45 protein-coding genes, 1 tRNA gene and 2 pseudogenes (2 of these 48 running past the window's edge) are annotated in these 57,523 nt (G+C 75.3%); 25 read left to right on the top strand and 23 right to left on the bottom strand.

All coding sequences use genetic code 11. The features are described from left to right. From ACGFSC_RS11660 to dpgD, 5 genes are all read left to right on the top strand, one after another. Nucleotides 1-59, top strand: partial view of a hypothetical protein gene (locus ACGFSC_RS11660; RefSeq protein WP_359906301.1) — the 3' end only. 586 nt of this gene lie to the left of the window's left edge; only the last 59 of its 645 coding nucleotides appear in the window; its start codon lies off the left edge, out of view; the stop codon is at nt 57-59. A 304-nt stretch (nt 60-363) separates the two neighbouring features. After that, nucleotides 364-1,416, top strand: a complete 1,053-nt coding sequence (locus ACGFSC_RS11655; RefSeq protein WP_359906304.1) for a DUF4190 domain-containing protein — start codon at nt 364-366, stop codon at nt 1,414-1,416. 231 nt (nt 1,417-1,647) lie between these two features. Beyond that, entirely contained in the window at nt 1,648-3,762 is a 2,115-nt protein-coding gene (locus tag ACGFSC_RS11650) for a hypothetical protein (protein ID WP_359906307.1), read from the top strand. A 14-nt stretch (nt 3,763-3,776) separates the two neighbouring features. Continuing rightward, nucleotides 3,777-5,327, top strand: a complete 1,551-nt coding sequence (locus ACGFSC_RS11645; protein ID WP_359906310.1) for a hypothetical protein — start codon at nt 3,777-3,779, stop codon at nt 5,325-5,327. A gap of 64 nt (nt 5,328-5,391) precedes the next feature. Further along, nucleotides 5,392-6,273 (top strand): enoyl-CoA-hydratase DpgD, encoded by an 882-nt coding sequence (dpgD, locus tag ACGFSC_RS11640; protein ID WP_359906313.1) that lies wholly within the window; start codon nt 5,392-5,394, stop codon nt 6,271-6,273. Between the two features lie 48 nt (nt 6,274-6,321). On the opposite strand, the gene ACGFSC_RS11635 is transcribed toward dpgD, so the two are convergent. From ACGFSC_RS11635 to ACGFSC_RS11605, 7 genes are all read right to left on the bottom strand, one after another. Continuing rightward, nucleotides 6,322-11,337 carry an amino acid adenylation domain-containing protein gene (locus ACGFSC_RS11635; RefSeq protein ID WP_392863055.1) on the bottom strand — a complete coding sequence of 1,672 codons (5,016 nt, stop codon included), beginning with the start codon at nt 11,335-11,337 and terminating at the stop codon, nt 6,322-6,324. Beyond that, on the bottom strand, nt 11,334-13,364 hold the full coding sequence (locus tag ACGFSC_RS11630; protein WP_359913170.1) for an ABC transporter ATP-binding protein: 2,031 nt from the start codon (nt 13,362-13,364) through the stop codon (nt 11,334-11,336). The genes ACGFSC_RS11635 and ACGFSC_RS11630 overlap by 4 nt, the downstream gene beginning before the upstream one ends. Continuing rightward, entirely contained in the window at nt 13,361-13,588 is a 228-nt protein-coding gene (locus ACGFSC_RS11625; RefSeq protein ID WP_359913173.1) for an MbtH family protein, read from the bottom strand. Before ACGFSC_RS11625 ends, ACGFSC_RS11630 begins: the two co-directional genes overlap by 4 nt. A 62-nt stretch (nt 13,589-13,650) precedes the next feature. Further along, nucleotides 13,651-14,952, bottom strand: a complete 1,302-nt coding sequence (dpgC, locus tag ACGFSC_RS11620) for a (3,5-dihydroxyphenyl)acetyl-CoA 1,2-dioxygenase DpgC (RefSeq protein WP_359913176.1) — start codon at nt 14,950-14,952, stop codon at nt 13,651-13,653. Then, nucleotides 14,949-15,632 (bottom strand): enoyl-CoA-hydratase DpgB, encoded by a 684-nt coding sequence (gene dpgB, locus ACGFSC_RS11615; RefSeq protein ID WP_359913179.1) that lies wholly within the window; start codon nt 15,630-15,632, stop codon nt 14,949-14,951. The genes dpgC and dpgB overlap by 4 nt, the downstream gene beginning before the upstream one ends. A 21-nt stretch (nt 15,633-15,653) precedes the next feature. Continuing rightward, the gene (gene dpgA, locus ACGFSC_RS11610; protein WP_359913182.1) at nt 15,654-16,769 is read right to left on the bottom strand and encodes a 3,5-dihydroxyphenylacetyl-CoA synthase DpgA; all 1,116 of its coding nucleotides are present in this window, start codon (nt 16,767-16,769) and stop codon (nt 15,654-15,656) included. Beyond that, the gene (locus ACGFSC_RS11605) at nt 16,766-18,151 is read right to left on the bottom strand and encodes a PLP-dependent aminotransferase family protein (RefSeq protein ID WP_359913185.1); all 1,386 of its coding nucleotides are present in this window, start codon (nt 18,149-18,151) and stop codon (nt 16,766-16,768) included. The genes dpgA and ACGFSC_RS11605 overlap by 4 nt, the downstream gene beginning before the upstream one ends. A 749-nt stretch (nt 18,152-18,900) precedes the next feature. On the opposite strand from ACGFSC_RS11605, the gene ACGFSC_RS11600 reads away from it, so the two are divergent. From ACGFSC_RS11600 to ACGFSC_RS11590, 3 genes and pseudogenes are all read left to right on the top strand, one after another. Then, nucleotides 18,901-20,709 carry a hypothetical protein gene (locus tag ACGFSC_RS11600; protein WP_359913188.1) on the top strand — a complete coding sequence of 603 codons (1,809 nt, stop codon included), beginning with the start codon at nt 18,901-18,903 and terminating at the stop codon, nt 20,707-20,709. Between the two features lie 287 nt (nt 20,710-20,996). Then, a pseudogene (locus ACGFSC_RS11595) lies at nt 20,997-22,895 on the top strand (M4 family metallopeptidase); the annotation flags it as partial. Nucleotides 22,896-22,907: 12 nt separating this feature from the next. Continuing rightward, a pseudogene (locus ACGFSC_RS11590) lies at nt 22,908-23,033 on the top strand (carbohydrate-binding protein); the annotation flags it as partial. A 224-nt stretch (nt 23,034-23,257) separates the two neighbouring features. Here the strand turns inward: ACGFSC_RS11590 and ACGFSC_RS11585 are convergent. The 6 genes from ACGFSC_RS11585 to ACGFSC_RS11560 form a co-directional block, all read right to left on the bottom strand. Then, entirely contained in the window at nt 23,258-24,043 is a 786-nt protein-coding gene (locus ACGFSC_RS11585; RefSeq protein ID WP_359913191.1) for an MHYT domain-containing protein, read from the bottom strand. 391 nt (nt 24,044-24,434) lie between these two features. Then, nucleotides 24,435-24,692 (bottom strand): hypothetical protein, encoded by a 258-nt coding sequence (locus tag ACGFSC_RS11580; RefSeq protein ID WP_359913194.1) that lies wholly within the window; start codon nt 24,690-24,692, stop codon nt 24,435-24,437. Nucleotides 24,693-24,774: 82 nt separating this feature from the next. Further along, nucleotides 24,775-25,707: an SAM-dependent methyltransferase gene (locus ACGFSC_RS11575; RefSeq protein ID WP_359913214.1), complete on the bottom strand. Its 933-nt coding sequence runs from the start codon at nt 25,705-25,707 to the stop codon at nt 24,775-24,777. 65 nt (nt 25,708-25,772) lie between these two features. After that, nucleotides 25,773-26,408: an isochorismatase family cysteine hydrolase gene (locus tag ACGFSC_RS11570; RefSeq protein WP_359913196.1), complete on the bottom strand. Its 636-nt coding sequence runs from the start codon at nt 26,406-26,408 to the stop codon at nt 25,773-25,775. After that, nucleotides 26,405-27,538 (bottom strand): isocitrate/isopropylmalate family dehydrogenase, encoded by a 1,134-nt coding sequence (locus tag ACGFSC_RS11565; RefSeq protein WP_359913199.1) that lies wholly within the window; start codon nt 27,536-27,538, stop codon nt 26,405-26,407. Before ACGFSC_RS11565 ends, ACGFSC_RS11570 begins: the two co-directional genes overlap by 4 nt. Beyond that, entirely contained in the window at nt 27,535-28,071 is a 537-nt protein-coding gene (locus ACGFSC_RS11560) for an EF-hand domain-containing protein (RefSeq protein WP_359913202.1), read from the bottom strand. Before ACGFSC_RS11560 ends, ACGFSC_RS11565 begins: the two co-directional genes overlap by 4 nt. A gap of 375 nt (nt 28,072-28,446) precedes the next feature. Here ACGFSC_RS11560 and ACGFSC_RS11555 point away from each other — a divergent pair, with 375 nt between their 5' ends. Further along, entirely contained in the window at nt 28,447-28,740 is a 294-nt protein-coding gene (locus ACGFSC_RS11555) for a hypothetical protein (protein WP_359913205.1), read from the top strand. 267 nt (nt 28,741-29,007) lie between these two features. Here the strand turns inward: ACGFSC_RS11555 and ACGFSC_RS11550 are convergent, their stop codons facing one another. After that, entirely contained in the window at nt 29,008-30,018 is a 1,011-nt protein-coding gene (locus ACGFSC_RS11550) for a helix-turn-helix domain-containing protein (protein WP_359913208.1), read from the bottom strand. Between the two features lie 354 nt (nt 30,019-30,372). Between ACGFSC_RS11550 and ACGFSC_RS11545 the strand changes: the two genes are divergently transcribed. The 4 genes from ACGFSC_RS11545 (at nt 30,373) to ACGFSC_RS11530 (ending at nt 38,594) form a co-directional block, all read left to right on the top strand. Then, a complete protein-coding gene (locus tag ACGFSC_RS11545) occupies nt 30,373-33,777 on the top strand; it encodes an FtsX-like permease family protein (protein ID WP_392863045.1) in 3,405 nt (1,134 codons plus the stop codon). A gap of 103 nt (nt 33,778-33,880) precedes the next feature. Next, entirely contained in the window at nt 33,881-36,715 is a 2,835-nt protein-coding gene (locus ACGFSC_RS11540; RefSeq protein WP_359915124.1) for a hypothetical protein, read from the top strand. Nucleotides 36,716-36,759: 44 nt separating this feature from the next. Next, nucleotides 36,760-37,665, top strand: coding sequence for an ABC transporter ATP-binding protein (locus ACGFSC_RS11535; RefSeq protein WP_359915148.1), 906 nt, complete (start codon nt 36,760-36,762; stop codon nt 37,663-37,665). 116 nt (nt 37,666-37,781) lie between these two features. Beyond that, nucleotides 37,782-38,594 carry a maleylpyruvate isomerase family mycothiol-dependent enzyme gene (locus ACGFSC_RS11530; protein WP_359915127.1) on the top strand — a complete coding sequence of 271 codons (813 nt, stop codon included), beginning with the start codon at nt 37,782-37,784 and terminating at the stop codon, nt 38,592-38,594. Here the strand turns inward: ACGFSC_RS11530 and ACGFSC_RS11525 are convergent. After that, nucleotides 38,581-38,883 carry a hypothetical protein gene (locus ACGFSC_RS11525; protein ID WP_359915130.1) on the bottom strand — a complete coding sequence of 101 codons (303 nt, stop codon included), beginning with the start codon at nt 38,881-38,883 and terminating at the stop codon, nt 38,581-38,583. The genes ACGFSC_RS11530 and ACGFSC_RS11525 overlap by 14 nt on opposite strands. 139 nt (nt 38,884-39,022) lie before the next feature. On the opposite strand from ACGFSC_RS11525, the gene ACGFSC_RS11520 reads away from it, so the two are divergent. The 5 genes from ACGFSC_RS11520 to ACGFSC_RS11500 all read left to right on the top strand — a co-directional run bounded on the left by ACGFSC_RS11520 (nt 39,023) and on the right by ACGFSC_RS11500 (nt 43,992). Then, nucleotides 39,023-39,742, top strand: a complete 720-nt coding sequence (locus ACGFSC_RS11520) for an aspartate/glutamate racemase family protein (RefSeq protein WP_359915132.1) — start codon at nt 39,023-39,025, stop codon at nt 39,740-39,742. A 53-nt stretch (nt 39,743-39,795) separates the two neighbouring features. Beyond that, a complete protein-coding gene (locus tag ACGFSC_RS11515) occupies nt 39,796-40,287 on the top strand; it encodes a hypothetical protein (protein WP_359915135.1) in 492 nt (163 codons plus the stop codon). Between the two features lie 143 nt (nt 40,288-40,430). Further along, entirely contained in the window at nt 40,431-40,964 is a 534-nt protein-coding gene (locus ACGFSC_RS11510; RefSeq protein ID WP_359915136.1) for a PadR family transcriptional regulator, read from the top strand. Further along, nucleotides 40,961-41,647, top strand: coding sequence for an ABC transporter ATP-binding protein (locus ACGFSC_RS11505; protein ID WP_359915139.1), 687 nt, complete (start codon nt 40,961-40,963; stop codon nt 41,645-41,647). The genes ACGFSC_RS11510 and ACGFSC_RS11505 overlap by 4 nt, the downstream gene beginning before the upstream one ends. Further along, nucleotides 41,644-43,992, top strand: coding sequence for an ABC transporter permease (locus tag ACGFSC_RS11500; protein WP_359915142.1), 2,349 nt, complete (start codon nt 41,644-41,646; stop codon nt 43,990-43,992). The genes ACGFSC_RS11505 and ACGFSC_RS11500 overlap by 4 nt, the downstream gene beginning before the upstream one ends. Nucleotides 43,993-44,152: 160 nt before the next feature. On the opposite strand, the gene ACGFSC_RS11495 is transcribed toward ACGFSC_RS11500, so the two are convergent. The 4 genes from ACGFSC_RS11495 to ACGFSC_RS11480 all read right to left on the bottom strand — a co-directional run bounded on the left by ACGFSC_RS11495 (nt 44,153) and on the right by ACGFSC_RS11480 (nt 48,767). Then, the gene (locus ACGFSC_RS11495; RefSeq protein WP_359915144.1) at nt 44,153-45,235 is read right to left on the bottom strand and encodes a hypothetical protein; all 1,083 of its coding nucleotides are present in this window, start codon (nt 45,233-45,235) and stop codon (nt 44,153-44,155) included. A gap of 143 nt (nt 45,236-45,378) precedes the next feature. After that, nucleotides 45,379-46,710: an RNA polymerase sigma factor gene (locus tag ACGFSC_RS11490; protein ID WP_380357061.1), complete on the bottom strand. Its 1,332-nt coding sequence runs from the start codon at nt 46,708-46,710 to the stop codon at nt 45,379-45,381. Further along, the gene (locus tag ACGFSC_RS11485) at nt 46,683-47,102 is read right to left on the bottom strand and encodes a YciI family protein (RefSeq protein ID WP_359915086.1); all 420 of its coding nucleotides are present in this window, start codon (nt 47,100-47,102) and stop codon (nt 46,683-46,685) included. The genes ACGFSC_RS11490 and ACGFSC_RS11485 overlap by 28 nt, the downstream gene beginning before the upstream one ends. Nucleotides 47,103-47,273: 171 nt before the next feature. Next, nucleotides 47,274-48,767 carry an SDR family oxidoreductase gene (locus tag ACGFSC_RS11480; RefSeq protein ID WP_359915088.1) on the bottom strand — a complete coding sequence of 498 codons (1,494 nt, stop codon included), beginning with the start codon at nt 48,765-48,767 and terminating at the stop codon, nt 47,274-47,276. A 443-nt stretch (nt 48,768-49,210) separates the two neighbouring features. On the opposite strand from ACGFSC_RS11480, the gene ACGFSC_RS11475 reads away from it, so the two are divergent. Next, on the top strand, nt 49,211-49,948 hold the full coding sequence (locus ACGFSC_RS11475; RefSeq protein WP_359915091.1) for a DUF4232 domain-containing protein: 738 nt from the start codon (nt 49,211-49,213) through the stop codon (nt 49,946-49,948). Nucleotides 49,949-50,209: 261 nt separating this feature from the next. Then, nucleotides 50,210-50,869 carry a polysaccharide deacetylase family protein gene (locus tag ACGFSC_RS11470; protein WP_359915094.1) on the top strand — a complete coding sequence of 220 codons (660 nt, stop codon included), beginning with the start codon at nt 50,210-50,212 and terminating at the stop codon, nt 50,867-50,869. A gap of 7 nt (nt 50,870-50,876) precedes the next feature. On the opposite strand, the gene ACGFSC_RS11465 is transcribed toward ACGFSC_RS11470, so the two are convergent. Beyond that, nucleotides 50,877-51,587 (bottom strand): hypothetical protein, encoded by a 711-nt coding sequence (locus ACGFSC_RS11465; RefSeq protein WP_359915096.1) that lies wholly within the window; start codon nt 51,585-51,587, stop codon nt 50,877-50,879. Nucleotides 51,588-51,895: 308 nt separating this feature from the next. Between ACGFSC_RS11465 and ACGFSC_RS11460 the strand changes: the two genes are divergently transcribed. Together ACGFSC_RS11460 and ACGFSC_RS11455 are read left to right on the top strand one after the other, a co-directional pair. Continuing rightward, a tRNA-Cys gene (locus tag ACGFSC_RS11460) sits at nt 51,896-51,966 on the top strand. Between the two features lie 295 nt (nt 51,967-52,261). Further along, a complete protein-coding gene (locus ACGFSC_RS11455) occupies nt 52,262-52,516 on the top strand; it encodes a hypothetical protein (protein WP_359915099.1) in 255 nt (84 codons plus the stop codon). 283 nt (nt 52,517-52,799) lie between these two features. Here the strand turns inward: ACGFSC_RS11455 and ACGFSC_RS11450 are convergent, their stop codons facing one another. Beyond that, nucleotides 52,800-54,284: a cytosine permease gene (locus ACGFSC_RS11450; RefSeq protein ID WP_359915102.1), complete on the bottom strand. Its 1,485-nt coding sequence runs from the start codon at nt 54,282-54,284 to the stop codon at nt 52,800-52,802. A gap of 244 nt (nt 54,285-54,528) precedes the next feature. Here ACGFSC_RS11450 and ACGFSC_RS11445 point away from each other — a divergent pair, with 244 nt between their 5' ends. Beyond that, nucleotides 54,529-54,741, top strand: coding sequence for a hypothetical protein (locus ACGFSC_RS11445; RefSeq protein WP_359915105.1), 213 nt, complete (start codon nt 54,529-54,531; stop codon nt 54,739-54,741). Between the two features lie 205 nt (nt 54,742-54,946). Next, nucleotides 54,947-55,309, top strand: a complete 363-nt coding sequence (locus ACGFSC_RS11440; RefSeq protein ID WP_359915108.1) for a hypothetical protein — start codon at nt 54,947-54,949, stop codon at nt 55,307-55,309. A gap of 48 nt (nt 55,310-55,357) precedes the next feature. Here the strand turns inward: ACGFSC_RS11440 and ACGFSC_RS11435 are convergent, their stop codons facing one another. Both ACGFSC_RS11435 and ACGFSC_RS11430 read right to left on the bottom strand, forming a co-directional pair. Beyond that, the gene (locus ACGFSC_RS11435; protein ID WP_359915110.1) at nt 55,358-56,020 is read right to left on the bottom strand and encodes a DUF4241 domain-containing protein; all 663 of its coding nucleotides are present in this window, start codon (nt 56,018-56,020) and stop codon (nt 55,358-55,360) included. A gap of 115 nt (nt 56,021-56,135) precedes the next feature. Next, nucleotides 56,136-57,092, bottom strand: a complete 957-nt coding sequence (locus ACGFSC_RS11430; RefSeq protein ID WP_359915113.1) for a hypothetical protein — start codon at nt 57,090-57,092, stop codon at nt 56,136-56,138. Here ACGFSC_RS11430 and ACGFSC_RS11425 point away from each other — a divergent pair. Continuing rightward, nucleotides 57,050-57,523, top strand: the 5' portion of a protein-coding gene (locus tag ACGFSC_RS11425) for a hypothetical protein (RefSeq protein ID WP_359915116.1). It continues 123 nt past the right edge of the window; 474 of the gene's 597 nt are visible here — the first part of the coding sequence; its start codon is at nt 57,050-57,052; its stop codon lies off the right edge, out of view. The two genes, ACGFSC_RS11430 and ACGFSC_RS11425, sit on opposite strands and share 43 nt — an antisense overlap.

Below are 57,523 nucleotides of genomic sequence, written 5' to 3'. Positions count from 1 at the left end.
GGGTGCGGCGGGCGCACCTGTTCAGCCCGGAGCTCCCGGACGGCCGGGAGGGGTCCTGAGGCGTCGTCCCGGGCCCGGAGCCGCCCGTGGACCGCGGCGTCGGGGCCGGTGCCGGGCCCCTGTATGTTGATCACTCGCCGATCCTGTCGGCGTCCCGTCCCAGGGGGTTGACGCGCGGGCCCGGCACGAGGTGGCGGCCGTTTCGCGCGGGGCGGGTCGCCGCCGCCGGGGAGCCGGGAACGACCCGGACGACCCGGAGGACCCGGGGGCGCCCCGGAAGGACCCCGGAGGAACCCGGGAAGGACCCCGCCCCGGGGCCGGACGGCAGCAGCTCATCGTCTCGACGTTTCCGAAGGATCCCGCATGACCGTTCCCGTCCCGCCCGACAGCAGCCCGCAGTCCGCCGAGGAACCGGCTGCCACCGACCCGTGGGCGCCGCTGACCCCGGGCCAGGGCGAGACTCCGGCCCCCGCGTCCGTCACCGCTCCCGCTCCCGCCCCCGCCGGGGCACCCGGCGTGCCGCCCGCCCCGGGCGCGGCGCCCGCGCCCGGCGTGCCGTACTGGCCGCCGTACCCGATGCCGATGCCCGCCCCGCAGCCCCGCAACGGCCTGGGCATCGCCGCCCTGGTGCTCGGCATCGTCGGTGTCGTCCTCGGCCTGGTCGTCATCCTGTTCTGGCTGTCCTGGCTGCCGGCCCTGCTCGCCGTCGTGTTCGGCGCCATCGGCCTGGGCTACGCGCGCAAGGGCACGGCGACCAACCGGGGGATGGCCCTGGCGGGCGTGATCCTGGGCGTCACCGGCCTGCTGGTCTCGGTCGGCGCCGGGGTGTTCGTCGTCTCCCGGGTGCAGGCGGTCAACGAGGAGCGGCGGGCCGAGGCGGACGCCGCGCGCGCCCGCTCGGAGGCCGCGACCAAGGCCGCCCAGGAACGGGCCGCCCAGGAGAAGCAGCGGATCGACGCGGAGCTGAAGCGGATCGAGGCCGAGAAGGAGAAGGCGGCCGCGGAGGAGCGGGCCCGGCACCTGTCGTTCGGCCAGACCTACACCTACGGGGACGGGCTGAAGGTCACGACGGCCGCGCCGGAGCCGTACTCCCCGCTCCTGACCGTGTACCAGCCGCCCAAGGACGCCACGATCGTCCAGCTGAGGATCACCGTCGTCAACACCGGATCCCAGGAGCTCCCGCTCAACGGATCGGGACTGCCCACGGTCAGGGACGCCAAGGGTGCCCTGCTCTTCTCGCTGAGCGACGGGAGCGACAAGCTGAAGCTCATCACCGGCTCGCTGGCCCCGGGCCAGGAGGCCACCGGCGTGTACGCGTACGCCCTGCCGAACGGCACGGACCGGATCTCGGTCGAGTTCACCTACGGCCTCCTGCTCCAGCGCAAGACCGTCGCCTGGACCGGCCCCATCGGCTGACCCGGCGCCGCCCCCGTCCCACCGGCACCACGGGCACCACGGGCGACGCCACGGGAAACACCGTTCCCACCAGCCCGCCCCCGCAGGAAAACTGACGGATTATCAGGCGAGTCACGAATTGGCAACCGAGGTCCGGGTCCGCGGCGATACACCTGTGGCGGACCGACCGGTTCCCCTATTCTCCATCCGGCGCGGCGCACTCCCGCCGCGCCGGAGGACAGGGGGGTCGCGGTGGTTCTGGACGGACGGGCGGCTGTGTTCAAGGCCGTCGTTCCCTCGCTGGTCGGCCTCGAACTGTCGGGGCCCGAACCCGGGGGCGGCACCCGGCTGCGCATCCCGGCCGGGATCCCGCTGCTGATCGAGTGCTCCGGCGGGCGCCTGACCGGCAGGACCACCCTCCTGAAGACCCTGGAGGTGCGGTACGCCGAGCGCCTGCCCCAGGCCTACGCGGACCTCGGGCGCGCGGACTTCGGCCGCCCCGGCCTCGCCCTGCCCGCCGAGAACGAGGCCCCCCGGCTGAGCAACGCCTCCCACACCTCGGACCTGCTCTTCCACCTGCGGTACGAGCTGAGCCGGCGGGCGAGCAGGTTCGGCGCGGGCCTGTCCTTCCCCCGGCTCACCCAGGGCCTGCTGGCGGTCACCAGCTGGCAGGCCGTCGGGCCCGGCGAACTGGAGGCCGCCGGGCGGCGCCTGGAGAGCCTGCTGCGCGAGAGCCAGCCCGACGCCCAGGCGCGCCGGGACAAGGTGGCGGGCTGGACCAGACAGGTGGCCCCGAACCTCGGCACCGTCGTCGGGCTGGGCCCCGGGGTCAACGAACTCGTCGCCTCGCTCGCCGACATCGTCGCCACCGAACTGCTCGGCGCCCGCGCCAACAACAAAGGCCTGCGCTGGTGGGCCGAACGGCGGGTCAGCGCCCAGGGCGAGGCGAACGTCCAGCTCTCCGAGCTCGCCCGCGGCTTCCGCGGCAACCCGCACGACCGCGGGCGCGCCGAGCGCCACCTGATGGCCGCCCTCCTGGCGGACATCGACGACCACTACACCTGGGCGCGACTGAAGAACCGGGTGCCGCGCCCGCTGCTGCTCCTGGACAACGCCCACACCCCGCTCGGCCGCCCGGTCCTGGACATGCTGACCGAGGTCTGGCACGAGGAGACGGTCCGGACGCGGCCGGGCGTGGTCGTCACCGTCCTGGCACCGGAACCGGCCACCCCCGACCCCGAGAGCACCACCGCGACGACACGCAACGCCACCGGCCCGTTCTGGCGCGCGGACCGGCCGCAGACACCGGCCGGCTGGGCCCTGCGGCTGCCGCTGGCCCGGCTGACCCTCGACGAGGTCACGTGGATGTTCGGCACGGACCACCCCGGGCCCGACATCGCCCAGTTGATCCACCGCCTCAGCGCGGGCCGGGCCGGCATCGCCCACGTCCTGGTCCGGGCCGTCCGACGGGCCGTGCGCCTCGGGCAGAGCCCCGACCCGCGCACCCTGTTCGACCTGCCCGCCGAGGACGAGCCCGGCACGCCGGCGCACGAGCGGCTGCTGCGCCTCCTGGTCCCCGACGACACCGCCCGGGAGCGCCTGACCAACTTCGCCCCGGCGCTCGACGAGGACGCCGCCCACGCGCTCGACGCCCACTACCCGCCCGGCGACAACGGGACCCTGCGCGTCCAGACGACCAGAGGGCTGCTGCAGCACGACCACTGGGGCGCCCACCCGTGGCCGGGCATCGGCGCGCCGTTCGTCGGCGACCCCACCCTGCGCGCCCTGCTCGGCCACCGCCTGGTCACCGCGCTCGACGCGACCCCCGGGGCCGAGCGGTGGCACGACATCCACGAGACCCTCTGCAACCGCTACGCCCCGCAGACCGCCGCCCCGCAGGCCGCCGCCCCGCAGGCCGCGGCCCCGCGCAACGCCGCCCCGCCCGACGACCGCTTCCTGCACCACTCCCTCGCCGTCCTCGACACGGGCACCGTCGTGCGCGCCCTCCACCGGCGCCTGGCCGGCCACGACACGGCCGGCTGGCTCACCGCCCTCAACCTGGTCTGCGCCGCGCCGCACCCGCCCCGGAACCTGACCGCCCTCGCGGCCCAGCCCGAGGACCGCCCGGCCTGCGGGGGCGCCGGCACCCCCGTGCACCAGGCGGTCGAGTTCCTCGTCGACGCGCTGTGGCAGCAGTCGCACCCGCTCGCCCCGCCCGACGAGCGGCTGATCGGGAGCGTCCAGCTGCAGCTGCTCACCCTGGCCCAGCTCGCCGGGGCCGCCCACCAGACGGTGTTCTTCCACGCGTACGAGACCTGGCCGCAGCTCCTGCGGCGCTGGGTCCAGGCCCCCCACCTCCCGATCTGAGGAGACCCCCGACCATGAGCGTTCTGCCCGACGGTCCCCTGAACCGCGCGCTGGCGGCCGTCCTCGCCGCCGCCGTCCTGGCCGCCGGGGGCTATCTGGGATACGAGTACCTGCTGGTCGACGACCCCTCCTGCGCCCCCGGCGTGGAGCGGCGCGGGGACCGGCACGAGTGCGTGGGCGTCACCGACGGCGCCTACGTCTTCACCGACGAGCTGAAGCAGGTCACCGCCCGCATCAAGGCCGAGAACGACCGCGTGGCCGACAGCTCGCCCGTCACCGTCGCCCTGATGATCCCCATGACCTCCGCCGCGCCCGCCGAACGGCGCGAACTGGTCGAACAGGTGCAGGGCGCCTACCTGGCCCAGCACTGGGCCAACGACGACCGGAACAAGAACAAGCGGCAGCCCCCGATCCGGCTGGTGCTGGCCAACCCCGGCCGCGGCTACCTGCAGTGGCGCGCCGTCGCCGACCAGCTGGCGCAGGCCGCGGCCGACGGGAAGCAGAACCTGCGGGCCGTCACGGGCATCAACATCAGCATCGCCGAGACCGAACAGGCCGTGCGCTACCTCACCGCGGACAAGCACATCCCGGTCGTCGCCGGCCCCATGACCGCGGACGACATCAAGAACACCGCCGCCGACCCGCGCCGCTACCCGGGACTGGCGCGCATCGCCCCCGGCAACGCCGACCAGGCGGGCGCCCTCACCTCGTACGGGGCGGCCATCAAGCCCGAAGAGGCCCTGGTGATCGAGGACACCCGCGACAACGACAACTACCTCGCCACCCTGCGCCAGACCTTCGAGAAGCTCACCAAGGGCGCCCCCAACGCCCCGGAGACCTACCAGTCGCCGCCCGACTTCAACGACGAGGGCAACCTCGCCAACGACTTCCACCAGATGGTGCCGAGCATCTGCACCTCCGCCGCCACGACCCTCTACTTCGCCGGCCGCCCGGTCCAACTGCGCCAGTTCCTGGTCGAACTGGGCAACCGGAAGTGCAACAAGCACTACACCGTCGTCACCGGCTCGCACGCCTCCACCCTGATGGTCGACGAGAAGTTCGCCGACAAGTGGGACGCCCTCAGCACGGGCGCCGGCATCACCGTGCGCTACACCGCCCTCGCCCACCCCGACACCTTCGGGGAGAAGAGCACCGAGGGCCCCGGCGGCTCCAAGGCCGCCTCGAAGGAGCTGGCCGACCTGCTGGGCGAGCCCGACACCAAGGCACCCGACGCGATCGGCCCCGCCGACCTGCGCGACGGCCGCGTGATCATCACCTACGACTCGGTCTCCACCGCCGTCGCGGGCATCCGCAACCAGACGGTGGGGAACGTGAGGACGCCCTCGACGGACGACGTCGTCCAGAGCTGGCGACGGCTGCACGGCGACAACCGGGTCGACGGCGCGAGCGGCTGGATCTGCCTCGACCAGTACGGCAACCCGTACAACAAGGCCGTGCCCGTCGTCCACCTCGACCCGGTCACCAGGAACGCCGTCCTGGACACCCTCGCCTGGCCCCTCGGCCACGCCCCCGACCCCAACTGCTCGATCGGCAGCGACGGCTGACCGGGCCGCGGCGCCGCGGCCCGGCCTGCGCCCGACGGCCCGGGCCCGCCGGTAGCCTGCCCGCGTGGACCCCGCTACGCCGCCACCCGCGGCACAGGAACCCGCAGAACCGCAGCCCGCGACACCGCAGCCCACGGCACCGCAGCCCGCGACGGACCGGCCCGTGCTCTACGAGCGGGCCGGCCACGTCGCACGCGTCACCCTGAACCGGCCCCACGTCCTCAACGCGATGGACCGGCGGATGCACGCCGAACTCGGCGCGGTCTGGGACGAGGTCGAACGCGACGACGAGGTGCGGCTGGTCGTGCTGACCGGCGCGGGCGAGCGCGCCTTCTCCGTCGGACAGGACCTCAAGGAACGGGCCCGGCTCGACCGCGAGGGACACCCGCCGACGAGCTTCGGCTCCCGGGGCCAGCCGGGCTCGCCCCGCCTGACCGACCGCTTCACACTGTCCAAACCCGTCCTGGCCCGGGTCCGCGGCCACGCCCTCGGCGGCGGCTTCGAACTCGTCCTCGCCTGCGACCTGGTGATCGCCGCACAGAGCGCCGTCTTCGCCCTGCCCGAAGCCGCCCTCGGCCTGATCCCCGGCGCGGGCGGGGCCTTCCGGCTGGCCCGGCAGATCCCGCTCAAGGCCGCGATGGGCTACCTGCTGACCGGCCGCCGGATGCCGGCCCACGAGGCACTGGCCCTCGGACTGGTCAACGAGGTCGTCCCGGACGACCAGCTGGACGCCTGCGTCGAGCGGTGGACGGCCGACCTGCTGCGCTGCGCCCCCCTGTCCCAACGCGCCCTGAAGGAGGCCGTGCTGCGCTCGGTCGACCTGCCGCTGGAGCAGGCCTTCACCACCCGCTACCACTGGGAGCAGGTCCGCCGGGCCAGCGAGGACGCCCGGGAGGGGCCGCGCGCCTTCGCCGAGAAACGCGCACCCGTGTGGCGCGGGCGCTGAACCGGCCCCCTCCGGGGCCGCTCCGACGCCCGCGCCGGCGCGACCCGCTCAGCCCCCGCCCCCACCCCGGCCCTCGTCCCGGCCTTCGCCCTCACCGCCGAAGGCCGACTCGAACTCGTCGATGTCCTCCTGCCCCAGCGAGATCAGCGAGAAGTCCGACGGGGTGTGGCCCCCGGACCCCTCGGCGGCGTGCCGCACCAGGCCCTCCAGCACCGCCCGCCAGCGCCCGGCGAGATCGCCCAGCTCCGCCCCGGTGAGCAGCCCGCCCGGCGACTCCAGGACGAAGCCCAGCTCGGGCCCCCCGGGCAGGTCCCGCGCCGAACCGTTGATCTCCAGCACGTGCCGCAGCGGCGTCGACGGGTCCACGCCGCCGTCGGGCACCGGGCGCTCACCCGCCGGCGTCCACGCCCGCGCGGACACCCCGGCCGGCGCCCCGGCCGGCACCCCGTCGGCACCGGGGACGTCCGCCTCCCCGCCGGCCCCGCCGAACCGGCCCAGGTAGTTGAACCCGATCTGCGGCTGCGCCAGCGGCTCCAGCACCGCCCGCGTGGCCGGGTTCACGTACCGCAGCAGCCCGTACCCCAGACCGTCGCCCGGCACCTGCCGCAGCTGCTCCTTGACCCGCTTGATCAGCCGCGCCGCGTCCGCCCCGCCCGCCCGGACCTCGGCCGTGTCGACCGGACCGGGCTCCAGCCGCACCGGATGGACGGCGGTGAACCAGCCGACCGTGCGCGTCAGGTCCATGTCCTCGGCCAGCGGCACCCGGCCGTGCGCCTCCCGGTCGATCAGGAAGCCCTCCGGGGCCCGCCCGCCGCGCGCCCGCAGCCACTCGTCGAGCGCCGCCGTCAGCCCGGACAGCAGCACGTCGTCGACCCCCGCGTGGTAGGCCGCGGGCAGGGCCGCCAGCAGCGCTCCCGCCATCGGCGCCGGAACGGTCAGCTCGGCGCGGGACACCCCGCCCCCCACGGTGTCGGTCCGCGGGTCCAGCGCACGCCCGGCGATCGGCGGCTCGACCCGGTCGAGCACCCGCCGCCAGGCCGGCAGCTCGTCCACCGTCCGCTGCGCCCTGGCCCGCTCCGCCAGGGCGCCCGCCCAGCGGCGGAACGAGGTCGGCTCGGGGGCGACGGCCGACCGCGCCGCGTCCGCGCCCCCGGCGGCCAGGGCCGTGTGGGCGAGCGCCAGATCGGGCATCAGCACCCGCCAGGAGACCCCGTCGATCACCAGGTGGTGGGCCGTCAGCAGCACCAGGGCGTCCTGCGCGGGGCCGCGGTCGACGAGCACGGCCCGCAGCATCACGCCGTCCCGCGGCGCGAGCGCGGCCTCGGCGGCCGCGGCCTGCTCGTCGAGCAGCGCGTCCAGCCGCGCCCCGTCCAGGCCCGCGGCCTCCACCCGGGTCACCAGGTCCGCCGCGGCGACGGCCGGGGCCGCGCCGGGCTCGGGGACCACCAGCCGGCCGTCCGCCTCCTCCAGCCGCGCCCGCAGCACGTCGTGCCGGTCGAGGACGGCCCGCAGCACGGCGGCCAGCAATCCGGGCGTCAGACCGGGCGGGGCGGTCAGCACCATCGACTGGCTGCCCGCGCGCGCGGCCGAACCCGTGCGGGCCGCGATCTCGTGCATCACCGGGGTCAGCGGCACCGGGCCCCAGGGGACGTCCTCGGGGCGCGCCGCCCGCTCGGCGTCGACCGGCTCGGCCACCCGCGCGAGCTCCGCGGGCGTGCGCAGCTCGAAGACCTGGCGCGGCGTGATCGCCAGCCCGGCCTTGCGGGCCCGCCCCGCCAGCAGCATCGAGGTGATCGAGTCGCCGCCGAGGCCGAAGAACGAGTCCTCCGCGCCCACCCGTTCCAGGTTCAGCACCTCGGCGAAGAGCCGGCACAGCAGCTCCTCCGCGTCGGTGGCCGCGGCGCGCCCCTGCGCCGGGCCGGCGAAGACGGGCCGCGGCAGGGCGGCCCGGTCGACCTTGCCGTTCGCCGTCACCGGCAGCGCCTCCAGCACGGTCACCGAGGCCGGGACCAGGTAGTCCGGCAGCTTCCCGGCGAGGTACTCCACCAGCGCCCGCGGCTCGGGCGGGGCCTCCCCGCCGCCGGCCGGCACCGCGTACCCGGCCAGCCGCTTGCGGCCGTCCGCGTCCTCGACCGCGACCACCAGCGCCTGCGCGACGCCCGGGTGGGCGGCGAGCACGGCCTCGATCTCGGCCGGCTCGACGCGGAACCCGCGGATCTTGAGCTGCTTGTCGGAGCGGCCGAGGAAGAGCAGCTGCCCGTCCCGGGTCCACTGCGCCAGGTCGCCGGTGCGGTACATCCGCGCGCCCTCGGGCTCGCCCTCGGCGGGGAAGGGGCAGGCGACGAAGCGCTCCGCGGTGAGCGAGGCGCGCCCCAGGTAGCCGCGCGCCAGCCCGGCCCCGGCGAGGTAGAGCTCGCCCGTCATGCCGACCGGCACGGGCCGCAGGAACGCGTCCAGGACGAACGCCCTGGTGTTGTCCATCGGCAGGCCCAGCGGCACCGCGTCGGGCACCGCGTCCGGGTCGGTGAAGGGCAGCTGGGTGGCGAAGGCGGTGGACTCGGTCGGGCCGTAGGTGGTGCGCACCACCAGGCCCGGGTGGGAGCGCAGCAGCGTCCGTACGGCGTGCGCGGAGACCACGTCGCCGCCGGTGGACACCTCGCGCACCCCGGCGAAGATGTGCGGGGCCTGCTCCGCGAGCACCCGGAAGTGCCCGGCCGTGGCGTGCACGCTGGTCACCTTCTGGTCCGCGATCAGCCGGCCGCGCTCGACCGTGTCGATGTCCCCGGGCGGCACCAGCACCAGCCGGCCGCCGTGCAGCAGCGTCGTCCAGATCTCGTAGGTGGAGGCGTCGAAGGCGTGGTTGGCCTGCACCAGCACCCGTTCGAGGGTCTCGGCGGACCAGCACCCGTCCAGGCAGAACGCCAGGACGCTGCCGTACGTCACCGCGACGCCCTTGGGCAGGCCGGTGGAACCCGAGGTGTAGACGACGTACATGAGGTTCTCCGGGCGCACCGGCACGGCGGGGAAGGCCGCGCCGTCCCCGTTCGCGGCGGGCGAGCCGGGCGGGCCGGGGGCGTCCGGGCCCGCGGGGGCCGGCTCCAGGAGGAGCACCTCGGCGCCCTCGAACAGCGCGGCGTCGGCCAGGCCCCGCCGTGCGTTCGGCCCGTCGACCAGGACGACGGCCGCACCCGCCTGCGCCGCCGTCGCGGCGAGCCGGGCGGCCGGGTGCCGGCCGTCCATCGGCAGGTACGCCGCACCGGCCTTCACCACCGCCAGCAGCGCGGCGATCAGCTCGGGCGAACGCTCGGCGACCACGCCCACCAGCGTCTCCGGGCGCACGCCGAGCGCGGCCAGCCGGCGCGCCAGCCGGTTCGCCCGCCGGTCCAGCCCGGCGTACGTCAGCTCGGTGTCCCCGGCGACCACGGCCACGGCCCCGGGGGTGCGGCGCGCCTGCTGCTCGAAGAGCTCGGCGAGGGTCGCGCCGGGCAGCTCGCGGCGGGTCCGGTACCCGGAGCCGTCCAGTTCGTGCCGCTCCTCGCCGGTCAGCACGTCGAGCCGGCCCAGGGGCACGTCCGGGTCGTCCGCGACCTGGCGCAGCACCAGGAGCATCCGGTCGACCAGGCCCCGGGCGGTGCGCTCGTCGAACAGGTCGGGCCGGTAGTCCAGCCGGACCTCGATGTCGTCGGTCGGCGTGACCACGATGGTCAGCGGGTAGTGGGCGGCCTCCTCGCCGCCGCCGGCCGAGACCCGGATGCCGGCCGGGCCCCGCAGGCCGATCCCGGACGGACCGCCCGGCGGCTCCCGCCCGTCGCCCGGCGGCGGCCCCGGAGGCTCCCGCCCGTCGCCGGGCGGCGGCCCCAGCGGGCCGCCGGCCTGCTCCCCGCTGCGCAGCGCCGTGCCGCCCAGGCCCTCGCCCGGGGGCGAGCCGTCGGCGGGCCGCGGCGCCCGGCCCGGCCCGGCGGGCGCCGCCGGTCCGGCCGAGGGGGCCGCCATCGGCCCGCGCGGATAGTTCTGGAAGACCATCAGGGTGTCGAAGACCGCGCCGGGACCGCCGGCGCGCTGGATCTCCGGCAGGCTCAGCTGCTGGTGGTCGAGCAGGGCGGTCTGCTGGTCCTGCAGCGCCGCCATGGCCCGGCGGAAGGGCAGGGCCGGGTCCAGCGGCACCCGCACCGGCACGGTGTTGATGAACAGCCCGACCATCCGGTCCGCCTGCGGCACCTCGGCGGGCCGGCCGGAGACGGTCGCGCCGAAGACGGTGTCCAGCCGGCCGGACAGCTTGCCCACCAGCAGCGCCCAGGCGACCTGGAAGACCCGGTTGAAGGTGACCCCGGCGGAGCGCGCCGTCTCCCGCAGCCGCTCGGCGAGGTCGTCGCCGAGCCGTTCGACCACGTGCCGCAGCATCACCGGCGGGCCGCCGCGGTCGGCCGGGCCCACTAGGGTGGGCTCCTCCGTCCCGGCCAGCATCGCGCGCCAGGCCGCGCGCGAGGCGTCGGTGTCCCGGCGCACCAGCCAGGCGAGGTAGTCGCGGTACTGCGGCACCTTGGGGAGCACCGAGGCGTCGCCGCCGTTGCCGTAGACCTCCCACAGCTCGCCGAACAGGATCGGCAGCGACCAGCCGTCCATCAGGATGTGGTGCATCGTCACCACCATCCGGTGCCGGCCGGGGCCGGCGCGCAGCAGCAGCACCCGCAGCAGCGGCGGCACGCCGAGGTCGAAGCGCCGCGCGTCGACCTCGGCCAGGCGCGCGGCCTCCCGCTCGGCCTCCTCCGCGCCCAGCCCGCCGAGGTCGGCGTACGTCCAGGGGATCCGCACGCCCCTGGCGATCACCTGGACGGTGTCGCCGGACGCGCGCGAGCGGAAGGCGGCGCGCAGGCTCGCGTGCCGGTCCAGCACCGCCTGCCAGGACGCCTCCAGCACCTCGGGGCGCAGGTCCCCGTCGAGGTTGAGGATCCGCTGCCCCACGTACACGTCCCGGGGCGCGTCCTGGTCGTACGAGGCGTGGAACAGCAGTCCCTCCTGCAGCGGGGAAAGCGGCCACACGTCCTCGACCGTCAGCTGGCTCATCGTGCTCTCCGTTCGGGTCGGCCGGGCTCGGGCGCCGTCTGGGGCGGCGGCAGCCGGCGCAGGGGCCCTCCGCCGCGCGGCAGCGGGGGCAGGTCGCCGTAGCCGTTCGCCGAGTGCTGCTCGGCTTCCGGGCGCGGCGCGGGCGGTTCGGCGAACTGGGTGCGGTAGAGCTCCGCGTACAGGCCGTCGGCGTCGACGAGGTCGGTGTGCCGGCCGCGTTCGACCACGCGCCCGTCCTGGACCACGAGGATCTGGTCGGCCTCGCGGACGGTGGACAGGCGGTGGGCGATCACCAGGGCGGTGCGGCCGGCCAGGGCGGTCCACAGCGCTTTCTGCAGGGCCGCCTCGGACTCGGAGTCCAGGTGGGCGGTGGCCTCGTCGAGCACGACCACGGTCGGTTTCTTGAGCAGCAGCCGGGCGATCGACAGGCGCTGCTTCTCGCCGCCGGAGAAGCGGTAGCCGCGGTCGCCCACGACGGTGTCGAGCCCGTCGGGCAGCGCGGAGACCAGGTCCCAGACCTGCGCGGCCCGGCAGGCCTCGACGAGCTGCGTCTCGGTGGCGTCCGGCTCGGCGTAGAGCAGGTTGGCGCGGATGGTGTCGTGGAACATGTGCGCGTCCTGGGTCACCATGCCGACGGTGTCGTGCAGCGAGGCCAGGGACAGGTCGCGCACGTCGTGGCCGCCGATCCGCACGGTGCCCGCGGTGGGTTCGTAGAGCCGCGCGACCAGCTGGCTGATCGTGGTCTTGCCGGCGCCGGAGGGCCCGACGAGCGCGGTCAGCCGGCCCGCCGGGGCGCGGAAGCTCACCCCGCGCAGCGCCGCGGCGTCGCCGGAGCGTTCCGGGGCCGGCAGCGACAGCGTCTCCAGCGAGGGGAGGGAGACGTCCTTCGCCGCGGGGTAGCGGAAGGAGACGTCCTCGAACTCGATCTCCGGGGCCGGGGCCCGGGCCGCGGCGGGCAGCACGACCGGGTCGGGCCGTTCCGCGATCAGCGGCTCGAGATCCAGCACCTCGAAGAGCCGGTCGAAGGAGACGAGGGCGGTCAGGTAGTTCGACTGCAGGTTGGAGAGCTGGTTGATCGGGCCGAAGAGCCGTGCCAGCAGGGTGGCCAGGGCCACCAGCGAGCCGATCTGGATGGCCCCGTCGATCACCAGTTCGCCGCCGACGCCGTAGACCACCGCGGTGGCGAGCGAGGCCAGCAGCGTCACCGTCACCAGCAGCATCCGCGAGTAGACGGAGGTGACCACGCCGACGTCCCGCACCCGCGCCGCGGTGCCGGCGAACCGCCGGGCCTCGCCCTTCGGCCGGCCGTAGAGCTTGACCAGCAGCGCGCCGGCCACGTTGAAGCGCTCCTGCATGAACGAGCCGAGTTCGGCGTCCAGTTGCATCGACGTGCGCAGGTTGCGCTGCAGCCGGCGCCCCACGACGCGGCCGGGCAGCACGAACAGCGGCACCGTGACGAGCACGACCAGGCCCACGAACCAGGACAGGAGGAAGATCGTGACGAGCACCAGGCCCAGCACCACCAGGCTGGAGAGCACGTTGGACAGCAGCACGGTCACCGCCTGCTGGGCCTCCATCACGTCGGTGTTGAGCCGGCTCACCAGCGAACCGGTCTGGGTGCGGGTGAAGAACGCCAGCGGCTGGCGCTGCACGTGCCGGAAGACCTCGGTGCGCAGGTCGTAGACGAGCCCCTCGCCGATGCGCGCCGAACTGCGGCTGACGAAGAAGCCCACCAGCGCCTGCAGCAGCGCCAGGCCCGCCACCGCGGCGGCGGCGGCCGCCACCACGCCCCGGTCGTGGGGCACGATGCCGTGGTCGATGAGCACCTTGAACAGCAGCGGCGTGGAGACGGTGATGACGGCGTCGACCACGGTCAGGCTCAGCAGCGCGGCGATCTGCCGCCGGTAGGGCCGCAGGTAGGGCCGGATCCGCCGCGCGGTGCCGGGCCTGACCCGGCCCCGGGCCGGGTCGGGCCCGTCGCCGCCGGTGGCCCGTACCGTGATCAGCGGGCCCGGGCCGGCCATCATGGCGCGGCGACCTCCTTGCCGTTCGTGGCCGTGACCGGGCCCGGCGGCCGCTGGTCGCTCCAGACCCGGTCGATGTACTCCAGGCACTCGTCGCGCGCGCCCGGGCCGTGGGCGATCCGCCACCCGGCGGGTGTCCGCGCGAACGCCGGCCACAGCGAGTACTGGCCCAGGGTGTTGACCAGGACGAGGTAGGAGGCGTCCGGGTCGTCGAAGGGGCTGGTCATCTCGGTCTCCTCAATCGTTCGGGGGCCGCCCGCCGGGGCGGCGGGGGAGGGGCCCGGGGGCCTCAGCCGGGCGGCCGGGCCGTGAAGCGGCCCGCCTTGCCGAGCACGTCCGCCGCGTGGACGCGCAGCGCCTGCTGGACGGCGAACTCCGCCATGTACGCGCGGAAGCCGTCCGCCGGCTCCAGGGCGAGGTTCACCATGCGGCGGTTGGCGGTGACGGCCGGGTCGCGCAGCAGCTGCACGGCGTGCTCGACGGCCCCGTCGAGCTCCGCCGGGTCGACGACCCGGTCGACGAGCGTGCGGGCCTCCGGATCGCTCGCGCGCACCCGCCGCCCGCCGAGGATGATCTGCCGGGCCAGCCGGGGGCCGGTCACCGCGGGCAGGCGGAAGTCCGCCGCGCCCGGGACGATCCCCTCCTGCGCGGCCGGCAGGCTCAGATAGGCGTCGGAGGCCGCCAGGACGTGGTCCACCGCGAGCAGCAGCTGCATGCCGCCGCCGATCGCGAAGCCGTCCACCGCGGCCACCCACGGCATGTCGGTGAGCGGGTAGCGCCAGGACGCCTCGTCCGTGCGCAGCCCGAGCAGCAGCTTCCTGAGGTAGCCGAGCTCGCGGCGCAGCAGGAAGCCGACCAGCGTGATCTCGCCCGCGTGCAGGCGCTTGAGGTTGATCCCGGCGCTGAACACCCGGCGGCCCGCGTAGCGCGGGTGCGTCATCTCGCCGCCCCGGATGAGCCCGATCTCGCACTGCCCGTCCAGCAGCGCGAGGTCGACCGCGGTCTCCATGTCGTCGACCTGCTGCTCGTCCTCGGCGTTGAGGCGGTCCCCGGCGCACATGGTGATCCGGGCCACCCCCGCGCGCCGCTCCAGCCGGGTGCTCTCCATCCGCACCACCCCGGTGGCCCGGAACTCCCCGAGCAGGGCCAGCGCGCGCCCGGTGGGCCGCAGCATGGAGTCCATCAGGTGGTGGCCGGCGGCCGGGCAGCGCAGCAGCCCGCGCAGGAGGACGCCCAGGTCGATCTCGTAGCCCAGGCGCCGTGCGACCGGCAGGGCCCGTTCCGCCCGCAGCTGCGCGGGCGTGGGCACCAGGTGGGGCACGGCGAACGCGGCGCCCTCCACCAGGGCCTCCAGCCGCGGGCGCAGCGTGCGGCCCTCGGTGAGCCGGTCGTACAGCGCCTCGGCGTGCAGGTCCAGGAAGGCGGTGCGCCGCGCGCGGCCGTCCTCCAGCGCCCGCTCGGTGCCGGCGGGCGGGCCGCCGGTGCGCGGCCCGGGCTCGGGGAACGGCGGCAGCCGCCGGGCCGCCCGGTCGAAGCCGTCCGCGGCGCGCTCCCGTACGGCGGCGGGCGCCCGCCCGTTCGGGGTGCTCACGCCGTCACCCCGTCCGCCGCCCGGGCGCGCCGCAGCGAGCGGTCGCAGGCGGCCAGGTGCGGGCCGAGCGCGTCCTCGAAGCTCATCCACTGGGCGTCGAAGGCCAGTTGGCGGCGGATCGCGAGTTCGGGGCCGGACAGCCGGCGCAGCAGCCGGGCCGCGGCCGCCAGGGTGCGCCCGGGGTCCGTGCTCACCCGGTCCACCAGACAGTGCTCCAGGGCCTCACGGGCGGTGATCGGCATCCCGAAGAGCACCGTGCGGCGCGCCGGGGCCGGCCCGAGCTGCTGGACCAGCCGGAAGCCGGCCATGCCGGGCCACACGGCCTGCCCGTGGAAGGTCACCCGCAGCCGCAGGTCGGGTGCCGCCACCCGCACGTCGGTGGCGAGCAGCAGGTCCAGTGCCGCGCCGCCGCACTCCCCGCTCGCCGCCGCCAGGGTGGGCAGCCGCAGCCGTTCGAAGCGCCGTACGGCCCGCTCCCACTTCGTCACGGTGGCCACGTCGGCCGGCTTCGCCACCGCCTCGCCCGTCGGGGCGCCGGAGAGGTACAGGGTCGCGAAGTCGGCTCCGGCGGACTCCGCCTCGTCGCACAGCGCGCCGACGGCCTCGGTCAGTCCGGCCGAGATCTCCCGGCCGCCGTCCACGTGCAGCACGGGGCCTTCGGGCAGGGCGTTGACGGGCATCGCGGTCTCCCTCGCGTCGGTTCACCACTGGATGAGCGCGGATTCGATCGTCGAACCCGGCCCCATGGTCATGAGCACGCCGTAGTCGCCGTCGCGGACCACGCCCTCCTGCAGGAGCCGGTCGTAGGAGAAGAGGAACGAGCCGCTGGAGACGTTGCCGAAGTCGCGCAGCACGGTGATGGTGTGGCGCAGGTCGTGGCGGGTCAGCCCGAGGTTGACGGCGACCGCGTCGATGACCTTCTTGCCGCCCGAGTGCACCAGCCAGTGCGTCACGTCGTCGCGGCGCAGCGACGTGCCGGCCAGCAGCCGGTCGACGACGCCCTCCACGTGCGCGCCCACCAGGTAGGGGATCTGCGGATCCAGGAAGAAGCTGAAGCGGTCCTGGTCGCGGTCCCAGTCGTAGCGCATCGCGTCGATGGCGTCGACGATCGTGACGCTCGCCGTCCGCAGGATCCGCGGGCCCTCCGGGCGCGGGCCGGACCCCTCCTCCTCGGCCCCCTCGCCGCCCCGCGGGTCGGCCATCACCGCCACCGCCGCCGCGCCGTCGCCGAAGAGGCTGTTGACCACGGCCGTACGCATCGTGGAGTCCATCGTGTACGCGGCCGAGCAGGCCTCCGAGCAGACCATCACGGCCAGCCGGCCCGGATTGGCCGCGGCCCAGTTGCCCACCACGGCCAGCGCGTTGAGCCCCGCGTTGCAGCCCATGCCGACGATGTCGGCCCGCGCCGTGTGCCAGTCCATGCCCAGCTCGCGGATCAGCAGCGCGCTCAGACCCGGGGTGAGGAAGCCGGTCGACGTCACGCAGCACAGGTAGCCCACCTCGGACAGGTCGGCCCCGATCCGCTTGAGGCACACCGACATCGCGTCCGACCCCATGCTCACGGCCCACGCCTTGTGCTTGTCCAGGAGATCGCCCTGGCTCTCGCGCACCCGCGTGCCGTCGGGCGCCGCCGGGGGCAGCACCAGCGAACGCTGCCGGATGGAGCCCAGCAGGAAGACCGAGCGCACCTTGCGGTCGGTGATCCCGAACAGGTCGAGCAGCTCCTCCTGGGAATAGTGCTCGGGCGGCACGGCGGTGCCCACGCTCAGGATGCGCGGGGCCGTGGCGACCATCGCTCGCTCCAGGGCCGCGGTCATGATGCGTCACTCTCCGTTCCGGTGCCGGGCACGTCGCCGCCGTGCGCCGCGGCTCTGTACGTCCCGGCTCTGTGCGTCCCGCCCGGGTACCGCTCGCCGCTGAGCGCCTCCACGAACCGCGCGAGCCGCTCGACGCCCTCGGCCACCTGCCCGGGCGTCAGATAACTGATCGAGAGCCGGATGTCCTGCTCGCCCCCGCCGTACGGATGGAAGAACTCCATCGGCGTCCAGATCACACCGAAGTCCCGGGCCGAACGCTCCAGGGCCGCGGCGCCGGTCCGGAAACCGGTGCGCAGGGTGAGGAAGAACCCGCCCTCGGGACGGTTCCACCCCACCCCCAGCTCCCGGCGCCGCCCCTCGGGCAGCCACCGCTCCAACTGCGCCAGCGTCGCGGCCATGCTGCGCCGGTAGTGCTCGGCGGCCCTGGCGTTCAGCACGGAGAGCCGGCCGTCCGCACCCAGCAGCGCACCCGCCGCGGCCGCCTGGCTGAGCGAGGACGTGTTCACCGTGACCATGCTCTTCACCCTCGCCAGGTCCCGCGCGAGCAGCCGCACCCCGCCCCGCCCGCCCCGCACCTCCTGGTCGGCCACGACGTAGCCGATCCGCGCGCCGGGGAACAGCGTCTTGGAGAAGCTGCCGAGCTGGACGACGCTCCTCGACCGGTCGAGCGCCTTGAGCATCGGCTGCCGCGGCCCCGGGCCGCTCAGCCGGTAGGGACTGTCCTCCAGGACGAGCAGCCCGTGGCGCTCGGCCAGCTCCAGCAGCGCGGTCCGCGTCGCCAGGTCCAGCGTGGACCCGGTCGGATTGGCGTGGTCCGGCACCACGTACACCGCCCGTGGCCGCCGGCCCGCCGCGCGCTGCGCCCGCACCGCCCCGTCCACGTCGGCCACCACCAGCCGCCCGTCACGCTCCGGCACCGCGACCACCGGGACGTCCAGCAGCCGCGCGGCCCCGATGATCCCGACATAACAGGGGGTCACCAGCAGCAGGACGTCCTCGGGCGTCGCGAACAGCGCGCGCAGCACCAGGAACATCGCCTCCTGCGCACCGACCGTCACCACGATCGCCTCGGGCGCGACCTCCAGCCCCTCGTCCTGCCGCAGCCAGTACGCGATCAGCTCGCGGATCCGCCCCGCGGCCGGCCCGTACTGGTAGAAGCCGTCGCGCACTTCGGCCGGCCCCGCGCCCCGGCTCTCCAGGTACTTCGCGTACCGGCGCAGGTGGGCGTGGATCTCCTCGACCTCGAAGAAGCCGTCATAGGGCCGCCCCGGCGCGAAGGACACCGCGTCCGGGTAGCTGGACGTGATCTCGTTCAGGAAGTTCATCCGGTCGAGAACCGGGTCCTCGATGCTCGAGTGCAGGGTTGTCGAATCGAGCACCATGGTGCCCGCCTTTCCGTCGACGAGCCGCAGGACGGCAGTCCGTCGGAAGGGCGGATGCCGGGGCTCGCGTGAAGGACGCGCGGCAGAGCGGCGATGCGGCGGCGTCCCGCCGGCGGTGCGCCGGCGGCGTCCTCCCGCGTTCGAACATCGGCCGTTTTCGACTTCGACCTCATGGCGGCCCCTCGGACCCGGCCCACGGGCTCCGGCCCCCGGCGGCGTCACCGCCCGTGCACCGTCCGGTGGTGCGGGCGCGGTACCGGCACACGAAAGGGCCCGTCGAAGGCACCGGGCCGAGCACGACGCGGGGGTGCGGAGCATCCCGACGCCCTGTCGCCGCTTCGCACCGGCCGCGGAGATCGAACGGAATCCTGGAGCACAGGGCCCTGTCTGCTGTTTGTCCTTGTTCCAGTACGCGCCTCGGGGCAAGAGACTGTCAAGTGCTGAGGGTTCCCGTCCCGTCACGGTCCGCTACCGGCGGGCCCGGCGGCGGCCGCCGGACCCGGCGGGCCCGGCCGGTGCCCGCCCCGGCCCCGGCGCGGGAGCCCGGGCCCCCGCAGGCGGCGCCCGGGCCGCCGGGAGCGCGGCCCGGGAGAGGCCGCCGGACGGCAAACCCCTTGGGCGGGCCCATGGTTGGCCGTGCGATATCCCGGCGGCCGGGGCGGTGCGGCGCGTACCATCGGACGCCCGCCGTCAGGTCGCGGACCGGCGCGCGGGGCAGCGGGCGGCCGGGGCGGGGACAGGGGTGGCGTGTGACGAAGAGTGATGTCCGGCGGGGCGTGGTGCGGCGCGGGCTGACGGCGCTGGTCGTCTGGTGGCTGTGGATGCCGCTGGTCGCGCTGCTGGTACGGCTGGTCAAGCACACCGTGTTCGGCGGGTTCGGGCAGCAGGACCAGAGCTACCTGCTGCTGATCGAGCGGGAGTTCCTCCCGCACGGCGGCGTGCTGGACGCGGCGCCGCTGTTCTGGCTCTGGGTCGCGATCGGGCTGTGCGGCACGGTGGGCGTGGTCGCGTACGTCGCGCAGGAGTCCGGGGCCGGCTACGGCGGGTGGCGGGTGCGCCTGGCACTGGCGGCGGTGCTGCTGGCGGTGGCCGGCTCGCTGGTGCGCACGGGCACCGGACTGTGGGACGACGACAAGGACGAGGGCCGCTTCTACGCGGCGGCCACCGTGCTCGACGTCCCCGCCGGCGGGGCCGGCACACCGCGCTCGGTCCTGCCGGTGACCGAGCACACCCGCGCCGGCGACGGCACCCGCTGCGACCTGGTCGGCACCGCGGACGTGCCGGCCTGCGTGAAGACCGCGCCGATGCCGGACTTCGACTTCGAGGCCCGCACCGCCTCCTACGCGGCGGCCACCAAGGCGCTCACCGACAGTGCCGGCCTGACCTCCGGGGTCCACCTGATGGGCCACAGCCTGCACTACCTGCCCGACGCCTCGCCGGGCGGCGGCGTGTGGACGGCCGTCCTGGACGGCTCCGGCGAGCAGCCGATGGAGGGCGTCGCCGTCTGGGACGGCCGCTCCAACTCCGTCACCACCTGCGCCTTCCGCGGCGAGCACGCCTTCGGCCGGGCCTTCGCCGGCACCGGGGCCGTCAGCCTGCGCAACCTGCTCGCCGAGCGCTTCCCGGACCTCGTCCACAGCGACCAGGACATCTGGGGCTACTGCGACGGCGCCGACCCCCGCACCGCCCAGCCGGTGGTGGTGATCTCGGTGGCCCGGCAGACCGGCTGGCACCAGCGCACCGTCCTGGAACCCGCCGGGGTGCTGGTGCTGCGCGGCTCGCCCGACGGCCGCCCGAGCATGACGTACCGGGCGGACGTGGCCCCGGGCGAACTGCCGGGGGCCGTCTACCCGGCCTCGGTGGTCCGCTCGCAGATCCACGAGATCCAGTGGCTCGGCGGCCGCGGTGCGAAGGACGACCGCGGCTTCGGCTACGCGCACACCTCGGCGTCGACCAACGCCGTCAACCCGGGCGAGTTCCTGCTGCGCTCCAGGGCGGACGGCCACCTGTACTACGTGACGCCGCTGGTGCCGCGGGAGAGCTCCTCGCAACTGGTGGTGGCCTTCGCCGTCCTGCAGGCCGACCGGGTCGGAGGCGGCCTCAACGACCTGCACGTGTACGTGCGCGGCGACGACAGCCCGTCGGTGAACCTGGACGTGCTGGCCAGCCGGATGGTGTCGTACATGGCGCAGCAGACCTCGATCACCATCAGCGCCGGGCAGGGCGGCGCGCTGCAGGAGATCGTCCCGTTCGGCCGGGACATGTGGCGCGGCTTCGTGGACTTCAACGGGCAGACCCAGGACTACATCGACCTGTCGGGCGACGCCACGGTGACCCCCAACCTGGTGTCGCTGAGCGGCGACATCACCGCGCCCGGCGGACGCCCGACACCGGCCCCGACTCCGGCCCCGACGGCGGCCCCGACGCCGGCCGCACCGGCGGCCGGGTGCGGCGGCGACCCGGGGCAGCTGACGACCGGACAACTCGCCTCCTGCGTCGCCGAACTGTCCAAGGCCCTGCAGGGGCGCGTCCAGGACCCGGCACCCGCCCGGCCCTGACGGCCGGTCCCGCCACCGCCCGTCCGATCGCTCTCCGTCACCCCTGACGTGGTCTCAACCACCTCGGGAAAAGCCCAGCTTGACGCAGGCCCGCCCCTGCGGGCTTGACGGAATTTGCCAACCCGGCGCCTCACGCGCACCAGCCATTGACCCGGCCATGACGCCGTGTGAGGGTTCGGGCACCCGAGCGCGGACGGCCCGCACGGCCGTCCCCTCCAGAGGCGGCCCCGCGACGCCTCCCCAGCCTGCCGTCCGCGGTCGAGGACCCCCACACGCGAGGAGCCCCGATGCAACGCAGGATTTCCGCAGGAAGGTTGCTGACCGCGGCGACCGCCCTGACCGTGCTGGCCGGCATGATCGCCGCCACCGCGGGGCCGGCCACCGCCGCACCCGACACCACCCCGGCCCCGCCCAGCGGGCTGGCCGCCGCGGTGAGCGCCGCCGACGCCGCCGTGACGGCCGGTCTGGACGCGCTGGCCAAGGGCAGCGACGAGACCTACGAGCGCAAGGCCGTCACCCCCTGGGTGGACGGCCTCTACTCCGTCGCCTACGAGCGCAGCTACCGCGGGCTGCCCGTGGTCGGCGGCGACGCCGTCGTCCTCGCCGACTCCCGGGGCACGGTCCGCGCCCTGCAGTCCGCCGCCACCGGCCCCGTCGGCACCTCCACCACCGCCCGGATCAGTGCGGAACAGGCGGAGCGGACCGCCCGCAGCAAGGCGGCCTCCGTCGACACCGTCGAGTCCCGCCGCCTGGTGGTGCGGGTCAAGGACGGCACCAGCCGCCTGGCCTGGGAGACCGTCCTCGCCGGCCACAAGGGCCCGGCCCCCAGCCGCCTGCACGTGTTCGTCGACGCCACCACCGGCGAGGTGCTCGACAGCTACGACGACGTCCACGCGGGCACCCTGAACAGCGAGTGGAACGGCCCCTCGCCGACGATCGCCACCACGGCCTCCGGCGGCTCCTACACGCTGCGCGACCCCAACCGCCCCGGCCTGTCCTGCGCCGACTACGGCACCGGCCAGGTCTTCTCCAAGTCGAGCGACTCCTGGGGCACCGGCAGCGCCTCCAGCAAGGAGACCGGCTGCGGCGACGCGATGTTCGCGGCCCAGAAGGAATGGGACATGCTCCGCGACTGGCTCGGTCGCAACGGCCACAACGGCAACGGCGGCAGCTGGCCCGTCAAGGTCGGCCTCAGTGACGTCAACGCCTACTGGGACGGCAGCACCATATCCATCGGCCACAGCCAGGCCAACAAGTGGATCGCCTCCATCGACGTCGTCGGCCACGAGTTCGGCCACGGCATCGACCAGTACACCCCCGGCGGCGCCAACAACGAGTCCGGCCTGGGCGAGGCCACCGGCGACATCATGGGCGCCCTCACCGAGGCCTACGCCAACGAACCCGCCCCCTACGACACCCCCGACTACACCGTCGGCGAGATGATCAACCTGGTCGGCAACGGCCCGATCCGCAACATGTACAACCCCTCGCTGGTGAGCAACAACCCCAACTGCTACTCGGCGTCCATCCCGAACACCGAGGAGCACGCGGCGGCCGGCCCGCTGAACCACTGGTTCTACCTGCTCGCCGAGGGCTCCAACCCCGGCGGCGGCAAGCCCACCAGCCCCACCTGCAACAACTCCTCCGTCACCGGCATCGGCATCAAGGACGCCGGCCGGGTCTTCTACGGCGGCATGCTCCTCAAGACCAGCGGCATGACCTACAAGCGCTACCGCACCGCCACCCTGACCGCCGCCAAGAACCTCGACCCGACCTGCACCTTCTTCAACCGCGCCAAGGCCGCCTGGGATGCCGTCAGCGTCCCCGCCCAGACCGGCGACCCCACCTGCACCAACAACGGCAGCAACGACTTCTCGCTCTCCCTCGGCCCGGCCTCCGGCTCCGTCCAGCCCGGCGCCTCCACCACGGCCACGGTGAGCACCGCGGTGACCTCCGGCACCGCCCAGACCGTCGCCCTGACCGCCTCCGGCCTGCCGTCCGGCGTCACCGCGAGCTTCAACCCCTCCTCGGTCCAGGCCGGCTCCTCCGCCACCCTCACCCTGAACGCCTCCGCGAGCGCGGCGAACGGGACCTACCAGATCACCGTCACCGGCACCGCCGGCACCACCACCCACACCGCCCAGTACAGCCTGACGGTGGGCAAGGACTCGCCCAACCCCGGCGGCACCTGGACCGCCGGCACCACCTACCAGGCCGGCGACGTCGTGACCTACAACGGCGTCGGCTACCGCTGCCTCCAGGGCCACACCGCCCTGGTCGGCTGGGAGCCGCCGAACGTCCCCGCGCTCTGGCAGCAGGTGTGACCGGCTCGCGCTGACACCCCGTGAAGCCGCTGCGCCGCGGCCCGTCGAGGGGGACGGACCGCGGCGCGGCCGTGCGCGCCGACGGATGCCGGAGGGGTCCCGGGGAGAGGGCCCCGGGATGCCGCGGTGCGCACCGAAGCCCCGGGGGCGGCCCGGACAGTGGGCCGCCCCCGGGGCGCGTCGGCGCGCCGTGCCCACGGCGCGGCGGTCGGTTGCTGCGGTGGTCAGGTGCTGCGGTCGAAGAGCTTGACGCGCAGCGGCTCCCGGGCCGGGGTGTCGACCGGTTCCGGCGGGGAGAGGGTGAGGACGAACCCGCCGATCGCGATGACGGCCATGATGGCGACGGCCAGCGGCACGACGAACTGGGAGGCGGGCAGGCCGTCGGCCCGGAACCGCTCGTCCAGTCGGACGGAGACGGCGGCCATCCCGGTGTAGTGCATGGCGGTGACCGCGACCCCGGCGACGAGGGAGGCGGCCAGCGAGGCCGCGAAGCCGGTGATGTTGAGGGTCATCCACAGCGCCGCGGTGGCGGCGGCCACGGCGATGGCGATGGAGACGGCCACCAGCACGGGGTCGTAGGAGACCTCGCCCTCGACCTGCATGGCGGACATGCCGAGGTAGTGCATGGCCGCGACACCGCAGCCGGTGACGGTGCCGCCGATCAGCAGGGACGCCGTCGTCCTGCGGCGGTAGCCGACGTACAGGACGCCGGCGCCGACGACCACGACGGCCAGCAGCAGGCTGCCGAGGGTCTCGGGGACGCGGTAGACGACGGTCGAGCCAGTGACGGCGAAGCCCATCATCGCCATGAAGTGCATGGTCCAGATGCCGCAGCCGAGTTCGACCGCGGACAGCAGCAGCCACCCCAGGCGGCGGGCCGGCGGCAGGGTCAGGGCCCGTACGGTGCAGCGCAGTCCGAGCGCCGCGCCGGTGCAGGCGATGAGGTAGGACAGGAGCGGGTTGATCCAGCCGTAGTGGAACCCGTCGATGTGGGCGGTGTGGGGATGCATGGCCACCTGGGGTGCGTTCTTGCGGAGGGGGGCGGAGTGCTCTCCTGCCCGGGGCGCCGGCGGCTGTGGGGTTGCCGTTCCGGCGGGGGATCAGGATCCGATTCCCGATGGATCGTATAGCGATCAATTTGATTCCGCGAAATCGGCGGCCGGCGGAATTGCTGAGGGGTTTTCAGGGGAATCCGCCGATGGCGGTGGTTCATGATCGACATTGCGCCGGGTCAGGCCGTTTTCGCGATGGGGGCGTCAATTTCCCTTTTGTGAAACACCTTGAACAATTCCGTCCGACGGCGGGGGTGCCCCCGCCGAACGGCGGGGTGCACGGAAAACGCCGCGGAATTCACCCGCGCGGAAAATCCGGCCCGCGGCGCGCCGGGGACGGGGCCGCCCGCTACCGCCCGAGCGCGGCCTGCGCGATGACGGCCCGCAGGCGGGCCTGGACGGCCTCGGCGGCCTCGCGGGTGACCGGGTCCTCGCTCTCCAGCTGCGGGGCGATCAGCTCCGCGGCGGCCACCAGGAGCGGCAGGGGCACCTCCACGCTGCGCAGATGGAGGAGCTGGGAGGCCGCCCGCTCACCGGGCGAGGCCGGTGCGGGGGCGACGGGGATCAGGGCGGTGAGGCCCCGGGGGAGCGGCTGAGTGCTGGTCACCCGGCCCATTCTCCCGTGCGGGCCCGGGCGGTCCGCGCCGGCGGGCCCGCACCGGCCGGCGACGGCGTTCGAAGGCCCGCCCCTACCGGGGCCCCGGAACGGGCGGCCGCCGGCGCGGACCGGCGCCCGGGGCCTCCCCGCCTCCCGACGGCCCCGGGCGGGCGGCGAAGACCCAGCGGTTGGCCGCCAGCGCGTCGTTCGGCTCCGGCAGCGGGCCGCGGCCGTGCACGGCGGTGAAGTCGTACGGGCTGCGCACGGTCACCGTCCAGCCCCGGCGGGCGAGTCGGGCGGCGGAGTCGGGGCGGGGGTCGGCGTCGAAGAGGGCGCGCAGGTCGATGCCGAGCCGCTGCCGGGCCGCGACGTACACGGGGGACGTGCGCACGGCCGGCGGCTCGGCGGCCACGTCCTTGAGCTCGTAGGCGAGGGTGCTGCCGGGCGCGCTGAGCCGGTGCACGGTGGCCATCAGGCGCCGCTCGGCCTCGGCGGGGAGGTAGAGCAGCAGCCCCTCGGCGAGCCACGCGGTCGGCGCCGCCGGGTCGAAGCCGCCCGCCAGCAGCGGCCCGGCCCAGTCGGCGCGCAGGTCGGCGGCCAGGGGGCGGCGCTCGGCGGCGGGAGCCGCGCCGGCCGCGTCGAGGACGGTCCGTTTGAAGGCCAGCACCTCGTCGGTGTCGATCTCGTGGAGGACGCAGCCGGGCGGCCAGTCGAGCCGGTAGGCCCGGGAGTCCAGGCCCGCGCCCAGCAGGACGATCTGGCGGGCGCCGCCCCGTACAGCGGCCAGCAGGTGGTCGTCCAGGACCCGGGTGCGCAGCCCGAAGTAGCGCCCGAGGCGCCCCCACAGCGGGTCGGCGTCCCCGCCGGGGACCTGCTCGGGGCGCAGCGGCCAGTGCGCCGAGGCGGGGGCGGCGCGGACGAAGAGCTCGGCGAGCGGGTCGCGGGCCAGGGCGTCGGGGCGGTGGGTCTCGACGGCGCGGGCGGCCGCCACCAGCAGGGCGGTACGGCCCACCCCGGAGGCCACGCCGCGGGCCGGGGCCGCGGCGGTGGCCCGCCCGGTTTCGGCGTGCCCGGCCACGGCCTGCGCGGCTACGGCGTGCACGGTTCCTCCTCGTGCGCGGGCGCCGTCCAGGCCGCGGGGTCGTCACCGGTGGTGGTGCGGGCGCCGTACAGGACGCGCATGAACCGCAGGACGTCGTCGCAGGGCAGGTGCAGGGAGGTGGTGCAGTCCGTCAGGACGGTGAGGTGGAAGCCCTTCTGGAAGGCGGTGCGGGCGGTGGAGTCCACGCAGACGTCGGCGTAGAGCCCGGCGAGCACGAGGTGCCCGGTGCCGCCCGCGCGCAGGTGCTCCTCCAGGTCCTCGCCCGGGCCCTCGCCGAGGAAGGCGTCGAAACGGGCCCGTTTGGTGAAGACCCGTTCGCCCGGCGCCGGGGCCACCCCGTGGAACTCCGCCCCCCAGGTGCCCTCCAGGCACTTCGGCTCCTTGCCGAGGCGCCGGTCCCGCGCGCGCCAGGCCGCGCCCTGGTGGACGGTGTCGCCGAGGAAGCGGACGAACACCACCTCCACGCCCGCGCGCCGGGCCCGGTCCACCGCCCGGACGCTGTTGGCGACCACGGCCTCCAGGACGGCGCCGTCGCCGCCGAAACGGGCCCGGGCCACCGGCCCGGCGCAGAAGTCGTTCTGCAGGTCCACCACCACCAGGGCGGTTCCCGCCGGGCCGGTCACGGCTCGCCCACCAGGGCCGTGGAACCCGCGGCGGCACCGGGCGGGTCGAGGACGTCGACCAGCGCGTCGACCACCGCGGTGGTGGAGTGCCGGCCGCCGAGGTCCGGGGTGCGCACGTCCTTGTCGTCCAGGGCGGTGAGGGCGGCCTCGACCGCCCGGACGGCGCCGGGGACGCCGGCGTGCCGCTCGGCGACCAGGGCGGCGGCGCGGACCGTGGCCACCGGGTTGACCAGGTCGCGCCCGGCCAGGTCGTCGGCGGAGCCGTGCACGGTCTGGTACTCGACCAGCCCGGCCGCGCCGGGGTCGAGGCAGACGTTCTCCGTGCAGCGGCTCTCCTGCCGCTGGGCGCCGAAGCGGTCCAGCAGGACCACGTGCATGATGTCCGCCCACTCGTTCCCGGCGATCAGCAGCGTGCGCTCCGGCAGGCCGTGGGTGATCAGGTTGCGGTTGACGGTGTCGGGCTGGAACACCTCGATCCGTACGCCCAACCGCTCGGCGATCCCGGCGACCCAGGTGTCGAACGCGCCGTCCAGGAGGTGGAACTTGTAGGCCATGACGATGCGGTCGATCCGCCCGTCGGGCCATTCGCGCCGGGCCCGCTCCAGGGCGTGGCGCACGACGGTCCCGGTGGTCTCCCGGCTGAAGGACAGGGTGCGGGTGACCGCTCCCGGGGTGTGCAGGTTCTCCCCGGTGTAGAAGCCCTGGGCCTGGTCGCGGACGAGCAGCAGGGACGTTTCTCCGGCCCGTAACAGGTCCACCTTGACGGCGCACAGGCGACGGCGCACCAGGTACAGGGACTGGGCGTTGATCGCGGTGCGGAAGACCGCGGTGGTGCCGCCGGCGGCCAGGTCGCGGCAGAACCGCTCGTAGTGCTCCGCGTCCTGCCCGGTCAGCTCCTGGACGTCGGCGGGGCCGCCGTGCGCGCGCAGCGAGACGTAGGAGTGGTACAGGCGCGGGGAGCGCACGATCCGCACCCCCGTCGGGTGGTCGGCGGTGAGCACCCGCAGGACGCGTTCGAAGACGGCGGCGAGCTCCGGGCCGGTGCCCCGGCCCACCGCCAGCCCGACCGCGGGCCGCCCGGCGGCGGGCGCCGGCACCGGGCCGGCGCCCTGGTGGGCGACCGGGGTCACCGGGCCGCCCCGGGAACCAGGTGGTCGCCGGGGATGCCGGTCTTCTCGGGGCGGTAGTAGTCGCGGATGCCCTCCGCCCAGACCGCGACCGGGACGCGGTCGCCGTCCACCGGGCCGAACGCGTCGAACAGCGCCGTGATGTTCCGGTCGTCGAACCCGATCGCGGTCATCAGGGCGAGGAAGTCCGGGCGGGTGACCAGGCCGTCGCCGTCCGGGTCGCCCAGCGTGGACAGCGCGCGGGCGAACTCGTCGATGGTGGCGTCGAAGCGCTGCGGGTCCAGCACCACGGCGGTGAACTCCTCGGGGCTGATCCGCCCGTCGCCGTCGGTGTCCAGCTCGGTCACCAGCGTGTGCCAGTAGTGCCGCAGGGCGTCGAGCAGCCGGTTCTTGGCGTCCTCGCCGGCCCGGGGGAGCGCCGCGACGACGCGGCTGCCCATCAGGTCGAAGTCGGCGGGTTCGAGGACACCGTTCCCGTCGGCGTCGAACAGTGAGAACACGAGCCCGACACGGTCGGTGGCTGCGGACGTGGGCATGGCGGTACACCTCGGGTTTCCCGGACGAAGGGACGCCGGGCCCGTGCCTCGGCGACCGCTCCACTATCCGGCCCCGCCCGGGCCACCGGCGCGCGAAGCACGGCCGGACCACCCGATCGGGGGCAATGCGCCCCCTCGCGCATGACGCCCCGGTCGGCTGGACAGGTAGTGAGGCTGACCCGCGCGCCCCCGACCGGGCCGTCCCGGGGGAATCCGTCCGTGATTGTGCACAGCGTCGCAGGCTCTTGGCACCGCGTCCGCTCGCCCGCGCGGAACCGTTCACCGGGGAGTGCGCCGTTCTAGCCTCGTTCACGACGCAGCCGCCTTCGCCCGAAAGCGGACTGCCCTGTCCGGGAGGGGAATTCGATGCTCAAGATGCGCAAATTCGCGGCAACGGCCGTCGCCGCGGCCTCGCTCACGCTCGGAATCGCTGCCGCCACGCCGGCGTCGGCGACCACGACGAACACTTCCTGTTCCACCTGGAGCGACAGCAACACGTTCGGTGCGTACTGCTCCGAGGGCGCCACCTACTTCCGGGCCGTCGCCCTGTGCAACAGCGGCCAGACCGTGTACGGAGACCTGCGCCGGGTCGGTGGCGGCTCCTGGAGCTACGCGTACTGCACCAGCGTGGGTTCCTCGCTCTACCGCGGGTCGGTTTCCCTGGCCTGACCGGCCCGGACCGTTCGCCCCTGAGTGGCCCGCAGGCCGAGAAGCCGCCCCCAGCCACCAGGGAGCCCTGGAGGACTGCCGGGATTCCCGCCGTGCGGGGATCCCGGCAGTCCGCGTCGAGGGCCGCCGACGTGCGCGGCCCATGATCCCCGGTCGCCCGAACTCTCCCCGAACTCGGCGGAGTCCGGGGAGAGTTCGGGCGACCGGGCCGTGCCGCCCGGCAGCGGTCACCGCCCGCGGGCCGGGCACCCGTCCCGCGCCCCGCGGCTACTCCCGCGCCGCCGCCGACAGCGCCCGCTGCCGGTGCTCGCGGGGCGAGAGGCCGTACGCCGCCTTGAACGCGCGGCTGAACTCGCAGGCGCCGGGGATGCCGCAGCGTGCGGCGACGCCCTGGATCGACAGGGCGTGCAGGGCGGGGTCGGCGAGGTCGCGGTGGGCCTTGCGCAGCCGCTGGCCGCGGATGAACGCGGCGAGGGTCTCGCCCTGGGAGTGCCGGGTGAACAGCCGGTGCAGGTGGCTGACGGAGATGTGGTGGGCGGCGGCGACCACCGGCGGGGTCAGGCCGGGGTCGTGGAGGTGGTGCCGGACGAAGGCCCGGACGCTCTCCACCACGGTCCGCTGCCGGGAGTCCTGCGGAAGCGCGTTCACGGCGTCGAGCTCCCCGGCGATCCAGGCCCCCACCAGGTCGACCACGACCGTCCCGAGGCGGCACGCCTCCGCCGGTGTCAGCTCGGCGGCCCGGCCGTCCAGGCCGAGGAGGAACTCCGCCAGCAGCGCCCCCGTCCCCTCCCGCCGGGACAGCCCGCGCCCGAGCAGGTCGCGCAGCCGGTCCGGGGGCACCGGCAGCAGCGAGGCGGGCAGGTCGACGCCCACGCCGGCGGCCCCGAACCGCTCCTGGCCGGGGTCGCCGGCGCCGAAGCACCGCACGTCGTACGGGTGCGAGCTGTCGACGATCGTCAGGTCCCCGACCCCGATCGTCTCCCGCTGGTCGTCGGCGCGGCTCAGGGCCTGGCCGCCGGCCGTCAGCAGCGTCAGGTGGTACAGCTCCTCGTCCGACTGGCGCACCATGCGCTCGGTCCGCCGGAACCTCGCCGACGGGAACGACGTCCCCAGCAGCGCCACCGGCCCCAGCTCGACCCGACGCACCTGCGCCGTGAAGCTGTCGACGTGCGCGCTGGTCGCGTCGCAGACCCGCGTCCGTCCGACCAGGTCCCGCCAGTGCTCGAAACGCTCCTCCGCCGACGGACCGTCGCCCCCGGCCGTGCTCTCCGTTCCCACGGAAACTTCCACCCCCACGGAAACTTCCACCCCCATGGACACTTCCACCCCCACGGACAACTCCGTCCTCTCTCACGCGATTTACCCTGTCGGGCCGGCAGGTCCCCCCCCCCGCGGCCCCGCACTTGACGGACTCCTCGGCGTCCGGCGGCGTGGCTGCCGCCCCGCCCCGTCGTTCCTCCTCCTCGCGGCAGTTCGACACGGCGGGGGCGGTTCGGGTTGTACGGGAAGGACCGTGACCTGATTGGTACAGACCACTGATGGTTCGTTGTGATAGAACCTCAGCTCTGGGCCGCAAGTGGTCCCGTGACGTGCGCCCCGGAGTCGAGCGGAGGGCGCCGAGGGGAGTGGCGGATGGTGCTGGCGGGGGTCGGGCGCCGGATCGGGCGGCACGGTGCGGTGCTGGCGGCCGTGGCCGTGAGCATCCTGGTGGCGACGGCGGTGCTGGCCGCGGTGGCCGGGCTGGCGCAGTCGGCCGCCGCGGCCGGGGTGCGCCAGCGCCTCGCCGCCGACGCCGGCCGCTCGGTGGAGGTGTCCGCGCGCTGGACGGCGCAGGGCCTGCCCGCGGCCGACCGGGCGGTGCACGCGGCACTGGTCCGGGCGATGGCCGGCGTCCCCTTCCGCTCCGAGACCGCGCTGCGGGCCGGTATCACCGTGGACCTGCCGCTGCCGCTCGCCGCGCGCCGGCAGGCCACCGAAACCGGGCTGCCCGGGCTCCCGGTGGCACTGCCCGACCCGGGCCGCTACGCCCGGTTGAGCAGCGGCAGTTGGCCGGACGCCGCCACCGCCACCGCGTCCCCCGCCGCGTCCTCCGCCGCCCCCGCCGACGCCCCCGGGAACGCCCTGCGCGTCGCCCTCCCCGAGACCGTCGCCGACCGCCTCGGCCTGGCGAGCGGCAGCACCGCGGTCGTCCCGGACCCCGCCACCGGCGGCCCGCTCACGCTCACCGTGACCGGCGTCTACCGCCCCGACCCGGCCGCCGACGCCTTCTGGAACGGCCTGGCCGGCGCCGACGGCGCGGACCGCGCCCTGCTGCTGGCCGACGGCGCCCAGCTGACGGCCCTGCCCACGTTCGGCAGCCGCACCCAGGCCGTGTGGCTGGCCCTGCCCGACACCGGCCGGTCGAGCCTGCCCGAACTCGCCGCGCTGCGCGACCGGGTGGCCGTCCTCGCCGGCTCCGACACCGCCCGCTCGGTCTACCGCGGCGCAGCCCCGCCCCTGGCCGACACCAGGGTGCGCAGCGCGCTGCCCGCCGCGGTCGACGGCCAGGCGGTGCCGGCCCTGGCCGCCAGGGCCGAGATCGCCGTTCCGCTCGCCCTGCTCGCCGTACTCGCCTCGGTGGTCCTGGTTCTGACGGCCCGTCGGCTGGCCGACGCGGTCGCCGTCGAGCAGGCGCTCCAGCGTTCCCGGGGAGCCGGCCTGGCGCGGCTGCTCGCGGTGGCGGCCGGCGAGTGGGCGGTGGCCGCCGTGCCGGCGGCGGCCTGCGGGCTGCTGCTGGTCGAGCCGCTGCTCGCCGCCGTCCTGCGCGGCGCCGGGGCGCACGGCCTGACCGCGGCCGACGGCCGAACCGCCTGGTGGGCCGCCGGGTTCGCGCTCGCGGTGCACGGCACGGCCCTGCTGCTGCCGCTCGCCCGGCAGGCCTGGGACCCGCACGCCCGGCAGGCGCTGCGCCGGCGCCGCCCGCTTCGGCCGGGCCTGCAGCGGGCCGGAGCGGACCTGGCGCTGCTCGCCGTGGCGGTCCTCGGCTTCCTCCAACTGCGCCACTACCAGGGCGTGGTGGTGCCCGGCGCGGGTGCTGGCTTCGACACCGGGGTCGACCCGGTCCTGGTGCTCGCCCCGGCGGCGATGGCGGTGGCCGGCGCGGTGCTGGCGCTGCGGGTGCTGCCGCCGGCCGGACGGCTGCTGGAACGGGCGGCCGCCCGCTCCCGCGGCCTGGTCGCGCCACTGGGCGCCTGGCGGCTGAGCCGCGACGCCGGCCGCCAGGCGGTCCCGGTCCTGGTCACGCTCCTGGCCGTGGCCTGCGCCGGCCTGGCCGCCGGGGTCCTGGCCGCACTGCCGGCCGGCGACCGCGACCGGGCCGCCTTCACCGTCGGCGCCGACCTGCGGCTGTCCGGGGTGACCGGCGCGGCGGCGCAGCGGCACAGCGCGCTGGCCGCGCTGCCGGGCGTCACGGCCCTCACCCCGGTCGCCGACCAGTCGGCCTACGTGGGCAGCGCCGTGGTCCGGACGGTCGCCGTCGACACCGCCGCCGCCGCGGCCTCCGGCGCCCTGCCGGCCCTGCGCCCCGACCAGGCCGACCGCCCGGCACCGGCGCTGCTGGCCCCGCTGACCGCCGCGCCCGCCCAGGGGCTCGCGATCCCCGGCGAGCCCACCGCCCTGGAGCTGACCGTCCAGGCCACCGCCGACCCCGCACCGCCGGACCGGGGCCCGAGCCTGCTGCTGTGGATCCAGGACGCCGACGGGCTGACCGAGCAGCTGACCCTCCCGCTGACGGCCGACGGCCGCCCCCACCCGCTGACCGTGAACCTGGCCGACGGCGGCCGGCGCAGCTACCCGCTGACCCTCGCCCGCGTCGGCGTCCGCTTCCCCGGCCCCCTGGCCCGGCGCACCACCCTGGAGCTGGACCTGCCACGGATCAGCGCCGTCACCGGCGACCGGCGAACCGACCTCGCCCTCGGACCGGACCGGTCCTGGGTCCGCTCCGGCGCGCCCTTCGTCAGCCCCACCGCACTCGGCTGCCCCACCGGCGACCCGGCCCCGGACGCCCGGCCCGCCTCGGTGCTCGACGGCGGCGCCCAGGACGACCGGGCCACCGCCTGCACCTGGCACAGCCGCGGACCCGGCCTCCTGCACGCGGTGCTGCGCTCCCAGAACCCCGCGAACGCCCTGGACCCGGCCGCCCTGGACACGTACCTCGCCGTGCGCACCCCGACCGGCACCCCGACCGGCACCCCGGACGGGAGCGCCCCGCCCGTCCTGTCCGCGATCGCCGACCGCACCCTGCTCGACGCGGTGAACGCCAAGGTCGGTGACACCATCCGGCTCACCTGGGACCGCGACCGCGACAGCGACCAGAAGGTCCGCATCACCGGGGAGGTCGACGCCCTGCCCGGCTACGGCCGCGGCCAGGGCCACCTGCTGCTGGACCTGCCCGCGCTCGCCGCCAACCGCGCGCTCACCGGCGCGCCGCCGCCCGTCGACACCCACTGGTGGCTGGCCAGCGACGACCCCGCCGCCACCTGGGCCGCCGTCGACGGCCACAGCGCGTTCGGCCGCGCCCAGAGCGCACAGCGGCTCGCCGCCTACCTGGCCGACGACCCGTTCCGGGCCGGACTGCGCTGCGCCTGGCTGCTGGTCATGGCCACCGCCCCGCTCTTCGCGGTGACCGCCCTGACCCTGCACGCGGTCGGCGCGGCCCGCTCCCGGCAACGGGAGTTCGCCGTACTGCGCGCACTGGGCGCACGGACCGGCGAACTGACGGCGATGCTGCGCGCCGAACAGGTGGCGGTGACGGTGCCCCCGGTGCTGCTCGGCGGCCTGCTGGGCCTGCTCCTGACGGCCCTGCTGCTGCCGCTCACCGTGCTCGACGACAGCTCCGGCCCGGTCTTCCCTGCCCTGGCCACCGCCCCGGGCCGGCCGGCCGCCGCGCTCACCACGCTCGCCAGCGGCCTGCTGCTGGCCCTCACGGTCCTGGTCCTCACCCGGCTGCTGGCCAGGGTCGACCTGGTCCGGGCCCTGCGCGCGGGGGAGGACGGATGAGCCCGACGCCAGGACGGCGGCCCGGCAGCGGGCGCGCCCCCGCGCCCGGCCTCGCGCCCGGCACCCCGCCCCGCAACGGACGCTTCGACGGCGGGAGCCCCGCATGCTGACACTGCGCCTGATCCGACGGGAGGCGCGGATCGCCTGGCCGGTGGCGGCCGGGCTGGCGCTGCTCTCCGTCCTGCTCACGGCGATCCCGCTGAGCTGGCCGCCGCGCTTCGACCGCCTCGCCGCCGGCGCGCTCGCGGACCGGGTCGCCCGCGCCCAGCTGTCCGGCCCGCTGATCACCGCCACGTCCACCACCGTCCCGCTGCCGTCCAGGCCCCGGATCGCCCCCGGCGCACTCGACCGCGACCTCGACCAGGCCGGCCACGCGGTGCGCGCCGCCGCCGGACCGCGACTGGCCGCCGCGCTCGGCACACCGAAGGGCCGCGTGAGCGCCCCCTCCGCCGCGGCGCAAGGGCCCGGAGTCCCCACCCCCTACGGCCGGCCCCCGGGGCTCAGCCTGGTCCACGCCCAGCCCGACGACGCCCACGGCCCGGTCGAGTACGTCCAGGGCCGCGCACCCCGGCAACCCGCACCCGACCCGACGGACCCGCCCGGACAGCCGCCCGCCGTCGAGGTCGCGGTCTCCGAAGCCACCAGGGACCGCCTCGGCCTGACGACGGGTCAGCGATTCGGCCTGGCCGGCACCGGCTGGTCCACCCCGGTGCTCCTGGTCGGCGTCTTCCGCACCGACCACGGCGCCGACCGCCTCTGGCAGCAGTTCCCGATGCTCGTCGCCCCCTGGACCGTCCCGGCCGAGACCGGCCAGCAACTGGTCGGCCAACTCCTCACCAGCGCCGAAGGGATCGAACAGGTCGCGGGCCGCGGCACCGTACCGCTCGAACTGGCCTGGGACCTGCCCGTGGCCACCGACCGGTCCGGGCCCGCCGCCACCGCCACGGGGACCGCCGAACTGCGCGCCGCCCTCGCCGGGCTGCGCGCCGCCGACACCGCCCAGCGCTGCGGGGACGAAACCGGCGGCCTCTGCACACTCGCCGGCCAGATCGTGCCCAAGATCGCCGTCACCGACCGGCTCACGCCCGAACTGGACGCCTACGCCGCCCAACGCGGACGCGCCCAACAGCTCCAGGGCTTCGCGCTCGTCGGACTTCTCGCCGTGGTCGTGGCCACCGCCGTCGCCACCGCACGGCTCGGCGCCCGCCGCCGGGCCGGCGCCATCGCCCTCCAGCTCTCCCGCGGCGCCGGGACCGCCGGGATCGCCGGCCGCCTGCTGGCCGAGGCCGCGGTCGCGGTCGGCACCGGCGCCGCCGCGGGCTGGGCGATCGCCCGCGCCACCACGCCCCAGGGCACCGCCCTGGGATCCGCCCTGCCGGCGGCCGTCGCCGCCCTGCTGGTCTGGTGCGCACCGGCCGCCACCCTGCTCACCACCGCCCCGCGCACCCGGCCCCCGGCACGCTCGCGCCGCCTCGTCCTGGAAGCCCTGGCCCTGCTGCTGGCCGCGGGCGCGCTGACCGCGCTGCGCACCCGCGGCGCCCTCGCCGGCTCCGGCCTCGACCTCCCGCTCGCCCTGACCCCGGTCCTGCTCGCCCTGGTCGCGGCGCTCGTCCTGCTCCGCCTGCTGCCCCCGCTGCTGCGCCGGGCCGCCCACTGGGCGCGCCGCTCGCGCGGCCCGGTCCCGCTGGTGGCACTCGCCCAGGCCGGCCGGCACACCGGCACGGCCGCACTCGCCCTGCTGGTCCTGACGCTGGCCATGGGCTACGGCGTCTTCGGCGCCGGGATCTCGCGCACCGTCACCGACAGCCGCGCCCAGAGCGCCGACTGGCGCACCGGCGGAGCACCGCTCGCCCTGGTCGGACCGCGCGACCGACTGCCCGAGGACCTCTCCCACGTCCCCACCGTCGGCCACCAGGTGACCGTCACCGGCGCGAGCGGCGAACTCACCTCGCAGGACGACGGCACCACCTTCCCCGGCGCCCAACTCGTCGGACTGGACGCCGCCGCCCTGTCCGCCGCCCGCCCCTCCTCCCCGCTCGCCCGCGCCCTGCTGGCCGCCGACGGGGCCGACGCACCGGTGCGGCAGACCGGCGAGAACGGCGCCGAACCGGTGCTCACCGCCCTGGCCGACCCCGCCCTGGCCGCCCGCTTCCCCGACGGCACCTTCGAACTGTCCGCCCTGGGCACCAGCCGCGTCCTGGTCCACGTGATCGGAGCCCTGCCCGAGGACGCCCTGCGCGACCCGGTCCTCGGACCGGTCCTCGGCAACGGGCCGCGCCCCGGCGCCCTGCTGCTGTTCACCGGCCCCTCCGCACAACGCCTGCCCGCACAGCCCGGCCACCCCTCCGCACTCCTGCTCCACCCGGCCGCCGGCGCCCCACCGCTGGACCGGGCCGCCGTGCGCACCGCGGCCACCCCGCAGCTCGCCCCCACCGGCAGGACCGGCCCGCGGGTCGAACTGCTCGACCACGCCGCGGAGTTCGAGGCCCTGCGCACCGACGGACTGGTCCGCTCGGTCCAGCTCGCCTTCCAGGTCACCACCGCACTCGCCCTGCTGCTCGCCCTCGGCGCCTTCGTCCTGGACCTCCTCCTCAGCGCCACCGAACGCGCCCGCGTCACCTCCTACCTGCGCACCCTGGGGCTCACCGGCCGCTCGGTACTCGCCCTGCAACTGCTGCACCCGCTGCCGCTGCTGCTCACCGCCGCGGCCGGCGGCACCGCCCTGGGCCTGCTGCTGCCCGGGGCACTCGGCCCCGGCCTGCGGCTGCAAGCGCTCACCGGAGCGCCCTTCGAACCCGCCGCACACACCGACTGGACCACCACCACGGCGCTCGGCCTCGCCCTGACCGTGCTGGTGACGGCGGCCGGCGCCCTGGAGACGGCGATCGCCCGCCGCCGCGCCCTGGGCGCCGTCCTACGACTGGGGGAGGCCCTGTGACCACCCGTGAGAACGAACGACCCGCCGCCGGGACCGACCGGCCCATGGTCCACTGCGAGAGCCTCGTACGGATCTACCGCACCGGCACCACCGCCCGCGGCGGCGTCGAGGTCCAGGCCCTGCAAGGACTCGACCTGACCGTGCGCGAGGGCGAACTGACCGCCCTGGTCGGGGCCTCCGGCTCCGGCAAATCCACCCTGCTCGGCATCCTCGCCGGCCTGGACACCCCCAGCGCCGGCACCGCCACCGTCGACGGCACCGACCTGGGCGCGCTCAAGCGGCGCGAACGCACCGCCTACCGCCGCCGCACCGTCGGAACGATCCAGCAGCAGACCGCCGCCAACCTGCTGCCCTACCTGACCGCCCGCGAGAACGTCCAACTGCCCATGGGCTACGCCGGCGTACCGCGCCGCCGCCGCGCCGCCCGGGCCACCGAACTGCTCGACCTGATGGGCATCGCCCAGGCGGCCGACCGCACCCCCGCCGCGCTCTCCGGCGGCGAACAGCAGCGGGTGGCCATCGCCGTCGCCCTCGCCAACGAACCCCGCCTGCTGCTCGCCGACGAACCCACCGGCGAACTGGACACCGCCACCTCGCAGGAGATCTTCACCGCCCTGCGCACCGCCAACAGCGAACTGGGCACCACCGTCCTGATCGTCACCCACGACGCCCTGGTGGCCGACCAGGTCCGCCGCACGGTACGGATCCGCGACGGGCGCACCTCCACCGAAGTGCTGCGGGGCCCTGCGGCCGCCGACGGCGACGGTGACGGCGCACCCGTCGAGTACACGGTGCTGGACCGGGTCGGCCGGCTCCAACTGCCGCGCGACTTCACGGAATCCCTCGGCCTGGCGCACCGCGTGCGACTGGTCCTCGAACACGACCACATCACCGTGTGGCCCGACCGCGACCGCCCGCCGGGCGCCGGACCCACCGCGGACGGCGGCTGACCTCCGCCCGCCGCCCGACCCGCCGTCCGCCCGCCCGCCGGCCGACAGGAACACCCGTTCCCCCGGCCCTGTCAGGGAGCTGGACAGCGGTGCGGGAGTCGACCAGTCTCACCACCATGACGTTCCCCCAACACTCTCCCTCCGCCACACGCACAGCGCTCCTCCAGGCCGTCACCGCGGTCGGCGACGAAGCCGTCCCCCTGCTCGCCGACTGCCGCGGCGACATCCGCATCCCCGGCGCCGAGTGGACGGTCGCCGAGGCCGCCGCCCACCTCGCGATGGCCAACGAACTGATGGCCGCCCTCGCCGCCGGGGAGGAACGCCCGTACGGGGACGGCACCCCGGGCGCGCTGGCCGCGGCCAACGAGGTCTCGCTGGCCGCGCGACCCGAACGCGACCCGGCCGTACTCGCCGAGGAAATCGCCCGCCAGGCAGGGGAGTTCGCGGCGGCGGCCGGCCCGCGCACGGGCACCGAGCCGATGCTGACCCCGCTCGGCCCGATGGATCTGGACACCCTCGGCGCCTACCTGCTGACCCACATGCTGGCCCACCTCTACGACGTCGCCGTCGCGCTCGGCCGGCCCCACCCGATCGACCGGCAACGCGTCGGGCTGACCATGCCGTTCCTGCGAACGGCCATGCCCCTGGTGGCGGACGCCCGCACCGCGGCCGGCCACAGCGCCTGCTACCGGCTGCGGCTGCGCGGCGCGGGCGGATTCGCGGTCACCTTCACCGACGGCGCCGTCGCGGTCAGCCAGGAGCCGCCCCGGCGCCCCGACTGCACGATCCTCGTCGAGCCGGTGGCGTTCTTCCTCCTCGCCCTGGGCCGCTGCTCCACCGCCGGCGCCATCGCCCGCGGCAAGGTGCTCGCCTGGGGCCGCCGGCCCTGGCTGGCCCCGTCCTTCCCCGGACTGTTCACAGCCCCCTGAACCCGCGCGCCGGCCCGGCACCGGCGGCCACCGCGCCCCCCTCGGCCTCACGGCACGCCCCGCAGGCGTTCCACTGGGGCCCGCCGGGCGCGGGGGAGCGGCGAGGGGCCAGGGTCATGTCGGAGGTGCTCAGGCCGCACAGCGTCAGGGGGCCGCAGGCGCCGGAGGCCTCCGCGGGGGCGCAGTGCGCCAGACGCACCGGGTTCCCGGGGTCCGCCGGCCCGCGGTCGGGGCCGAGGATCCGCACATTGGTCGGCGTATCGGGTTCGAGCACGATGACGGTGTCCATCTCCACAACCTCGCCGCCCGACCCGTCCGCTGCACCCGCACCGTGGCATCCGGCCCAGCCACCCCCACCCCTGACACCCCCGCCCCCGGCGCCCTCCCGGCGACGGGGCCCGGCCGCCGGGGCCGCTAGCATCGCGCGCATGCTGGCGCTGCTCCACACCTCCCCGGTCCACGTCCCGGTCTTCGACGCGCTCCGCGACCGCGAGCACCCCGGGCTGTCCCTGCGGCACGTCGTGTCGCAGGGGCTGCTGGCCAGGGCCCTGGCGGAGGGGCCGGAGGCCGTCGCGGGGGACATCGACCGGGTTCTCGCCCCGGCGATCGCCGCCGGGGCCGCGGCGGTGCTGTGCACCTGTTCGACGATCGGGGGCGTCGCGGAGGCCCGGGCCGCGGCGCTGGGAGTGCCCGTGCTGCGCGTCGACCGTCCGATGGCGGCGGCCGCCGTCGCCGTCGCGCCCGGCGGCGGCCGAGCGGCGACACGCATCGCCGTGATCGCCGCACTGCCCGGCACCCTGGGCCCGACCACGGCCCTCGTCGACGAGGAGGCCGCCCGATCCGGCCGGCCGGTCACGGTGACGGCCACGGTGGTCGACGGTGCCTGGGAGCGGTTCGAGAGCGGTGACCGCGCCGGCTACCTGACGGCGATCGCCACCGCCGTCGATGCCGTGGTCGACGCGGACGCCGTCGTCCTCGCCCAGGCGTCCATGGCGGACGCCGTGCAGCGGACCGCGACCGCGACCGCGGTACCGGTCCTGTCCAGCCCGGCCCTCGGGCTGCGCGCCGCTGCCGCCGCCGCGGTGTCACGGCCCGCGCAGGCGGCGCCTGAGTATCCGTACTCAGGCGGCGCTGTCGGTGCCGGATGACACTGTGCGGGTGCGTCGGGACGCCCGGGCCCGGCACCACGGAGGGGATGACCATGAGGCGTGCGAGTTTCGCCTGGACGACGGCGGTCGCGGCGGTGGCGGCGATCGCGGTGACGGCGGTCCCGGCGTCCGCCGGACAGGCCGGGGAGATCGGACAGGTCGGGGAGATCGGGGAGATCGGGCACGGGACGCCGGGGACGGGCGAGATCCTGCCCTACCCCGGGCAGGAGGGGCTGATCTGGATCCCGGACTGGATCGGTGACGGCGGGGCGGTCACCGGCGGCGCGTACGCGGCCGGTCCGCCCGTCACCGTGACGGTCGGCTGCCGGGGCGGCAGCGGCGGCGCGGGCGAGGTGCGGGTCACCTTCACGCCGTACTACGGCGACACCACCCCGGTGGAGTTCACCGTGCCCTGTCCGGCCGAGGCCGTCGACAGGGGCTCGGCGGTGGTGACGGCCGAGCAGGGCCGGTCCTTCCACGTCGGGGTGAAGGCGTCGGCTCCCGACGTGCACTGGGGGCTGACGGTCACCCAGCCGGACGCCTGACCGACCGGGGACGGGAACAGCCCGCCCGCCGGCCGCAGCCCTCGCGGGTGCGGCCGGTTCCCCCGGCCCCGCCGCCGGGGCCCGCCGCCGGGGCCCGCCTCGCTATACACACCATGTATACATGGTGTGTATAGTCCTTGATCATGTCACTCGGACAGATGCTCCTCGGGTTCCTGGAAGCCCAGCCCCGCCACGGATACGACATCAAACGCCTCTACGACGAGCACTTCGGGCGCGACCGCTCCCTGCACTACGGGCAGGTGTACGCGACGCTCTCCCGGCTGCTGAAGAACGGCCTGGTCGTCGTGGAGGGCGTGGAGGCCGGCGGCGGCCCGGACCGCAAGCGGTACGCGATCACCGACGCCGGAGTCACCGACCTCGCCGACTGGCTCAACCAGCCCGAGGACCCGCAGCCGTACCTGCAGAGCACCCTCTACCACAAGGTCGTGCTCGCCATCCTGACCGGACGCTCCGCCGCCGACGTCCTGGACACCCAGCGGGCCGAACACCTGCGGACCATGCGCGAACTGACCCGCCGCAAGCTCGCCGGCGACCTCGCCGACGAACTGATCTGCGACCACGCGCTGTTCCACCTGGAGGCCGACCTGCGCTGGCTGGAACTGACCGCCGCCCGCCTCGACGACCTCACCGCCCGCCTCACGGAGACCCCACGTTGACCAGCGCCGGACCCCTGCTCACCGCCCAGGACCTGCACAAGTCCTTCGGCCTCACCCCGGCCCTCGCCGGCGCCTCGCTCACCGTCGCCGCCGGCGAACTCGTCGCCGTCATGGGCCCCTCCGGCTCGGGGAAGTCCACCCTGCTGCACTGCCTCGCCGGCATCACCCGCCCCGACCGCGGCACCATCGGCTACCAGGGCCGTGACCTCACCACCTGCACCGACGCCGAGCTCAGCGCCCTGCGGCGCACCGAATTCGGCTTCCTGTTCCAGTTCGGCCAGCTCGTCCCGGAACTCTCCTGCCTGGAGAACGTCGCACTGCCGCTGCGCCTGAACGGCATGCGCCGCAAGGCCGCCGAGGCCCGCGCCGGCGAGTGGCTGGAACGACTGGAGGTCGCCGACGTCGCCGCCAAGCGCCCCGGCGAGGTGTCCGGCGGCCAGGGCCAGCGGGTGGGGGCCGCCCGCGCCCTGATCACCGGCCCCAAGGCGGTGTTCGCGGACGAGCCGACCGGCGCCCTCGACACCCTCAACGGCGAACGCGTCATGAAGCTGCTGACCCTCGCCGCGCGCGAGACCGGCGCGGCCGTCCTCCTGGTCACCCACGAGACGCGGGTCGCCGCCTACGCGGACCGCGAGGTCGTCGTCCGCGACGGCCGCACCCGCGACCTGGCGGGCGCCCGGTGAGCGCCGCCGACCCGAAGGTCCGCCGGCCCGCCCTGGACCAGCTCGCCCTCGGCGCCCGACTGGCCGTCACCAGCGGACAGGACGGCTGGGGCCGACTGCTGCTCACCGCCTGCGGCGTCGGCCTGGGAGTGGCCCTGCTGCTCTTCACCGCCTCCTTCCCCGGCATCGTGCACCACCGCGACCAGCGCCTGTACACGCAGAACGACACCTTCCGGGACGAGGACCTGCCCGCCCCCGGCGACCGGACGGTCCTCGTGGCCGTCGCCGACACCACCTTCCACGGCACGCCCGTGCGCGGCCGGATCGTCCAGCCCGAGGGCCCGAACGCGGCGCTGCCGCCCGGGGTGGCCGCCTACCCGAAGCCCGGCGAGATGGCCGTCTCCCCGGCCCTGGCCGACCTGCTCAAGGACCCCGCCAACCAGCTGCTGCGCGAGCGCCTGCCCCACCCCGTGGTCGGCACCATCGGCCCGGCCGGGCTGCTCGGACCCGGCCAGGCCGACTTCGTGCTCGGCGGCGACCGCCTCTCGGTGGACACCGGCGCCGTCCGGATCACCGGGTTCGGCCACTTCTCACCGCCCAAATCCATGGACCCGAAGCTGATCCTGCTCAACGCCGTGGGCCTGACGGTGATGCTGGCCCCGGTCGGGGTCTTCCTCGCCGCCGCCGCGCGCTTCGGCGGCGAACGGCGCGACCGCCGGCTCGCCGCCCTGCGGCTCGGCGGCGCGGACCGCCGGATGACCGCCCGGATCGCCGCCGGGGAGTCCCTGGTGGGCGCGGTGCTGGGCCTGGCCGCCGGCGCGGCGCTCTTCCTGATCGGCCGACAGGCGATCGGACGGATCCGGCTCGCCGGATTCAGCTTCTACCCCGAGGACGTCGCACCGCAGCCCGCCGTCGCCGCCGCGATCGCCGTGGTCGTGCCGCTCATGGGCATCGGCGTCACCCTGCTCGCGATGCGCCGGGCGACCGTCGACCCGCTCGGCGTGGTCCGCCGCTCCGGCCCCGGCCGCCGCCGGATCGGATGGCGCCTGATGCTGCCGCTGGCCGGCCTGGCCCTGACGGTGTTCGCCCTCGCGCTCTTCGACCCGGTGAACGGCACGCGCGGATCGCTCCTCGTGGCGGCCGGCGTGATGCTGACGCTGATCGGCCTCTGCACCCTCCTGCCGTGGCTGGTGGAGGCCGTCACCCGACGGGCCGGCGGCGGCGGCCTGTCCTGGCAACTGGCCACCCGCCGACTGCAGTTGGGCTCGGGACCGGCCGCCGCGGCGGTCAGCGGCGTCGTGGTGGCGATCGCCGGGGCGATCGCCCTGCAGACGCTCTTCCTCGGCATCAGCACACAGTACGAGGGCATCACCCGGGGCGTGCCCGCCGCCGGGCCGTACCAGCAGTCGGTGTCCTTCCCCGGCGGCGCGCCCACCGCCGACGGCATCGCCGAACGCCTGGCGCGCAGCACCGGGGTCAAGGCCACCGCGGCGTACACCGAGTTCTCCCTGGAGAGCGGGACGGCCAGGTCCTGGCAGCTGCCCTCGGTCCGGATCGCCTCCTGCACGGTGCTGCGCGGCTTCGCGACCCTGCCCGACTGCAAGAACGGCGACGCCTTCGCGGTCCAGGGCCCGGCCGGGCGGCCGGGCGCCGAACCGGTCCGGCCCGGGACGACCGTCCACGCCGCCTACTTCCGGGGCACCGGCGAGCCGGCCCCCTTCCCGCTGCCCGCCGTGACGGCCACCGTCACCGCCGTCGAGGGCGCGGACCCCAACGGGCGGCTCGGATCCGGCCTGCTGCTGCTCACCCCCGCCGCCGTGCCGGCCGAGGCGCTGCGCGGACAGCCGGCGACCGTCCTGGTGTCGCTCGCCGACGGCCTGACGGACCCCGAGGAGCAGCTGACCACCGCCGTGATGGCGATCGACCCGCAGGCCCGCACCGGGTTCCCGCTCGACAACACGCTCGACCCCACCTACCTCGCGGTCAAGCGCCTGCTGACGGCGGGATCGGCGATCACCCTCCTGCTGGTCTCCCTCAGCCTGCTGGTCGGCCAACTGGAGCGCTTCCGGGAACAGCGCCGCGTGCTCGGCGTGCTGAACGCCGTCGGCACCCGCCGCCGCGTCCTGGGCCTGTCGGTGCTCTGGCAGACGCTGCTCCCGATGGCCCTGGGCCTGGTACTGGCGGCCGTCGGCGGCCTGCTGATGGGGGCTGTGCTGCAGTACGCGGCGGGCGTCCCGTGGAACGTGGACTGGAGCTCGATGCTGGCCATGTCGGGAATCGCGGCCGGCGCGGTCCTCCTCACCACCGCCCTCGGACTGCCGCGACTCCTGCGGCTGATGCGGCCCGACGCGCTGCGCTACGAGTAGCCCGGATCCCGCGCGGCGCCCCGACGCACCCCGGCCGGTCCCCGCGAGGGGCCGTCTCCCGCGCCGGGGCGGGAGACGGCGGCACGGGGGACGGCCGTACGGGAGACGGCGGCACGGGGACGGCGGCACGGGAGACGGCCGGGGAGGCGGCCCGGGACGGTCAGCCGCCGACGGCCGATCCGTCCGCGACGGGCCGCCAGGGGGAGAGGTCGACGGCGCTTTGGACGTAGCCGGCCCGGTCCCAACTGCCGTTCGCGTGACGGATGGTGTGGTAGAGCGAGCCGTTGTTGGCGCAGGTCTCGAAGAGCAGCTGCAGCTCGTTGTTCACATTGGCGCCGTCGGCGCCGCACACGTAGAAGGGCTGGGTGAGGATCTGCTGGCCGATGGGCCCCCAACCGGCCCAGTTCCCGTCGGAGTTGCGGATCGTGTGGTAGACGGCGATCTGGCTGTTGTTCACCACGGCGACCTGCAGCGCGCCGTTGATGCCCACCGCGACCACGTCGTGCGGCCAGCCCCAGGGGGAGGGGGTCCCGGCCGCGCCCATGATGTTGCCCCAGCCGGCCCAGGTGCCGTCCGCGTGCCGGATGGTGTGGAGCACGCTGCCGTCGTTCCACATGGTGGCCACGATGTGCAGTTCGCCGTTCACCTCGGCCGTCGCCAGGCTGAAGTACTTGTCCGAGCCGAGTCCCGGAGGGGCGCTGATCGCTCCCCAGGGCTGCCAGCTCCCGTCCGGGTTCTCGACGGTGTGGACGAGCCGGCCCGAGGGGTCGACCGCCGCCAGCTGGACCCGGCCGTCCACCATGGCCGCGCCGGCCGTGCCCAGCTGGAAGTACTCGCTGGAGACGGGCAGTTCCGCCAGGCCCCGCATCGGGGTCGGCGCGGACCAGCTGCCGTCGGGCTGCTGCGTCGACTGGACGAACTGCACGCTCATCGGGCCGGAGCTCCGGAGCCCGAACAGCCGCAGCCGCCCGGAGTCGACGACGGTCGTCCAGTACCGGAAGCCGCCGAACTGCGGGATCTCCCTGGCGGCGTCCCAGGTGCCGTCCGGTGCCCGGCGGGTCTGGACGACCTTCCACGGATCGGCGCGCAGCATCAGGTTCAGCCCGGCCGTCGGGGCGGCGTCGCTCCCGGTCGAGCGGGGCGCGGCCCCGGCCGGCGCGGCCGTCATCACGGTGGCGAGCGCCACCGAGGCGGCCAGCAGCGAAGCGACGCGTACCCGGCGTCGGCGGGTGGTCCTCAGCACGACAGAATCCCCCTGTTCAGGTGGCCCCGATCGGGCCAGGTGCTGTCATACCAGAGCCAGGAGAGCAAGGGGAAGCGGAAATTCCGCCGGCCGCGGCCGCCGGCGGTGGCGCTGGCGGGGGAGGGCGGCCGGGCCGGCGGACGTCACCCCAGCGCGGCCGCCTTGCGCAGCAGCACCGACCGCTCGCGGGAGTTGCGGCACAGGCGGGCGGCGAGTTCCAGCTCGGCACGGGCCTCGGCGGTGCGGTCGAGGCGGAGCAGCAGTTCGCCGCGCACGCCGGGGAGCAGGTGCGACCCGGACAGGCGGCCGGTGGCGGCCAGGTCGTCGACGATGGACAGCGCCTCCCGCGGTCCGCCCGCCATCGCGACCGCCACCGCGCGGTTGAGGTCGACGACGGGGGAGGGGGCCACCCGGCCGAGCGCCTCGTACAGGAGCACGATGCGGTCCCAGTCGGTCTCCGGCACCGAGGGCGCCGTCGCGTGGCAGGCGGCGATCGAGGCCTGCAGACCGTACGGTCCGAGGCCCCGCCCGAGGGCGGCGGCGCGGCCGAGCGCGGCCAGACCGCGCCGGATCGCGGAGCGGTCCCACCGGCGCCGGTCCTGGTCCTCCAGGAGCACCGCCTCGCCGTCGGGCCCGGTGCGGGCCGGGAAGCGCGCGGCGGTGAGCTCGAACAGCGCGAGCTGGCCGTGCACCTCGGGCTCCCCGGGCAGCAGGGCGGCCAGGACCCGTGCCAGCCGTACGGCCTCGTAGGCGAGGTCGGGGCGCAGCAGGTGGTCGCCGGCCGTCGCCGTCGAGCCCTCCGTGAAGACCACGTACAGGACGCTCAGGACGGCGCCGAGCCGCCCCGGCCGTTCCTCGGGAGGCGGCAGCTCGAACGGCACGCGGGCGGCGGCGATCGTCTTCTTCGCCCGGGTGATGCGGGCCTGCACGGTCGGTACCGGCACGAGGAAGGCGCGGGCGATCTCCTCGCTGGACAGGCCGCCCACCACGCGCAGCGTGAGTGCCACCTTGGCCTCGGGCGACAGCACCGGGTGGCACGCGACGAACATGAGGGACAGGACGTCGTCGTCGACCCGGTCCGGGTCCCAGGGCAGATCGTCGGGCGGCCCGGGCGGGCCGTCCGCGCCCGAGCTGGACTGGCCGTCGGCGAGCCGGCCGGCGAGCACGGCGTACCGCTCGTCGAGGGCCGACCCGCGGCGGAAGGCGTCGATGGCCCGCCGCCGCGCGGTCGCCAGCAGCCAGCCCACCGGGTTGGCCGGCGCACCGTCGCGCGTCCAGGTGACGAGTGCCTCCGCCAGCGCCTCCTGCGCGACGTCCTCGGCCAGCGCGAAGTCCCCGGTGTAGCGGGCCAGCGCCCCGACGATCCGTGCCGACTCGATCCGCCAGACGGCCTCGACGGCCCGCCGCGCCGACTCGGCGACCGGCGGGCCGTCGGTGGCCCCGGCTGTCACAGCTGGCCGGTCCGCTCGCGCCACGCCCGCTCCTTGACGATCCACTCGTTGTCCTGCGGGAACTCCTCGATGCCCGGCACGCGGCGGACCTCGCACTTCGAGCCGGGCAGCGCCGGGAGGCGCTTGGCCCACTCGACGGCCTCCTCCTTCGAGGCGACATCGATCAGGTAGAAGCCGCCGAACAGCTCCTTCGTCTCGCCGTACGGTCCGTCGGTGACCACCGGGGTCTCCCCGCCGAAGTCCACCACCACGCCCTGCGAGGGGTCGTCCAGCCCCTCGGCGGCGACGAGCACGCCCGCCCGGATCAGCTCCTCGTTGAAACGGCCCACCGTTTCGAGCATCTCCTCGAACGGCGTCTCCATCATCTTCGCGACGGACTCGTCGGTGCCCCGCATGATCAGCATGTACTTCGCCATCTCCGGCCTCCTCGTTCGGGGGTCGCCTCTCGACCCTTCCGGTCCCAGGTCGAACGGCGCGGCCGCGGATCGACACGGTGGACGGACCAGGATCATTTTCTTCGTGTTTCTTTGCGACGGGGGCCCGCGCCGCACGCCGGGGAGCCGGGGCCCGGCCGGCGTCCGGCCGGATCAGGGCTGCCGGCGGGCGCGTTCGGTGATGTTGCGGGCCATGCCCCCGAACACCACGGTGTGGAACGGCGCGGCGGCCCACCAGTACGCGTGTCCGGCCAGGCCGTGCGGGTGGAACAGGGCCCGCTGCCGGTACCGGGTCCCGCGGTCCCCGTCCGGTGCGACGGAGAGTTCGAGCCAGGCCGGCCCGGGCAGGCGCATCTCGGCCCGCAGGCGCAGCAGCCGGCCGGGTTCGATCTCCTCGACGCGCCAGAAGTCCAGGGAGTCCCCGACCCGCAGCCGGGCCGGGTCGCGGCGGCCCCGGCGCAGTCCGACGCCGCCGACCAGGCGGTCCAGCCGGCCGCGCACGGCCCAGGCGAGCGGGAAGGAGTACCAGCCGTTGTCGCCGCCGATGCTCTCGATCACCCGCCAGACGGCGGCGGGGGGCGCGGCCACGACGCGTTCCCGGACGTCCTGGTAGAGGCTGCCGCCGGCCCAGTCGGGATCGGTGGGCAACGGGTCGCTGGGCACACCGGGCAGCGAGGCGGAGGACCAGCGGGTGGCGACGTCGGCGTCCTTGATCCGGCGCAGGGCGAGCGTGACGGCCCGGTCGAAGCCGGTCAGGCCCTCCGGCGGGTCGGGCACCCAGCGGGCGATGTCGTGCTCGCCGCGGACGACCTCGTGGCGCAGGGACTCGACGAGGGGCCGGGCGATGGACCCCGGCACCGGGGTCACCAGGCCGACCCAGTAGCTGGAGAGGCGGGGGGTGAGGACCGGCACGGGGACGACGAGGCGCCGGCGCAGCCCGGCGACGCGGGCGTAGCGCTGCATCATCTGCTCGTAGGTGAGGACGTCGGGGCCGCCGATGTCGAAGGTGCGGTTCAGCCCGGGCGGCAGGTGGGCGGCGCCGACCAGGAAGCGCAGGACGTCCCGGACGGCGATCGGCTGGATCCGGGTGGACACCCAGCGCGGGGTGATCATCGCGGGCAGGCGTTCGGTGAGGTGGCGCAGCATCTCGAAGGAGGCGCTGCCGGAGCCGATGATCACGGCGGCGCGCAGTTCGGCCGTGGGGACACCGCCGGCGCGCAGGACGCGGCCGACCTCGGCGCGCGAGCGCAGGTGGGGGGAGAGGTCCGCCTCGGGCACCCCGGCGGGGACGAGGCCGCCGAGGTAGACGATCCGGGTGACGCCGGCGGCCGCCGCGGCGGCCGCGAAGGCGCGGGCGGCGTCGCGGTCGGTCGCCTCGAAGGACGGTCCGGTGCCGAGCGAGTGGACGAGGTAGTAGGCGACGTCGATGCCGTCGAAGGCCCCGGCGAGGGTGGCGGGGCGGGTGACGTCACCGGTGGCGGTCTCCACCCGGGCCCGCCAGGGCTGGTCGCGCAGCCGCCGGGGATCGCGCACCAGGCAGCGCACGGCGTGCCCGCGGGCGAGCAGTTCGGGCACGAGCCGGCCGCCGATGTAGCCGGTAGCCCCGGTCACCAGGCAGCGCAGCGGGCCGGGCCGCAACGGATCCATGTCGACTCCTCTCCGGAGGCAGCACCCGCGGGCTTCCGCCGGGCCGGGAAGTCCTCGTCCGGTTCCACGTTCCCGCACCGGAAGGCCCGGCGCGCCCGCTGCCGCGCCCGCGGTCGCCCGAGCCGGGCCTCGGCCGGGCCACACGGCCGGGCCTCGCGCGGCCGGCCGCGGCCCGCATGCCCGGCCCGCATGCCCCGGGCCGTACGGCCGGTCGCCGTCCGTCTCCCGGCCGCCCTCGCGGCCCCGCCCGCCGCCCGCCGCCCGCCGCCCGCCGAGCCGATCCCGGGCCGGCCGTCCACCCGCACGCACTTGACGGAATGTCACGATCCGATCTTCATCCTGTCCTGATGATTGTGACGCTGTGCATGCCACCAAAAGCCGTCGACCGACCGTCCTGTGAGGTGTCCACGCAAGTCAGCACGCACCGCTATCGGGGAGCCACCATGTCCGTCCGCCACCGTCACCAGCTGCTCGCCTCCGCCGCCCTCGTCGTCGGAGCCGGCCTCGCGCTGACCGCCTGCGGGCCCGACAACACCGACACGGCCGGCGGCCCGGGGGCCTCCGCGGCCGCCACGGTGGCCGTCACGCCCCCGACGGCGGGCGGCCCGGCCTCCGGCGCCCCCACGGGCGCACCGGCCACGGGAGCGGCGACGAAGCCCGCCCCGCAGAAGCCGTCCGGCGCGAGCACCCCGGGCGGCACCAAGTCCGACGGGGGCAGTGCCGGCGCCGCCGCCCACCCGTGCGACATCAAGAACCTCTCGATCAAGGTGACGGCCCGAGCCGGGGCGGCCGGCCAGCGGGTGATCGAGGTGCGCAACACCGGTGCGAGCGCCTGCAGCCTGAGCTCCTCCCCGGGGGTCGACCTCGGCGACTCCGTCTCGCCCGACCAGAGCAAGAACGTCAAGCCGATACTCGCCAGCGGCACCGAGCGCTTCACGGTCCCTGCGGGGCAGAACGCCTACGCGGTGATCGACCTCGACCCGAGCGGCGCCACCACCGGCACCACCCCCGGCATCAACGAGATCAACGTGCTCGCCGACGACGAGGGCACCAACATGCCCCTCGCGAACACCCAGAACTTCCCGCTCGACAGCGGCGTGCGGGTGCTGAACCCCAAGATGGGCAACTACCGCTCCAGCGTGGCGGACGCCGTCGCCTCCATGACGGCCGCCCCCAAGTAGTCCCGGAACCGGCCCGCCCGCCCCGGCGGCACCCGCCCCGACTCCCGCTCCGGCATCCGGGTGAAATGAAGCGGAGTCGCCTGGCGCGAATGGAAGCGGGGTCCGACGCTGCCAGAATGCAATTTCCTCGGGTCCACCTGCACAGGCGGTGCCACCGGACAGCTGGAGCGGAACATGCAAATCATTCGACCACGCAATAGTCCGGAAAGGGAGACCGGCGCAGGCGCGGGAAGCCTCCCGTGGACACTCATGTATCACTCGGTGACGTCGACGGTCGAGGACCCCTATCTGATCACCGTCGGCCCCGCGCGGTTCCGCCGCCAGCTGCGCTGGCTGTCCGCCCGCGGGCTGCGCGGGGTGTCGGTGGGCGAGCTGATGCGTTCCCACCGGGACGGCACCGCGGCGGGCCTGGTCGGGCTCAGCTTCGACGACGGGTACCGCGACTTCCTGGAGGAGGCCATGCCCGCACTGGCGGAGTACGGCTTCACCGCGACGGTCTACGTGGTGGCCGGCCGGCTCGGCGGATACAACGACTGGGACCGGCAGGGCCCGCGCAAGCCGCTGATGACGGCGGACGAGGTCCGTGAAGCCGCTGCCGCCGGGGTGGAGATCGGCTCGCACGGGCTGACCCACCGGCGGCTGGCGGGCCTGGGCGCGCGGGACCTCGCCGCCCAGGTCACCGACAGCCGCCACGTGCTGGAGGACCTCACGGGCCGGGAGGTCGGCGGGTTCTGCTACCCGTACGGCTCGCTCGACGACGCCGCGGTGGAGGCGGTGGAGCAGGCCGGCTACGAGTACGGGTGCGCGGTCAGCCCCGGGCCCCACAGCGGGGTGTACGCGCTTCCCCGATGTTACGTCGGAGACCGGGACGGACCGCTGCACCTGACCGCGAAACTGGTGCGCGACCGCTGGCGGCGCTGACGGCCGCTCAGCGGCCGGCGGCGGAGGGTTCCGCGGCGGGTTCCAGGCGCAGCCAGGACTCGTGCCACAGCAGGGCGCAGCGGCGGTCGCAGCCGGTGGGGGCCGGCTCGCCGCCGCAGCGCAGGCCCTGGAGGATGAACCAGCGCCCCCCGGTGGGGTGCTGCCACCAGGCCAGGGACCGGTGACGCAGCTCGGAGGCGCCGTGACGGGTGCCGGCGTGGCGCTCCATCCCCGGCTGGAAGGGGACGCCGTGCAGGCGCCCGTCGGAGCCGAGGGTCGCGTGGATCTCCGCGAGGCTGCGCACCGTCGCCCACAGGGCGACCGGCCGGGCGGCGGGGACCGGCGCGGGGGCGGGCTCCAGCCATTCGTCGCGGAACAGCAGCGCGCATTCCATGCCGCAGCCCTGGGTCCCGTCGGCGCCGTGGCAGGTGGCGCCGGCCAGGGCGACGGTGCCCGACAGGCGCCGCACGCGGTAGTGGTCGTCGATCATGCGGCGCACGACGCGTTCGACCTGGTGGACGCCGCCGCAGAACGACCACTGGCTCCGGGTGAACCACAGGCCGCGATGGCGGTCCTTGGCGTCCAGGGTGGCGCGCACCACGGCCTCGTCCTTCACCCGGACCCAGTCCCCCTCGGCGAAGCGGGAGGGACGGCCGGGCGCCGGAATGTCGGCGCGGCGCTCACGCAGGCCTTCGCGGGCGATCCGCGCGCGACGCACGACACCGAGCGGCGGAAGGTCGCGCAGGGGCAGACTCTTGTACTGGCACCGGTTCGTGGCGGATTCGCCACGCAGCTCCGTGATACGGGTGAACCGTGATTCCTCGACGGCCATCAATGAAATCCCATCGGGTTGGAGATATCGGCACAGGCTAGCGCAACATGACTTTCCCCGTGTCGGCCTCCGGGCCCTTTCGGCGCCATGTCGAGAGAAATAACACTAGAAGCATTAAGAGCCTTCCGGAGTGAAAATCCAGCACTTCCGGAGAGTTCCGGTTCATACGTGTGTAATGTTTCCACCGTTGTCGAGGTGGAGTGGCCGAGTGGCGAGGCGACGGTTTGCAGGACCGTTCAGACGGGTTCGATTCCTGTCTCCACCTTTTCTCCTGTCCGCCGGTGCCGGGGTGTGTCCCGCCGGTCGGCCCCGCGTCGGCCGGCGGTCCGTCAACCCACCGCAGGAACAGCCCGGCTGCCGCCCCCGACCGGACGGCGAGGCCCGGGCCGGGGGCCTCCCCGGGAGTACTGACCCGGCATCAGCCCCGGCGACCCCGGGCCGCCGCCCGCGCGACCGCCCGCCGCGCACGGCAGGCCCCGCTCACCGGCGCGCAAGGCCCGCCGACCCGCGGTGGGAGCCCGGCGCCGACGGCGGTCCCCGACCGTGGCATGCTGCCCGGCATGACCGACAGCCCGGACACCGGAGCCCCGGACGGGACCCGACCCTTCGCCACCGCGCGCGAGCCGGCCGAGTTCCCCGCCGTCGGGCTCCAGGGGGTGCCCGGTGTCCTGCACGCCGGGGACCTGAGCCGCGGCAGGCCCCGCACCCTGTGCGGGCTCCGCTGCTTCAAGGTCTTCCTGTGCCACTTCGAGCCCGGGGACCCGGCCTCGTGCCGGAAGTGCCGGGCCCTGGTCGGGGCCGCGCCGTCCCGGTAGGGCGGGCAGGAACACCCGCACGACCTGCTCCCGCGCGAGGCCGGTGACGGGCCGCTGCGCACGGACCTGCTCGCCGCGCCGGGGCGTGCCGGGGCGTGCGGATCGCGATCCGGAACACCGGCCCGGGCCGAGGGCGCCGACCACCAGGAACTCGTCCGGCGCCCCGTCGCCCGACCGCGGCCCCGGCGGCATCTGCGGCACCGAAAACCGGACCGCCCGGGTGCCGGCTCGGTGGAGCCGGCACCCGGGCGGTCCGGGGCGTACGGGGGTTCGCGCCGTGCGGTCAGACGGTGACCCGCTCGGTGCGCTCCGCCGGGACGTCGGCGGGCTGCTCGGCGGTGGTGGCGGCAGGGGTGTTCTCCCGGGGCGCGGGGAGCACGGCCATGATCGCGCCGGAGATCACGATGGTCGCCGCCCAGGCGAGCCCGTACTTGCCGATCGGGGTGTCGGAGAACGGGCCGGCGAACCAGTCGCACTTGGTGAAGGCGAGCCCGATCAGCAGCGCGAGCACCCAGGAGACCATCGCCTGCCAGCAGAAGCCGGCCTTGTACCAGTACGGGCTGTTCCTGCTGGTGTCCATCAGCGCGGCGGCGTCGTAGCGCACCGCACGCGACCGACGGCGGAACATGTCCACCGCGTAGACGCCGATCCAGGCCGAGAAGGAGACGGCGAGCAGGATCAGGAAGGTGATGAAGGAGCCCAGGAAGCTCTTGGCGACCAGCATCAGCAGCAGGCCGCCGACCAGCGAGATCACGGCGTTGATGCTGACGGCCGTGGCGCGCGGCAGCTTCACGCCCATGGTCTGCGCGGTGAAGCCGGCCGAGTACATGGAGAGGCTGTTGATCAGCAGCATGCCCACGATCGCGGTCAGCAGGTAGGGCACGGCCAGCCAGGTCGGCAGCAGGTCGCCGAGGAAGGAGACCGGGTCCGCGGCCTGCGCCAGGCCGGGCGAGGCCACCGCCATCACGGCGCCCATCAGCACCATCGGCACCATCACCAGGCCGGCGCCGGAGACCGTCACGCCGACGATCTTCCGGCCGGAGGCGGAGTGCGGCAGGTAGCGGGCGAAGTCCGGGCCGGTGGGGACCCAGCTGATGCCGCCGGCGGCGATGGTCCCGATGCCGGCGATCATCATCGCGGTGGTGCCCGCGGGCTTGGAGAAGACCTCGCTCCAGTTCATGGTCGCGATCAGGTAGCCCAGGACCAGGACGCTGAAGACGCCGAAGAGGTACGTCGACCAGGTGTTGCAGACGTTCAGCGCCTTGCGGCCCATGCCGGAGACCAGGAAGGTGCAGGCGACGAAGGCGAACAGCGTGATGACGATCAGCGCGGTGTTGCTCTTGACGCCGAACATCAGGTCGAGGACGGTCAGCACGGCGTAGGCGCCGGTGACGGCGTTGATCGTCTCCCAGCCGAACCGGGCGACCCAGAGGATCGCGCCGGGGAAGAGGTTGCCGCGCACCCCGAAGGTGGCCCGGGAGAGCGTGGCGCCCGGGGCGCCGCCCCACTTCCCGGAGACCGACAGCACGCCGACCATGCCGAAGGAGGCGAGTGCGGCGCACGCGGCGACGATCAGGACCTGCCAGAAGTTCAACTGGTTGAACACCACCAGGGCCGCGCCCATGGTGAGGAGCAGGACGCTGATGTTCGCCGCGACCCAGGTCGGGAAGAGCTCGCGGACTCTGCCCCGGCGCTCGTGGTCCGGGACGGGTTCGATACCGCGGGTCTCTATCGCGCCGTCGACGTCGACGGTGGACAGGTTGTCCATGAGGGTGGCTCCGTGCGTGTGAAGCGGGAGAATGAAACGGGCAAATAGAACATTTATGGAACTCTTCGCGCGTAGCGCGGGAGTTCAGCCATCCTACTTTGTCCACTTCGTTACGGGTTCGGCCCAGCAGCCCAGCAGCCCAGCGGCCCGGCGCCCGCGCCCACCTCGGCGCCGCCGCTTCCGCCGCGGCCTGTTCACCGCCCGCCGGGGTCGGCAGACTGACAGCCGGGAGAGAGGAGCCGAGATGGCTGTCACGTTCGCGGGGGCCGACACCCGCCCGATCGGCACCATGACCTGCGACCGCGGGTGCGGTGCCGTCTTCCACGACGGCAGGGCCGAGACCGACGGCCCGCTGATCCACCAACGGGCCGCTCTCGCGGGCTGGTTCTACCCCTGCCCCGCACCCGGCGTGCAGATCGACGTCTGCCCCGGCTGCCAGCCGTACGACGGCTACTGACCCGGTGCGGGCGGCGGGGGGATCCCGCACCGCCCGGCGCTGCGCGCCGTCCTGGGGGCGCGCCCCGGTCGTGCGTACGCCCCCGGCGCCGCCCCCGGAGGCCGGAAGCGCCGGTCACCCACCCAGGCGGGCCGGATTCTCCCCCGCGCAGGGAAGTTGACCCGTTCCCCCCACATCGCGGTGCGTCGTGGTGCATGATCGCAACGTGAGCACCTGGTGGGACAAGCGCCGCAACGCCCGGCTGGCAGAACTGGCGTCCGTGCTGGAGTTCTTCGGCGCCGAACCCGTCGAAGACCCCGGCGTCGGCGAACTCGCCCATGCCGCCGCGGCCCTCGCCGAGGAGTACCGCGCCAGCGACCGCGGCCAGGCCATACACCGCGCCGGCGAGCTGCTGGAACAGGCCGCCGCCGCACTGCACACCGCCGACCGCCTGCGCGGTACCCTGCTCCCCGTCGTCAACCACCACCTGCGCGGCGCCGCCGCGGCCCTGTCGCACGCCCGCGCCTGCCTGCACGCCCAGGCGATGGCGGGCACCGCCCGCCCCGGCCCGGCACCGGAAGCCGGCTGACCTCGGCACGGGCCGCCCGCGCCCGGCCGCGGACGACGGCCGGACCGCTCAGTCCCACGGGCTGGTGGGCACCGGGCCGGGTGCGACGATCGCCGCGATCCCGCCGTCGCGGGCCAGGCCCTCCCAGACCTGCCCCCAGCCTTCCGGGACGCCGAAGGTCAGCAGGTCGGCCCGGTGCTCCTCGTCGCGGAGGAGCTCGAAGTGGCCCTCGCAGAGGTCCTCGGTGCCCCGTTCGGCCGCCGGACCCTGGCGGAAGGGCCCGGTCAGCGCCTGCCAGGCGGTGGCGTCGGCGAAGCAGCCCATCGCCTCCTCCGCGTCGTACCCCGCGCCGGCGGAGCGCAGCGCCGGGTCCTCGCCCACGCCGAGGGCGAGCTGCCAGGTGGCCACCGGTTCGTCGCGCACGCGCAGGCGCGTCGCGGCACACATCCGGTGCTCGGTGTAGTAGCCGTCGGCGAGGCGGGGCCAGTCGGCCCAGGAGACGTCCACCGGGTACTCGCCGGGCGGCACGCGGACCGCGAGCTCGCGCGGCGCCCCGGTGCTCCAGGGCGAGTCCACGACCAGCCGCCCGCTCGGCAGCCGGATCGTGGTGACCTCCTTCAGCTCGGCGATCTCGATCCAGCTGTACGGGGTGTGCGGATCGCCGCCGATCCGCACACCCGGAGTGAACAGCCCGTCGAGGTACTCGCGGGTCTCCTGCCGGACCTCGTTCATGCCCGCCCCTTTCCTTCTCACGTCCGTGGTGCCTGCCGCCCCGGACGATACGCACCCCCAGGGACAACCCCGGCGCCCCCGGGGCACCGGCGGTTCAGGCCGCTGAAGCGGGTGCCTAACGGCTTTCCGTGCCGCGGCCGTGGCGGCGGACCGCGAGGACGGCCGTCCCGGTGGCGGCCGCGAGAGCGAGCAACGCGGCCACGGCCGCCGTGTCGGGGGCGGTGAGCGGCCGGGCGCGCAGCGCCTGCCGGAGGAGGAGGAGAACCAGGCCCAGGTAGGCCAGCGCGGCGATCCACATCAGCGCGACGCGGTGGCGCGCGGACACCCCGCGCGGCCTGGTGGTGAGGAGGAAGCCGATCAGCGGCAGCACCTGGAGTGCGTGGAGGCCGACGAAGTGGGGGATCCGCAGATCGCCCCCGAGGGTGCTCCAGTCGGTCACCGGAAGTCCCGGGCCGCCGTCGGCGAGCCCGACGGTGTGCGCGCCGACGACGGGCAGACCGTGGCCCTGCGCGGCGGCCGCGCGCTGCCGGGAGGTGGGCAGCGTCATCAGGAACGCGACGGCCATGCCCAGAGCGGACACCGTCATGCCCAGGCGGAGCCCCCACGCGAACACCGGCGGCCGCACCCGCTGGCGCAGCAGCAGGACGACGGTCGCCAGGGCCATCGCCCAGGTGGCGACGATGAAGGCGGCCATCGTCATCCAGACCGCCGTCGCCGTCGCCGTACCGAAGTTGAAGTGGCTGGTGGTGCCGGACGCCGCCGCGGCGGCGATCAGGGCCATCTCGACGGTCAGCGACACGGCCGTCGTCCAGGAGACCACCCGCACGGGACGATCGTGGCCGCGGACGAAGGTGAGCAGCCACAGCAGGGTGAGGGAGTAGACGGCGATCGACAGCGCGAAGCGGGCCGGTTTCGCCCAGGCGGGCTGCCCCGTGACCGACCGGGGATCGGCGACGAGGCCCACCAGGGCGATGACCAGCATCAGGGCCATCAGGCCGGCGGTGACGGCCAGCGGCCGGTTCACCGTCCATGCCCGCCGCACCAGCTCCGAGGACCTGCCGACCCACACCATGCGACGTCCTTCTCCGCGGCCGCTCCGGTACCTCCTGCGGAAGAACACCATGGCCCGCAGTCGGCGGACGGGCACGCCGCCGGGCCGCGTGCCGGCGCCCCGTAACGCCCACGGGCGAATCCCCGGACGACCGGGAGCAGGGGCTGCTCGGCGACGTCCGGCACCGGGTCCGCCTCCGGGCCGCCGGGACGAGCCCGCGCGCCATAGCCCAGGCCCTCGCCGCCGCCCGGAGGATCCAGCGCACCGCCTACCGGCACACCGACGCCGGGGAGGAGGAGGCCGCCCTCCACGCGGCCACCGCCCGCGACGAATGGCAGCGCATCCACGACCACGTCGCCGCCACCGCCTCCGCGCTCTACGACCCGGACGACGACCCCGAACTCCAGCGGGCCCTGCGCCGTGAGCGCCACCGACGGGAGATCGCCGCCCGC

It is taken from the genome of Kitasatospora sp. NPDC048715 (genome assembly GCF_043198905.1).
Classification (GTDB): domain Bacteria; phylum Actinomycetota; class Actinomycetes; order Streptomycetales; family Streptomycetaceae; genus Kitasatospora; species Kitasatospora lactacystinica.
The sequence above is the reverse complement of the archived record's forward strand: the minus strand, read 5'-3'. Positions and strand labels throughout refer to the sequence as shown.

Excerpts from the sequence above, each read along its gene's own strand:
- ACGFSC_RS11655 (WP_359906304.1), top strand. The coding sequence starts at position 364 with ATGACCGTTCCCGTCCCGCCCGACAGCAGCCCGCAGTCCGCCGAGGAA.
- ACGFSC_RS11645 (WP_359906310.1), top strand. The coding sequence starts at position 3,777 with ATGAGCGTTCTGCCCGACGGTCCCCTGAACCGCGCGCTGGCGGCCGTC.
- ACGFSC_RS11540 (WP_359915124.1), top strand. The coding sequence starts at position 33,881 with ATGCTGACACTGCGCCTGATCCGACGGGAGGCGCGGATCGCCTGGCCG.
- ACGFSC_RS11585 (WP_359913191.1), bottom strand. The coding sequence starts at position 24,043 with ATGCATCCCCACACCGCCCACATCGACGGGTTCCACTACGGCTGGATC.
- ACGFSC_RS11510 (WP_359915136.1), top strand. The coding sequence starts at position 40,431 with ATGTCACTCGGACAGATGCTCCTCGGGTTCCTGGAAGCCCAGCCCCGC.
- ACGFSC_RS11530 (WP_359915127.1), top strand. The coding sequence starts at position 37,782 with ATGACGTTCCCCCAACACTCTCCCTCCGCCACACGCACAGCGCTCCTC.
- ACGFSC_RS11515 (WP_359915135.1), top strand. The coding sequence starts at position 39,796 with ATGAGGCGTGCGAGTTTCGCCTGGACGACGGCGGTCGCGGCGGTGGCG.
- ACGFSC_RS11630 (WP_359913170.1), bottom strand. The coding sequence starts at position 13,364 with ATGATGGCCGGCCCGGGCCCGCTGATCACGGTACGGGCCACCGGCGGC.
- ACGFSC_RS11485 (WP_359915086.1), bottom strand. The coding sequence starts at position 47,102 with ATGGCGAAGTACATGCTGATCATGCGGGGCACCGACGAGTCCGTCGCG.
- ACGFSC_RS11430 (WP_359915113.1), bottom strand. The coding sequence starts at position 57,092 with ATGGTGTGGGTCGGCAGGTCCTCGGAGCTGGTGCGGCGGGCATGGACG.
- ACGFSC_RS11555 (WP_359913205.1), top strand. The coding sequence starts at position 28,447 with ATGCGCAAATTCGCGGCAACGGCCGTCGCCGCGGCCTCGCTCACGCTC.
- dpgB (WP_359913179.1), bottom strand. The coding sequence starts at position 15,632 with ATGCCCGTCAACGCCCTGCCCGAAGGCCCCGTGCTGCACGTGGACGGC.
- ACGFSC_RS11560 (WP_359913202.1), bottom strand. The coding sequence starts at position 28,071 with ATGCCCACGTCCGCAGCCACCGACCGTGTCGGGCTCGTGTTCTCACTG.
- ACGFSC_RS11525 (WP_359915130.1), bottom strand. The coding sequence starts at position 38,883 with ATGGACACCGTCATCGTGCTCGAACCCGATACGCCGACCAATGTGCGG.
- dpgA (WP_359913182.1), bottom strand. The coding sequence starts at position 16,769 with ATGACCGCGGCCCTGGAGCGAGCGATGGTCGCCACGGCCCCGCGCATC.
- ACGFSC_RS11455 (WP_359915099.1), top strand. The coding sequence starts at position 52,262 with ATGACCGACAGCCCGGACACCGGAGCCCCGGACGGGACCCGACCCTTC.
- ACGFSC_RS11635 (WP_392863055.1), bottom strand. The coding sequence starts at position 11,337 with ATGAGCCAGCTGACGGTCGAGGACGTGTGGCCGCTTTCCCCGCTGCAG.
- ACGFSC_RS11435 (WP_359915110.1), bottom strand. The coding sequence starts at position 56,020 with ATGAACGAGGTCCGGCAGGAGACCCGCGAGTACCTCGACGGGCTGTTC.
- ACGFSC_RS11450 (WP_359915102.1), bottom strand. The coding sequence starts at position 54,284 with ATGGACAACCTGTCCACCGTCGACGTCGACGGCGCGATAGAGACCCGC.
- ACGFSC_RS11445 (WP_359915105.1), top strand. The coding sequence starts at position 54,529 with ATGGCTGTCACGTTCGCGGGGGCCGACACCCGCCCGATCGGCACCATG.
- ACGFSC_RS11625 (WP_359913173.1), bottom strand. The coding sequence starts at position 13,588 with ATGACCAGCCCCTTCGACGACCCGGACGCCTCCTACCTCGTCCTGGTC.
- ACGFSC_RS11520 (WP_359915132.1), top strand. The coding sequence starts at position 39,023 with ATGCTGGCGCTGCTCCACACCTCCCCGGTCCACGTCCCGGTCTTCGAC.
- ACGFSC_RS11475 (WP_359915091.1), top strand. The coding sequence starts at position 49,211 with ATGTCCGTCCGCCACCGTCACCAGCTGCTCGCCTCCGCCGCCCTCGTC.
- ACGFSC_RS11480 (WP_359915088.1), bottom strand. The coding sequence starts at position 48,767 with ATGGATCCGTTGCGGCCCGGCCCGCTGCGCTGCCTGGTGACCGGGGCT.
- ACGFSC_RS11545 (WP_392863045.1), top strand. The coding sequence starts at position 30,373 with ATGGTGCTGGCGGGGGTCGGGCGCCGGATCGGGCGGCACGGTGCGGTG.
- ACGFSC_RS11605 (WP_359913185.1), bottom strand. The coding sequence starts at position 18,151 with ATGGTGCTCGATTCGACAACCCTGCACTCGAGCATCGAGGACCCGGTT.
- ACGFSC_RS11535 (WP_359915148.1), top strand. The coding sequence starts at position 36,760 with ATGGTCCACTGCGAGAGCCTCGTACGGATCTACCGCACCGGCACCACC.